The sequence below is a fragment of the Acinetobacter sp. LF10 genome (genome assembly GCF_048585715.1).
Classification (GTDB): domain Bacteria; phylum Pseudomonadota; class Gammaproteobacteria; order Pseudomonadales; family Moraxellaceae; genus Acinetobacter.
In genome coordinates, this window is sequence record NZ_CP184160.1 from 863068 (window position 1) to 920738 (window position 57671).

General features: G+C 37.7%; 50 protein-coding genes and 3 pseudogenes (1 of these 53 running past the window's edge). 22 read left to right on the forward strand and 31 right to left on the reverse strand.

Annotated features, from left to right (window positions below; genetic code table 11):
- Positions 1-66 precede the first annotated feature (66 nt).
- The gene (locus tag ACN19N_RS04185) at positions 67-630 is read right to left on the reverse strand and encodes a pilin (protein WP_420002017.1); all 564 of its coding nucleotides are present in this window, start codon (positions 628-630) and stop codon (positions 67-69) included.
- A 190-nt stretch (positions 631-820) separates the two neighbouring features.
- Here ACN19N_RS04185 and ACN19N_RS04190 point away from each other — a divergent pair, with 190 nt between their 5' ends.
- Positions 821-1789: an integron integrase gene (locus ACN19N_RS04190; protein WP_151826256.1), complete on the forward strand. Its 969-nt coding sequence runs from the start codon at positions 821-823 to the stop codon at positions 1787-1789.
- Positions 1790-2038: 249 nt separating this feature from the next.
- On the opposite strand, the gene ACN19N_RS04195 is transcribed toward ACN19N_RS04190, so the two are convergent.
- On the reverse strand, positions 2039-3868 hold the full coding sequence (locus ACN19N_RS04195; RefSeq protein WP_004663356.1) for a phosphoenolpyruvate carboxykinase (GTP): 1830 nt from the start codon (positions 3866-3868) through the stop codon (positions 2039-2041).
- A gap of 395 nt (positions 3869-4263) precedes the next feature.
- On the opposite strand from ACN19N_RS04195, the gene ACN19N_RS04200 reads away from it, so the two are divergent.
- The 4 genes from ACN19N_RS04200 to groL all read left to right on the forward strand — a co-directional run bounded on the left by ACN19N_RS04200 (position 4264) and on the right by groL (position 8113).
- Positions 4264-5202 (forward strand): diacylglycerol/lipid kinase family protein, encoded by a 939-nt coding sequence (locus ACN19N_RS04200; protein WP_420002018.1) that lies wholly within the window; start codon positions 4264-4266, stop codon positions 5200-5202.
- Entirely contained in the window at positions 5183-5938 is a 756-nt protein-coding gene (locus ACN19N_RS04205; protein ID WP_420002019.1) for a metallophosphoesterase family protein, read from the forward strand. The genes ACN19N_RS04200 and ACN19N_RS04205 overlap by 20 nt, the downstream gene beginning before the upstream one ends.
- Positions 5939-6127: 189 nt before the next feature.
- A complete protein-coding gene (locus tag ACN19N_RS04210) occupies positions 6128-6418 on the forward strand; it encodes a co-chaperone GroES (protein WP_005144860.1) in 291 nt (96 codons plus the stop codon).
- 60 nt (positions 6419-6478) lie between these two features.
- Complete coding sequence (gene groL, locus ACN19N_RS04215; protein WP_004663351.1) at positions 6479-8113, forward strand: chaperonin GroEL; 1635 nt, start codon at positions 6479-6481, stop codon at positions 8111-8113.
- A 266-nt stretch (positions 8114-8379) separates the two neighbouring features.
- Here the strand turns inward: groL and ACN19N_RS04220 are convergent, their stop codons facing one another.
- Together ACN19N_RS04220 and ACN19N_RS04225 are read right to left on the reverse strand one after the other, a co-directional pair.
- Positions 8380-8595: a hypothetical protein gene (locus ACN19N_RS04220; protein ID WP_075315968.1), complete on the reverse strand. Its 216-nt coding sequence runs from the start codon at positions 8593-8595 to the stop codon at positions 8380-8382.
- Between the two features lie 222 nt (positions 8596-8817).
- Positions 8818-9519, reverse strand: coding sequence for a hypothetical protein (locus ACN19N_RS04225; protein WP_075315967.1), 702 nt, complete (start codon positions 9517-9519; stop codon positions 8818-8820).
- 516 nt (positions 9520-10035) lie between these two features.
- Between ACN19N_RS04225 and ACN19N_RS04230 the strand changes: the two genes are divergently transcribed.
- Positions 10036-10983, forward strand: a complete 948-nt coding sequence (locus ACN19N_RS04230; protein WP_420002020.1) for a MobA/MobL family protein — start codon at positions 10036-10038, stop codon at positions 10981-10983.
- Between the two features lie 152 nt (positions 10984-11135).
- Here the strand turns inward: ACN19N_RS04230 and ACN19N_RS04235 are convergent, their stop codons facing one another.
- The 3 genes from ACN19N_RS04235 to ACN19N_RS04245 all read right to left on the reverse strand — a co-directional run bounded on the left by ACN19N_RS04235 (position 11136) and on the right by ACN19N_RS04245 (position 13174).
- Positions 11136-11990: a hypothetical protein gene (locus ACN19N_RS04235; protein WP_420002021.1), complete on the reverse strand. Its 855-nt coding sequence runs from the start codon at positions 11988-11990 to the stop codon at positions 11136-11138.
- The gene (locus ACN19N_RS04240; protein ID WP_151760645.1) at positions 11974-12321 is read right to left on the reverse strand and encodes a hypothetical protein; all 348 of its coding nucleotides are present in this window, start codon (positions 12319-12321) and stop codon (positions 11974-11976) included. Before ACN19N_RS04240 ends, ACN19N_RS04235 begins: the two co-directional genes overlap by 17 nt.
- A gap of 499 nt (positions 12322-12820) precedes the next feature.
- Positions 12821-13174: a DUF2384 domain-containing protein gene (locus ACN19N_RS04245; RefSeq protein WP_420002022.1), complete on the reverse strand. Its 354-nt coding sequence runs from the start codon at positions 13172-13174 to the stop codon at positions 12821-12823.
- 837 nt (positions 13175-14011) lie between these two features.
- Here ACN19N_RS04245 and ACN19N_RS04250 point away from each other — a divergent pair.
- The 5 genes from ACN19N_RS04250 to ACN19N_RS04270 all read left to right on the forward strand — a co-directional run bounded on the left by ACN19N_RS04250 (position 14012) and on the right by ACN19N_RS04270 (position 17864).
- On the forward strand, positions 14012-14620 hold the full coding sequence (locus tag ACN19N_RS04250) for a hypothetical protein (protein ID WP_002159601.1): 609 nt from the start codon (positions 14012-14014) through the stop codon (positions 14618-14620).
- Positions 14621-14649: 29 nt separating this feature from the next.
- The gene (locus tag ACN19N_RS04255; protein WP_420002023.1) at positions 14650-16233 is read left to right on the forward strand and encodes a CAP domain-containing protein; all 1584 of its coding nucleotides are present in this window, start codon (positions 14650-14652) and stop codon (positions 16231-16233) included.
- A gap of 23 nt (positions 16234-16256) precedes the next feature.
- Entirely contained in the window at positions 16257-17018 is a 762-nt protein-coding gene (locus ACN19N_RS04260; RefSeq protein WP_267570513.1) for a hypothetical protein, read from the forward strand.
- A gap of 28 nt (positions 17019-17046) precedes the next feature.
- On the forward strand, positions 17047-17430 hold the full coding sequence (locus tag ACN19N_RS04265; RefSeq protein WP_004885553.1) for a hypothetical protein: 384 nt from the start codon (positions 17047-17049) through the stop codon (positions 17428-17430).
- Between the two features lie 113 nt (positions 17431-17543).
- Positions 17544-17864 carry a hypothetical protein gene (locus ACN19N_RS04270; RefSeq protein ID WP_267570515.1) on the forward strand — a complete coding sequence of 107 codons (321 nt, stop codon included), beginning with the start codon at positions 17544-17546 and terminating at the stop codon, positions 17862-17864.
- Between the two features lie 62 nt (positions 17865-17926).
- Here the strand turns inward: ACN19N_RS04270 and ACN19N_RS04275 are convergent, their stop codons facing one another.
- Positions 17927-18139 (reverse strand): AAA family ATPase, encoded by a 213-nt coding sequence (locus ACN19N_RS04275; protein ID WP_267570516.1) that lies wholly within the window; start codon positions 18137-18139, stop codon positions 17927-17929.
- A 27-nt stretch (positions 18140-18166) separates the two neighbouring features.
- Entirely contained in the window at positions 18167-21607 is a 3441-nt protein-coding gene (locus ACN19N_RS04280; protein ID WP_420002024.1) for a DEAD/DEAH box helicase family protein, read from the reverse strand.
- A 195-nt stretch (positions 21608-21802) separates the two neighbouring features.
- On the opposite strand from ACN19N_RS04280, the gene ACN19N_RS04285 reads away from it, so the two are divergent.
- The gene (locus ACN19N_RS04285; protein WP_267570518.1) at positions 21803-22792 is read left to right on the forward strand and encodes an ImmA/IrrE family metallo-endopeptidase; all 990 of its coding nucleotides are present in this window, start codon (positions 21803-21805) and stop codon (positions 22790-22792) included.
- Between the two features lie 2 nt (positions 22793-22794).
- Complete coding sequence (locus ACN19N_RS04290) at positions 22795-23415, forward strand: hypothetical protein (protein ID WP_267570519.1); 621 nt, start codon at positions 22795-22797, stop codon at positions 23413-23415.
- Positions 23416-23444: 29 nt separating this feature from the next.
- On the opposite strand, the gene ACN19N_RS04295 is transcribed toward ACN19N_RS04290, so the two are convergent.
- The 5 genes from ACN19N_RS04295 to ACN19N_RS04315 form a co-directional block, all read right to left on the reverse strand.
- Positions 23445-24593, reverse strand: coding sequence for a restriction endonuclease subunit S (locus ACN19N_RS04295; RefSeq protein ID WP_420002025.1), 1149 nt, complete (start codon positions 24591-24593; stop codon positions 23445-23447).
- Positions 24590-26071 carry a type I restriction-modification system subunit M gene (locus ACN19N_RS04300; protein ID WP_420002026.1) on the reverse strand — a complete coding sequence of 494 codons (1482 nt, stop codon included), beginning with the start codon at positions 26069-26071 and terminating at the stop codon, positions 24590-24592. The genes ACN19N_RS04295 and ACN19N_RS04300 overlap by 4 nt, the downstream gene beginning before the upstream one ends.
- A 134-nt stretch (positions 26072-26205) precedes the next feature.
- A complete protein-coding gene (locus tag ACN19N_RS04305) occupies positions 26206-27096 on the reverse strand; it encodes a hypothetical protein (RefSeq protein ID WP_160126628.1) in 891 nt (296 codons plus the stop codon).
- A 77-nt stretch (positions 27097-27173) separates the two neighbouring features.
- Positions 27174-28391, reverse strand: a complete 1218-nt coding sequence (locus ACN19N_RS04310; protein ID WP_160126733.1) for a tyrosine-type recombinase/integrase — start codon at positions 28389-28391, stop codon at positions 27174-27176.
- A 250-nt stretch (positions 28392-28641) separates the two neighbouring features.
- Positions 28642-29016, reverse strand: a complete 375-nt coding sequence (locus ACN19N_RS04315; RefSeq protein ID WP_269229833.1) for a diacylglycerol kinase — start codon at positions 29014-29016, stop codon at positions 28642-28644.
- Between the two features lie 191 nt (positions 29017-29207).
- Between ACN19N_RS04315 and ACN19N_RS04320 the strand changes: the two genes are divergently transcribed.
- Both ACN19N_RS04320 and epmA read left to right on the forward strand, forming a co-directional pair.
- On the forward strand, positions 29208-30275 hold the full coding sequence (locus tag ACN19N_RS04320; protein WP_420002027.1) for a 4-phosphoerythronate dehydrogenase: 1068 nt from the start codon (positions 29208-29210) through the stop codon (positions 30273-30275).
- Positions 30272-31255, forward strand: coding sequence for an EF-P lysine aminoacylase EpmA (gene epmA / locus ACN19N_RS04325; RefSeq protein WP_420002028.1), 984 nt, complete (start codon positions 30272-30274; stop codon positions 31253-31255). Before ACN19N_RS04320 ends, epmA begins: the two co-directional genes overlap by 4 nt.
- A 20-nt stretch (positions 31256-31275) precedes the next feature.
- Here epmA and ACN19N_RS04330 read toward each other — a convergent pair whose 3' ends face one another.
- The 5 genes and pseudogenes from ACN19N_RS04330 to ACN19N_RS04350 all read right to left on the reverse strand — a co-directional run bounded on the left by ACN19N_RS04330 (position 31276) and on the right by ACN19N_RS04350 (position 36344).
- On the reverse strand, positions 31276-32403 hold the full coding sequence (locus ACN19N_RS04330; protein WP_420002029.1) for a helix-turn-helix transcriptional regulator: 1128 nt from the start codon (positions 32401-32403) through the stop codon (positions 31276-31278).
- 213 nt (positions 32404-32616) lie between these two features.
- Positions 32617-32779: pseudogene (locus ACN19N_RS04335) on the reverse strand (hypothetical protein).
- A gap of 95 nt (positions 32780-32874) precedes the next feature.
- Positions 32875-33918: a formylglycine-generating enzyme family protein gene (locus tag ACN19N_RS04340; RefSeq protein WP_420002030.1), complete on the reverse strand. Its 1044-nt coding sequence runs from the start codon at positions 33916-33918 to the stop codon at positions 32875-32877.
- Positions 33915-35594 carry an arylsulfatase gene (locus ACN19N_RS04345; RefSeq protein WP_420002031.1) on the reverse strand — a complete coding sequence of 560 codons (1680 nt, stop codon included), beginning with the start codon at positions 35592-35594 and terminating at the stop codon, positions 33915-33917. Before ACN19N_RS04345 ends, ACN19N_RS04340 begins: the two co-directional genes overlap by 4 nt.
- A 132-nt stretch (positions 35595-35726) precedes the next feature.
- Positions 35727-36344: a rhomboid family intramembrane serine protease gene (locus ACN19N_RS04350; protein ID WP_004663327.1), complete on the reverse strand. Its 618-nt coding sequence runs from the start codon at positions 36342-36344 to the stop codon at positions 35727-35729.
- A 154-nt stretch (positions 36345-36498) separates the two neighbouring features.
- On the opposite strand from ACN19N_RS04350, the gene nfuA reads away from it, so the two are divergent.
- Together nfuA and ACN19N_RS04360 are read left to right on the forward strand one after the other, a co-directional pair.
- Positions 36499-37137 (forward strand): Fe-S biogenesis protein NfuA, encoded by a 639-nt coding sequence (gene nfuA / locus ACN19N_RS04355; RefSeq protein ID WP_004663326.1) that lies wholly within the window; start codon positions 36499-36501, stop codon positions 37135-37137.
- Positions 37138-37364: 227 nt separating this feature from the next.
- On the forward strand, positions 37365-39632 hold the full coding sequence (locus ACN19N_RS04360) for a TonB-dependent siderophore receptor (RefSeq protein WP_420002032.1): 2268 nt from the start codon (positions 37365-37367) through the stop codon (positions 39630-39632).
- A gap of 25 nt (positions 39633-39657) precedes the next feature.
- Here ACN19N_RS04360 and ACN19N_RS04365 read toward each other — a convergent pair whose 3' ends face one another.
- Positions 39658-40668, reverse strand: coding sequence for a hypothetical protein (locus tag ACN19N_RS04365; protein WP_420002033.1), 1011 nt, complete (start codon positions 40666-40668; stop codon positions 39658-39660).
- 23 nt (positions 40669-40691) lie between these two features.
- Positions 40692-41705 carry an alpha/beta fold hydrolase gene (locus tag ACN19N_RS04370; protein ID WP_420002034.1) on the reverse strand — a complete coding sequence of 338 codons (1014 nt, stop codon included), beginning with the start codon at positions 41703-41705 and terminating at the stop codon, positions 40692-40694.
- Between the two features lie 236 nt (positions 41706-41941).
- Between ACN19N_RS04370 and ACN19N_RS04375 the strand changes: the two genes are divergently transcribed.
- Positions 41942-42556, forward strand: a complete 615-nt coding sequence (locus ACN19N_RS04375) for a carbonic anhydrase (RefSeq protein ID WP_269229843.1) — start codon at positions 41942-41944, stop codon at positions 42554-42556.
- A 95-nt stretch (positions 42557-42651) separates the two neighbouring features.
- Here ACN19N_RS04375 and ACN19N_RS04380 read toward each other — a convergent pair whose 3' ends face one another.
- Together ACN19N_RS04380 and ACN19N_RS04385 are read right to left on the reverse strand one after the other, a co-directional pair.
- Complete coding sequence (locus ACN19N_RS04380) at positions 42652-43494, reverse strand: hypothetical protein (protein ID WP_420002035.1); 843 nt, start codon at positions 43492-43494, stop codon at positions 42652-42654.
- Positions 43495-43629: 135 nt separating this feature from the next.
- Positions 43630-44259, reverse strand: coding sequence for an arylesterase (locus ACN19N_RS04385; protein WP_420002036.1), 630 nt, complete (start codon positions 44257-44259; stop codon positions 43630-43632).
- A 36-nt stretch (positions 44260-44295) separates the two neighbouring features.
- Here ACN19N_RS04385 and ACN19N_RS04390 point away from each other — a divergent pair, with 36 nt between their 5' ends.
- Together ACN19N_RS04390 and ACN19N_RS04395 are read left to right on the forward strand one after the other, a co-directional pair.
- Complete coding sequence (locus ACN19N_RS04390; RefSeq protein ID WP_420002037.1) at positions 44296-45000, forward strand: ABC transporter ATP-binding protein; 705 nt, start codon at positions 44296-44298, stop codon at positions 44998-45000.
- Positions 44997-47489 (forward strand): ABC transporter permease, encoded by a 2493-nt coding sequence (locus ACN19N_RS04395; RefSeq protein WP_420002038.1) that lies wholly within the window; start codon positions 44997-44999, stop codon positions 47487-47489. The genes ACN19N_RS04390 and ACN19N_RS04395 overlap by 4 nt, the downstream gene beginning before the upstream one ends.
- Here the strand turns inward: ACN19N_RS04395 and ACN19N_RS04400 are convergent.
- Positions 47486-48310: pseudogene (locus ACN19N_RS04400) on the reverse strand (rhomboid family intramembrane serine protease). The gene ACN19N_RS04395 and the pseudogene ACN19N_RS04400 sit on opposite strands and share 4 nt — an antisense overlap.
- Positions 48311-48382: 72 nt before the next feature.
- On the opposite strand from ACN19N_RS04400, the gene mtgA reads away from it, so the two are divergent.
- Positions 48383-49057: a monofunctional biosynthetic peptidoglycan transglycosylase gene (gene mtgA / locus ACN19N_RS04405; RefSeq protein ID WP_004663315.1), complete on the forward strand. Its 675-nt coding sequence runs from the start codon at positions 48383-48385 to the stop codon at positions 49055-49057.
- A 112-nt stretch (positions 49058-49169) separates the two neighbouring features.
- Positions 49170-51248 carry a polyphosphate kinase 1 gene (ppk1, locus tag ACN19N_RS04410; protein ID WP_269229848.1) on the forward strand — a complete coding sequence of 693 codons (2079 nt, stop codon included), beginning with the start codon at positions 49170-49172 and terminating at the stop codon, positions 51246-51248.
- A gap of 43 nt (positions 51249-51291) precedes the next feature.
- On the opposite strand, the gene ACN19N_RS04415 is transcribed toward ppk1, so the two are convergent.
- From ACN19N_RS04415 to ACN19N_RS04445, 7 genes and pseudogenes are all read right to left on the reverse strand, one after another.
- Positions 51292-52335, reverse strand: a complete 1044-nt coding sequence (locus tag ACN19N_RS04415) for an NAD(P)H-dependent flavin oxidoreductase (RefSeq protein WP_420002039.1) — start codon at positions 52333-52335, stop codon at positions 51292-51294.
- A 118-nt stretch (positions 52336-52453) separates the two neighbouring features.
- A complete protein-coding gene (locus ACN19N_RS04420) occupies positions 52454-53155 on the reverse strand; it encodes a VIT1/CCC1 transporter family protein (RefSeq protein WP_420002040.1) in 702 nt (233 codons plus the stop codon).
- A 235-nt stretch (positions 53156-53390) separates the two neighbouring features.
- Positions 53391-53552, reverse strand: a pseudogene (locus ACN19N_RS04425) (hypothetical protein); the annotation flags it as partial.
- A 179-nt stretch (positions 53553-53731) separates the two neighbouring features.
- Positions 53732-55174 carry a cryptochrome/photolyase family protein gene (locus tag ACN19N_RS04430; RefSeq protein ID WP_420002041.1) on the reverse strand — a complete coding sequence of 481 codons (1443 nt, stop codon included), beginning with the start codon at positions 55172-55174 and terminating at the stop codon, positions 53732-53734.
- 120 nt (positions 55175-55294) lie between these two features.
- Positions 55295-55777 carry an FKBP-type peptidyl-prolyl cis-trans isomerase gene (locus tag ACN19N_RS04435; protein ID WP_004663295.1) on the reverse strand — a complete coding sequence of 161 codons (483 nt, stop codon included), beginning with the start codon at positions 55775-55777 and terminating at the stop codon, positions 55295-55297.
- Between the two features lie 122 nt (positions 55778-55899).
- Positions 55900-57186, reverse strand: a complete 1287-nt coding sequence (locus ACN19N_RS04440; protein ID WP_269229853.1) for an NAD(P)/FAD-dependent oxidoreductase — start codon at positions 57184-57186, stop codon at positions 55900-55902.
- Between the two features lie 96 nt (positions 57187-57282).
- A protein-coding gene (locus tag ACN19N_RS04445) for a D-alanyl-D-alanine carboxypeptidase PBP6B (RefSeq protein WP_420002042.1) crosses the window boundary here: on the reverse strand, positions 57283-57671 show its 3' end. Its footprint extends 931 nt past the window's final position; 389 of the gene's 1320 nt are visible here — the last part of the coding sequence; the start codon falls outside the window, past its right edge — the gene reads right to left on this strand; its stop codon occupies positions 57283-57285.

Genomic DNA, 57671 nt, shown 5'->3' on the forward strand with positions numbered 1-57671 from the left:
ACGTGGAAAACCGAAGTCTAGTTGTATCCGGTTCTAGTGATGAATGTTATCAATAGTTGGGAACATTCATCGTCTGCAGTTCGCCGGTACAAACTTTTCTGGCCTGCCGTGGCACTGCCATTCAATGGCGCCGTCTTTATACTCTGGTACTAGACGGATGCTCACACTAGGGGTCGCTGTAATTATGAGAATCTTTCCAGTTCTATCTACTTCTAAGTAAGCGATATTTTTGAAGCTGGAGGGGTTATCTAGTTCCTTTTGGGTTATCTCTTTTTTGGCAATCAGGCTGTTGGAGATTTCTGACCTGAGTTGGGCAATGGAAGAAAGTGCCTCGGATACCTTGGTCCGGTCGTTATAGCACTGATAGGGGGGTATAAAAACTAAAGAAATAGCAGCAATAACTATCAGAAAGCAGCCGTCATAAAGTATTGAGAAGGGATACTCATACCATTTTGACCGGCATTTACCTTCTGCAATTGAGTATTGGGTTGTCCACGCCGAAAGAAAAATACTACTTATTACGAGAGCGGTAAAAATGTGGCTGTTGTCAGAGCATTGATTAAGTAACGCAAAAACGAGAAGTGCTGTAGGAATCGGTGCTACCCACAGCTTTCTAAAGGGTAATCTCATTTTGTACAACCTGAATATAATTCCATGCCTAGTTTTCAGTAGCCTAACTACTCTTATGCGGCAGAAGTGACACATAAGATTCCAAATTCTGTTGCATAAGACACCTGATTGATTAAAAATTAGGCAAAAATAATTGATTTATTTGAACTTAAAATTATCATTAAATAATAAAAATAACAAGGATAATAAAATGCCAGTTCAACAGCCCAAATTGCTTGATTTAGTTAGGCAGCGTATCCGTTATAAGCATATGAGTTATAGGACTGAACAGGCATATTGTGGTTGGATAAAACGCTTTGTTATTTTCCATAAGATGCGCCATCCGCGTGACATGGGGCGTATGGAAGTGGAGTCTTATTTATCACATTTGGTGAATGTAGGTAAGGTTGCTCAATCTACTCATCATCAAGCACTTTCAGCTTTACTTTTTTTATATAAAGAAGTGCTGAATATCGAGCTGCCTTGGCTGGATGAGTTAGATAGACCAGCCAAGCCCAAACGATTGCCTGTCGTATTGACACATCAAGAGGTACAGGTGGTTCTTGAACATCTATCAGGCATTCATTTGTTGATGGCTAAATTGCTGTATGGCACAGGAATGCGATTAACTGAATTATTACAGTTACGCATTAAAGATATTGATTTTGAGCTACAAGAAATTGTCATACGTCAAGGTAAAGGTGATAAAGATCGTATCACCATTTTACCTAAATCTATTCAGCAGGAGCTTAAACTGCAAATAGAACAAGCTAAGATTCTGTTTAATGAGGATCGAAAATACAATAAATCTGGTGTGTATCTACCTAATGCTATTGAGAAAAAATATCCAAAAGCAAATGTCAGTTTATCTTGGTTTTGGGTATTTCCTGCATCCAATGAATCTACTGATCCAAGGACAGGAGTTTTTAGACGGCATCATATTTATCATCAAGGCTTGCAACGCGCATTCAAAATTGCTGTGCAGCAAGCAAATATCACAAAATTTGCTACACTGCATACTTTAAGGCATAGCTTTGCCACACAAATTTTGCGAAACGGCTATGACATCCGAACCGTCCAAGAGTTATTGGGGCACGCTGATGTTAAAACCACAATGATCTATACCCATGTACTTAATCGTGGTGGTTTGGGGGTGAAAAGTCCATTAGATTCTTTCTGAGAAAACCTGATGTTCTTTCCTTAGATCATTGTTTTAACGATGAATCAGATATTTACCAACATTATTCTAGCGTGATTGATTTCGCACTATGAATTTTGGTATTTACGACCACCCAAAGCGTTATTGTTTTCTCAACTATTTATAAATGTATTGCACTTCTTTACTAAATCCGTCAAATAAAAAGGCCGCCGAAGCGACCTTTTCAAATCTCCCTTAATCCCTCATTAATCAAGAGGGAAACTAGAGTGATTAAGCAGATTTAACAGCTGCTAATAATTCATTTTGACGATCTTTCAGCGCTTGAGGTAGGCGATCACCAAGTTTAGTGAATAACTCAGTATGGCTTTCAAGCTCTTTGATCCATTGATCTTTATCTTGAGCTGTAACAGTGTTGAATTGCTCTTTAGAGAAATCAATACCAGTCCAGTTCAACTGTTCGTAAGTTGGAACATAACCGATTGGAGTCTCAGTCGCTTCAGCACGACCTTCACAACGATCAATGATCCACTCGAGAACACGCATGTTTTGACCGAAACCAGGCCATACGAAATTGCCTTCAGCATCACGACGGAACCAGTTTACGTTGAAGATTTTTGGTAATTTATTACCAGCAGCTTCTGCTTTAGCGCCAACTTCTTGGCCAAGTTGTAACCAGTGACCGAAGTAGTCAGCCATGTTATAACCAGCGAAAGGAAGCATTGCAAATGGGTCGCGGCGAACAATACCTTGTTGACCAACAGCAGCAGCAGTTGTTTCTGAACCCATTGTTGCAGCTTTATAAACACCATCAACCCAGTCAAAAGCTTCAGATACTAAAGGTACTGTATCTGCACGACGACCACCGAAGATGAATGCAGAAATTGGTACACCCGCTGGATTTTCCCAGTCAGCATCGATAGAAGGGCATTGACCAGCTGAAACCGTAAAGCGAGCATTTGGATGAGCCGCTTTTTCACCTTCAACGTGAGGCTGACCTTTCCAGTTGGTTAAGTTTGCTGGAACTTCTTTAGAAAGACCTTCCCACCAAATTTCACCGTTATCTGTTACAGCAACGTTTGTATAGATAACATCTTTAGTTAATGTAGCCATACAGTTCGGGTTGGTTTTGGTATTTGTACCAGGTGCAACACCGAAGAAACCCGCTTCTGGATTGATTGCATATAAACGACCATCTTCACCTGGTTTGATCCAAGCAATATCGTCACCTACGGTTTCAATCTTCCAACCTTCGTAACCTGCTGGTGGAATTAACATTGCAAAGTTCGTTTTACCACACGCAGAAGGGAATGCTGCAGCGATGTAGTGTTTCTCACCTTGTGGATTGGTTACGCCTAAAATAAGCATGTGCTCAGCTAACCAACCTTGCTCACGACCCATTGCAGAAGCAATACGTAAAGCTAGGCATTTTTTACCAAGTAAAGCATTACCACCATAACCAGAACCGTAAGACCAGATTTCACGAGTTTCTGGGTAATGAACAATGTATTTTTCATTGTTACATGGCCAAGCGACATCTTTTTGACCATCTTTCAATGGAGCAGCAACGGTATGCACACATGGGATAAACTCACCATCTGTACCTAATACGTCATAAACTGCTTTACCCATACGTGCCATTTTTGTCATGCTGACAGCAACGTAAGGTGAATCTGTTAATTCAATACCGATATGAGCAATATGGCTGCCTAAAGGACCCATTGAGAAAGGAACAACGTACATGGTACGACCTTCCATTGCGCCATCAAATAAGCCGTTTAATTTCGCACGCATTTCAGCAGGCGCAACCCAGTTGTTTGTTGCACCAGCATCTTCTTGATTTTCAGAGCAGATATATGTGCGATCTTCAACACGAGCAACATCAGAAGGGTCAGAATTTGCAAGATAAGAACCAGGATGTTTTTCTTGGTTAAGTTGTTGCATGGTGCCGTTAGCGATCATCAAGTCGATCAGACGTTGATATTCTTCTGCGCTTCCGTCACACCATTCGATTTTTGCTGGTTTGGTTAATTTTGCAATTTCTTCCACCCATGCAATAAGCTTAGGGTGACGAACGAATTCTGGTGCGTTCACTTGGGTCATGGTGATGCCTTTTTAAAGTGTGTACGACGTACAGTTCTATTCATTGGATGACAATGAAAATAGATGAAGTAAAAAAAGTGGCTGTATTAAAGCATAAAATCGTAAAAAAAATAAGACTACCGTGCTTGATAGAGTCTTAATCTAAGAGTGTATATTTATGGGTAAAATATTGTTTTTGCTTAAATTGATTATTTTCTAGTCCTATATGTAATTTTTTTATGTGTATTATTTTTATTTTAAATTATTATTAAAAACAATTAGATAGGTTTGTTTATTTTTTTGAGAATTATTATTGATAAATTGAATAATGCTCATCCAAAATTTACATAAACAAACTTTTAATTGTTGATTTTATAAACAAAAATACTGGTGATTTATCTTTAAGGCTGTTAGGTATGACTCAGAATTTACGGCCCTTGTCCATAATTTACAATCAAAAATCTGGCTTTCATGCAGCACAGCAAGAAGACCAGTATGAAGCTCTTATGGCTTTTTGGAGTCAAAAAGGATTTGAAATTCAGGTATTTGAATTAAATTCGCACATTAATTTTGATGAAATGATGAATAATGTTTTATCTCGACATCAACAGGAACATGCGCGTGGGGTAGTTGTTGCTGCAGGTGGCGATGGTACATTAAATGCCGTAGCAAAAAAGTTAATGCATACCAATATTCCAATGGGAATAATGCCCTTAGGTACGTTTAATTATGTTGCACGTGCTTTAGATATTCCGATTGATGTGGCTCTAGCAGCAGAAGTAATCGCAGTGGGTCAACCGCGCGAAGTTCATGTTGCAACGATTAATGATCAAATTTATTTGAACAATGCCAGTTTAGGTTTGTATCCTTTATTCATTAAGAAGCGTGAACTTTATAACCAGTATTTAGGGCGCTTTCCTCTACATGCCTATACTTCGGCGTTAGATGTGTTACTGCGCGAACATAAATCATTAAAACTCGCACTCACAGTGGATGGGAAAAAATATCCTGTAGCTACTCCATTAATATTCTTTGGTAATAATCAGTTGCAATTAGAGGATATGAAATTAAGAGTTGCCGAATGTGCTGCAAAAGGCAAGTTAGCTGGAGTTGTTGTTGCTAAAAGTGACCGAATCAGTTTATTAAAAATGCTATGGAGACTTGTTCAAGGGGAAATTGATCAAGCATCGGACGTCTATTCTTTTTGTGCCGAACAAATACAGGTTGACTGTAAAAAGGCCAAACTTACTGTTGCAGTCGATGGGGAATTAGTGGATATGCAACCACCTTTAACGTTCTCAGTAAAAAAATCAGCTTTAAAAGTGATGGTTCCAAATGTTGTTGCACCTATCTGATTTACATTTTGGTACTGAGCGTGAAGAATGTATTCAAGCGATACAACTGTTTTGCCAACAAAAACGCCCAGAGGCAATTGTAATCAGTGGTGATTTAACCCAGCGTGCGCGTTTCAAGCAATTTTATGATTGCCGTCAGTTTTTAGATTCTTTGCATATTCCATATCTTGTTGTGCCGGGTAATCATGATATTCCGCTTTATCATGTCTGGAATCGCTTCTTCTCTCCATTTGTACGTTACCAAGCGTTTTTTGGCCGTTTAGAGTCTACTTTAGAAACGGAGCATTTTTATATTGTTGGCATGAATAGTATTCGTCGGAGATACCATACCCGAGGGCATATTTCCCTTGAGCAAATTTATGAAACGGATACCAAGCTAAAAAATGCACCCACAAATAAAATAAAATTGGTCACTTTCCATCAGCCTTTTTATACCTTCCCAAATGAGCATGGAGATAAAGATTGTCCTGTGCTTGCTAAAATTGCATTAGAACGTTGGGGTGAGACAGGGTTGTTTGGTTTATTACATGGGCATCTACACAAAGTTGCAGTTCATGATTTAAATCAAATTTTTCAATTGGGATTTAACCATCCTATTTTAGATATTCATGCTGGAACAGCAACTTCAAATCGTTTGCGTTTTGGGTTTTCAAATAGTTTTAACTTGATTTTAGATGACGGAACAATCGAGCATTACTGGTTTGATGAAAAACAGAAAATTTTTCTTCGATCATGAAATGCTGCTTAATTCAGCAAGATCATGTGATTGTGTTTAAAAAAACATCTTTAAATAGATTTTTTTTTAATTTCCCCCTTGAAGCCATTTTTTTTAACCCCACAAAAGTGGCATATCAAAATTTTATATGTGTTGCTATGAACTGGCGACACACATTAATCAATAAGACTAAGTCTGATGGAGTTAAATATGAGCAACATTCGTCCATTACATGATCGTGTTGTGATTCGTCGCGTAGAAGAAGAAACTAAAACGGCTGGTGGTATTTTACTTCCAGGTTCTGCTGCTGAGAAACCTTCTCAAGGTGAAATCATTGCAGTAGGTAATGGTCAGATCACTGACAATGGCGTTCGTGCTTTAGACGTTAAAGTAGGTGACAAAGTATTGTTCGGTACTTATGCAGGTACAACAGTAAAAGTAAGTGGTGAAGAACTCTTGATCATGAAAGAGTCGGACATCTTAGCTGTGCTTGAAGGCTAACTCGACACATAACTCAAATTTATTTTCAGATTCAGTATTTAAAAAGATTCGGAGTTTAACATGTCAGCTAAAGACGTAAAATTTGGTGATTCAGCTCGCTCAAAAATGATTGCAGGCGTAAACGTACTTGCAGATGCAGTAAAAGTAACTTTAGGTCCTAAAGGCCGTAACGTTGTGATCGACCGTTCTTTCGGTGCGCCACACATCACTAAAGATGGTGTAACAGTTGCGAAAGAAATTTCTTTAAAAGACAAGTTTGAAAACATGGGTGCTCAACTTGTTCGTGAAGTTTCTTCTAAAACCAATGACATCGCAGGTGACGGTACAACAACTGCAACTGTTCTTGCTCAAGCAATTTTAAATGAAGGGATCAAATCTGTAACTGCAGGTATGAACCCAATGGATTTAAAACGTGGTATCGACATCGCAGTAAAAACGGTTGTTGAAAATATCCGTACCAATGCAAAACCTGCTGATGATTTCAAAGCAATTGAACAAGTAGGTTCAATCTCTGCGAACTCTGACACAACTGTTGGTAAACTTATCGCTCAAGCGATGGAAAAAGTAGGTAAAGAAGGTGTTATCACTGTAGAAGAAGGTTCTGGCTTCGAAGACGCTTTAGACGTTGTAGAAGGTATGCAGTTCGACCGTGGTTATATCTCTCCATACTTCGCGAACAAGCAAGATACTTTAACTGCTGAACTTGAAAATCCGTTCATTCTTCTTGTTGATAAAAAAATCAGCAATATCCGTGAATTGATCACAGTATTAGAAGCTGTTGCTAAAACAGGTAAACCACTTTTGATCATCGCTGAAGATGTTGAAGGCGAAGCGCTTGCTACACTTGTTGTGAACAATATGCGCGGTATTATCAAAGTATGTGCAGTGAAAGCCCCTGGTTTTGGTGACCGTCGTAAAGCAATGCTTCAAGACATCGCGATCTTGACTGGCGCGACTGTGATTTCTGAAGAAGTCGGCATGTCTTTAGAGCAAGCTTCTCTTCAAGACCTTGGTACTGCACACAAAATCACTGTATCTAAAGAAAACACAGTGATTGTTGATGGTGCGGGTAATGCAGCACAAATCGCGGAACGTGTTCAACAGATTCGTGCGCAAATCGAAGAATCTACTTCTGAATACGACAAAGAAAAGCTTCAAGAACGCGTTGCTAAATTAGCTGGCGGTGTTGCAGTCATCAAAATTGGTGCAGCAACTGAAGTTGAGATGAAAGAGAAGAAAGATCGTGTGGATGATGCACTTCACGCAACTCGCGCAGCAGTTGAAGAAGGTGTTGTTGCTGGTGGTGGTGTTGCACTGGTACGTGCTGTAAACGTATTGGATGGCTTAAAAGGCGCGAACGAAGACCAAACAGCAGGTATCAACATTTTACGTCGTGCGATCGAAGCGCCACTTCGTCAAATCGTTTCGAATGCAGGTGATGAGCCATCAGTTGTAATTAATGCAGTTAAAGCGGGTGAAGGTAACTTCGGCTATAACGCTGCAACTGGTGAATATGGAGATATGTTGGAAATGGGTATCCTTGACCCTGCTAAAGTAACGCGTTCTGCACTTGAGCACGCAGCTTCTGTTGCTGGTTTGATGTTAACAACTGAATGCATGATTACTGACATTCCAGAAGATAAACCAGCTGGTCCAGATATGGGCGGTATGGGTGGTATGGGCGGAATGATGTAAACTGCTCACTGATATCTTAAGTTTTTGTAATTTAATATGATTTAAGATATTGATATTTAACTTACTCACGATGTTACTCACATATGAGTTTGTTACAAAAAAGGTCACAAATGTTATTTGTGACCTTTTTAATTTTATAGACCTACTACATCTTTTAAAAAAGACGTCATTATATTAGATAAGAATTTAACTATTGGATGAATGAGAATATTCAAAAAAAGCGCCTGAGAAAAATCAGGCGCTTTTGACTTAGAGCAACATCTATTTCATTCTAACGTAAGAATTGAGTCTTCCTCATTTAGAATACAGGTAAGGACATAGCTATTAAGCCAGTAGTTTTTACGTCCATCTTTGATTGGTCTTTTCACGCGACCGGTTTTAATTCGATCATATAACTCTTTTTCAGATATATTCATTCTTAATGCAAATTCCGCAGTTGATACACGTCGCTCTGTATTAGTAAGGTCTATAGATATACCCATTAAATCTCTCCTACAATATAATTTTAAGAGGAAATCTCTTGAACTGAAGGCTATCAAATTAATTAAAAAAAAGATGAGATATGTTTAAAAAATCAAAAAAAAGACTTATTTCTTTTATTATATCAGTAAATAATCTTTTGTTCGTTGTAGATAATAACAACGTCGACTGCTTAGCTCATTTAAAATAAATGAGCTAAACGTATAATGCTTTATCTTTTAATTTTATTTCTTATTTTTAAAGGGATTATTGTGGTCTAATAAAATGACATTTTTCTTATTATTGAAATCTCTTCCTTTTTCTGAGAGTTTAAATTGTTCAATTTCGGACTTTGAAAACAATTCTTTTCTAAAATAATCTTTAGTTTGATAAAGCTCTATCATTTTAAGTGTATTCTCAAGATAATTCATTTCATTATTTTGTGATTTAAAAAATGATATAAGCACACTTCCCAGAAAAAATTTCTCATGATTCTCTTGCTTTCGATCTTTTATCTTCTTTTTTTCTTGTCTGTAAGGACTTTGAAATGAATTTTTGATTTCATTATGTGCTTTTTGTTTTATTAAATCAGGAACTCTTCGATTGTAGTTTCTTAGCATTTTTAATGCGATTTTTCTTCTTTCATCAGTCTGAAAAAACGGATATTCATAGCCACTATATTCAACGATATCATTTTCAATATCAGAGCGATCAGTCTTTTTGATTGAGCAGATAGTGTCCATTACTTCTTCTAATCTATTTAATTCTAAAACTTTATGATATTTATTCCTCAAATTTTTAATGTCTTCTTCTGTAAATTGATTTGCAGTTTTTGATCGAATCAATTGTAGTATTAACTCATCTGAATGAGTACGTTTTGCTATTTGCCTCAAGTATGTTTCAACACTTAAAATAATTTCATCTACTGTTAATCTAGTTCTACCCATTTTTAAACCATCTGCATTTAAGAAAATGTTGGTATATCACAGAGTCTAAAAAAAAATTGTCATAAGTTGAGGTTTTCAAAAAAAACTACTCTTCTGTTAGTTTTAACTGTTAATTTATGGCTGTTAATGGTGGGGCAGATAAAAAATCTTTTTTGCGAATGCAAAAAAGATTTTTTATATCTCGTTTCCGTGTCTTTTAAATTTCGCTTCGCTCTCTTTAAAAGACACTTCTCCTCGTGCTGCGCAGCACTTTTAGTTTTAAGTAATTGATTATTAATTAATTTATGTGTTACTCATGTTTGTAGATTTACTGTTTCTACATAATTATTCATCTGTTACCACATACTTCAAATAATTAAGCTATTGTTTTTGTTGAAAAAATTAAAAAAAGTTGGTGTGGTGTTACTCATGCGTTTTAATTGAAAATTTTTTTCATTTTTCTTCACGAAACGAATCATGAATTTTTAAAATTTTGTAGGATCCGATATTCCAATTAAATTAATATCGGAAGTAAAAATGTATTATTTTCATTTAAGTCACAACGTTAAAGGTGAGAGTCAAATAAAATTGAGTGATGGTGATTCAAAGTATCGACTCTCAAAAAGTGCATATCACTATATTACGCGTACTTTATATTTTTCAAAGCATAAAAGTGAGATTGAAGAGCTTGAATATTGTGCATCCTATAATATGCCGATTTGGTCTGAAAATAATCCTGAAAAGTTTTGGTATGCAGCAGATCAATATACAAGTGAGACTAGACGAAGCTCATCACATATTACAATCGCTTTGCCTAAAGAACTGGATAAAAATCGCCGTATAGAGTTGTCTGAAAGATTAATGTATGAATTTTGTGGTCAATATAAAATGCCATCAACAATCGCAATTCATAATCATGTCGCCGCACTGGATGGAAGTTCTGAGCAACCACATTTACATTTATTATTTTCAGAAAAAAGTATGTTGGATAATATTGAACGTTCCCCAGAACAGTTCTTTAAGCAATATCGTCAAAAAAATCCTGAAAAAGGGGGTGCGTTAAAAATTACTGCGGATGTGCTTGGATTTGGTCGTAATATATTATTTCACTACCGAACACAAACTGAAAAAATAATAAATGAATTTTTAGAAAAATATGCACCCACAAAAATTATAGAAATTCATGGTGTGGAAATCGAAGTGAGCAGTGCAGTATCGTGCTTATCTAATGAAGATTATAATAAAAAACATGGAACCAATTTAAAAACAGTCCCACAAATTCCAAGGTCATTACTCTATAGCACTGATCCTGAAGATCAAGACAAGGTAGCAGAATATAGAAAGAACATTCGGGAAATTCGTCAAAATAATCTGTATGAACTTTATAAAAATGAGTATGAGCTAGCGTTGGCTAAAAAACGTGAACAGCAAAATCAGAATAGACCTCAACTTGATCAATCTAAAAACTTTGATTTTGACTTCTAATATATCCTCATTAATAAACCGAATATGATGACTGCTCACAAGCAAACTCAATGGAATGTATTATTCCTTCTTCAGTCTTTAATTAAATCAGTTGATCTGTCTATATACTTTCTATGGACGGATCAACTGAATTGGTATTAGCGCAATTTGACCTATTTCTTAAAATAGTTTTCCATCTGTAATTGTTCCAGCGTATGCCATTGATAACGCTCATGTCCTACAAAATTTTGTTTGATATATACAATATGTTGAAGAATTCGCTTCTGATACGTTAAGAGTTGTTGAATACGCTGATCGTCATAATCAATATCTACTCGTTGTTGCCTTAGTGCTTGATAAAAGCAGCGGTAGTCCATATCCATATTTTTTAATATTTCCTTGGATGCCGCAGGGTGGAGTGGTTGGCTTAATCCAACTATTGAATAAGATTCACGCGTGACAAAGTCAGGGCGTATACGGGATTCCTTTGCCACTTTTAATGTTGGTGCAAATGTATTTGATTTAACTTTGATATTTTGAAATGCCTGTTGAATTGAATTGATTAGTGCACTCGGTTGAACAGTATGTGCTGTTGCTGGCTTTTCTAATCTTGGTGCAGCGACTGGAGCAGAAATGGGTGATTTCACTTTAGCCTGATGATCTTGTTGACTGTCGACTTTGATGAATTGTTTGAGTTTCTTATAGTTAATCGTATAGAAATTGGTTTGCAGCCATTTATTTTGTGCTAACTTTTCAATCACAAGAATCCCAGCTCGCTTTAACTTTGCAACAATTCGTTTGATTGTTGAGATGCTGTACACGCCAAGCGTGCTTTGCCACTGTTCATAACTATGGAACCAATATTTTTTTCCATTAAAGGTTTTTCCTTCGTTATTTTCTAAAAAGTAATGCAACTTCTGTAAAAAATTGGCGGCAGCCACGCCAAACGCTTTTGCAAGCGTTGGCGAAGCAATGAGAGGATAGTCTCCAGATACGAGAAGATGATTATTCTTATTGGTCTTGGACATGATTCGCCCCACGTAGCACACGTTGTGCACGTTCAATCATCTTGTGACGTTGATGTGTACGAAATGCCCAGAGCGACGATAAATTGTTATTTTGATTGAGCTTTGCGACTTTAAGAATTTGCTCATCAGTCATTTCATGCATGCATTGACGAATGATTTCATGGGCTTGTTCAAGTTCGTTGAGCAGGGAGTTTGCAGTATCAACAGCAATATAAAGATTGGCGAGTGTTTGACGCTGAGGATTTGAAATAGTTTTGCCCAGTTCAACAATCAATTGAGAGGCTTGTTTTTTAGGTGTGCACGTATTTGCACCATGAAGAATTGCGTTCATAGCAGTGGTCCTAGATAAGTTTTAATACTTACCCCCATTACTTCTCACGGTAATGGTGGCAGCTCAACAGGGGTGAGAATACTGAATCTAGGATCAGCCAACCTTACGGTTGCCCTGCAAGCTGCCATAACGACTGCTAAAACAGTAGACAAAAAAATAGCCGCTAGTGCGACATTAATTTGCACCTAGATTGTATCAGGTTCTCACGCCTGAACACAGATTTTGCTGTGTAGAGTTAGCTTAACTGGATATCGCTTGAGCTGTCAATGCTGTGATTGGATCTTTTTACATATCTTAACATTAAATAATTGATTGATTCTTCTGAAGATATTTTAAATTTCTGACGGCTAGAAAATTGGGTGTGAACCATGTTTATAGTGGCGTATTGAGCACAAACTTTAATGTTTGATGTGTTTTTAAAAGAAGTGATGAAAATGATGATCAGAATTTCTAATCCATCAAATCGAGGCTGATTCGCTAAAAGAATGAGTTAAATAAATCATCGATTGTTCAGGGCTTCAACAACCATTAAGACTTTCTCTAAGCCTTCTCTGGTTTGAATTTGCTGAATCGGGATACCATCGGTTGCGGTATTGAATGCATTCATAAAATAATCAATCCATTCAGAATCACCGCCCGTGAGTGTTGATAAGCTTTGATAAAGGCGAATCAGTAATAATCCATATTCACCTTGTGGGGATGCGGGTTCTAATACAGCCGAGAATTCGATTTGCTTCATCGACGCGAGATCGAGACCTATCATAGCAGTCAGTTGAGTATTGCTAAGCCCAAGTAAATTCGCGGTTTTCAAGACGGCTTCTGCTAAAACCATTGTTGTACTGGCTGAGTTCATTTAATCGACCCGCTGAGCTTTGCTGATTATTTATTCTATCCCATTTAATAGGCTATTTCTGAAGGTGCGTGAGCTTCAGTTTGATCGCTTTAAATCAGCCTGAGTAAATCGCAATCTTCTCATTAACAGCTCATTAGGCATTCATTCATCTCAATGCGTTGAATGTAAAAGCTGAACTGAGCCTGATTTAATTCTTTATTTTATTGTTTTATTTTAATAGAGAACAACAGTCCATTTTAGCCTCATCCATCAAAGCAAAATGAGCCGATCGATCGGAGTAATTTGACCTTATGGGAAAAATCAAAGACTTAATGCGATTACATTTGGCGAATCTAATTGTATAGATTTTAGCGCTTTGTAAAATTGACTAAAGCGCTGGATAAAATTAATATGAGCTCGCTGGCCTACATTGCCAGTCGGTTTTAGCAGACCGTCCAACACAAGAGCATTAAAGGACTTGTCTTTTAGTGTTTATCCCCTCGTGCCCCTCTGCGGTGGAACGGGAGGGGGACGTCTTCGGACGTGCTGGATTCTTGTGTTCCAGTCTGCTAACCCGCTCTCGTTCTGCCACCATTATTTAGCAGTAATTGGTAGAACTTCTTAACACAAGGAGCTTCTCATGCTGTACCAATCTTTTTTGATTTGTGTTTCACCCCATGTTCAACCTTGTTGTGCTTTGCAACGAGGGCGATACGGCTAATTTTTATTATTCGTCTGTATTCAAATAACATTTTTACAAGAACAATCCAACGGTGGATGGCTAAGTCACGCCTATAAAATAAACCTTTTTATATCTGCTGGTGATTGTGCATTGCATTGAACATGCGGGAAACAACCATGACTGAATTAAGCAAACCCAAAATCATACCCATTGAACACCGTCCACAAAAATCCAAGCTCTTTATAAAATGTGTGGTCTTACCCATCGTGATCTTTCTCATCGTTGCCAAAATCTTCTCCTTTGGTGCTTTCGGTTACATCTTCTTTGGCTTTGACCTGTTCTGGTTTGTGATCCTTTACTACCTTTATGAATATGGAAATACCTACTTTGACGGGATGACTGAACAACTGAAGCGTCAAGGAGAAACTTTTAACTACCAAAACCGTGGTGTTTGGATTAATAGCCAAGATAAAACCATTATCCTGTTTGATCAGCCAGATCAACGCCTCGTGAAATATCCCTTTGATTACATCACTTCCGTTGGACACTACAACTTAGTCGAAGATAACTTTAGAACCACGACCACTGTGATCAGCAATCCAATGATGGGAACACATGTCAATCAACAGGTCCATCGCACACCGATGAAACGAGAGTTTCAAGTCAATATCGGCACACGAGATCCGTTCAAACCGAATTACAGCTTAAAAGTCCTATTTCCTTGGCGTAGTCCACAAATGGCCAGTGAAATCCGTCAACTCCTTTCGGCTGATCATTATCAATAACAACAATATAAAAATTTAAGGCAGTTATCATGATGATTTCAAAAACCTTTATGCCATCTGTGCTGATGCTGGCAATCATTACAGTCATGGTCGGATGTGGTGGTGGTTCAGGTGGAGATTCCAGTTCTTCCAATGGCGGCGGAACGGGTAATCCAGATAATGGCAATACCAATCCTAAGCCAGTGCCCTGTGCTGAAAGCCAATATCTGGAAGAGGGTACATGTAAAAACAAGGTAGTGCAGAACATTCAGGCATTCCCATTGAGTAACCTGATCCAAGGTCAAAGCTATCCATTATCGCTGAAGACGGATCAAGGTCTGGCAGTAACTTTTAGCAGTAATACACCCTACATCTGTAGTGTAAGTGGCAGTGAACTCAAAGCGCTTAAAGTTGGTCAGTGTAGTCTGGCACTGACACAGGAAGGGACGGGAAAAGTTCTACCACTCAATAGCAGCATGACCGTCAATGTGACTTGTGTGGCGGACCAATATCTAGAAAATAATGTTTGTATAACTAAGACCAAGCAAACCATTACTCCACTTAAAATGAAATACATCCTGACGGATAGTATTTATTCATTGGATGCTGAATCCAGTGCCAAACTTCCTGTCAAAATCAATAGCCTTTCTTCAGCAACCTGTACTTATTCTAATGGTGAACTAAAGGGGATTAGTGCGGGTGCATGTACCCTTAAACTCACCCAGGAGGGTGATGTCAAAACACTGGCAGCAGAAAGTCAGACAATCAGTTTTGATGTGTTTAAAGCCTCATCCATGATTGAAGCATCAGATATCAACAACTGTTATGCAGGTAAGCTCAGTGCAAAGTTTAGAAATGAATTTTTAAATGAACTCAATACCGTTCGCGCTTTGCATGGGCTGCCAAGTATTACATACGACTATGCCCGTGAAGATGAAATGATGCAGACGGCACTGATTCTTGCTGCCAACAATATCTTGACGCATTATCCCGAAGCTAACACAAACTGCTATTCCGATATTGGTGCGGTAGGTGCAAAAACCAGTAGTCTGGAAATGGGGGTAAGACAGAATAAATATGACTATTCACCTGCCGAAAGCATTACCAATATGGTGCATGATAAATTAAATCTGTTTGCAGGAGATGTGGGGCATCGCCTCTGGATGCTCAATCCATTCTTACAAAAATCGGCGTATGGTTCAGTCAATGCACCCTCGTTTAGGGATACCCGATTCCCTTATGTGGTGGGTACGTCCTATAAAGTGGTTTATCCCTTTAATCATGCAACCACTGCACCACTTGGGGTGATTGCCTATCCTTACCACAACTATCCAGCCAAATATTATATGGCGGGTTCAATTCTCTCGATTTCAATATTAACTGATCAAAAGAATTTTTTTGCCAATCGCAATGTGGACTACGCCAAAGCGATTGTTGTTGTCACTGAACGCAGTAGTGGAGTTAAACAGAAGATCAGCAATATCCGCTATGAAAATATCGGAGTTCCCAACCATATCCAGTTTAACTTTGACGATTTGAAATTGAACGTGATCTACGATGTCAAACTCAGCAATGTCTTGGTGAATGGTCAGCCTAAAGAATATTCCTACTGGTTTAACGTGAATGATCGTTAAGCGAAAATAAGGACAACAACAAAATGAGATGTATGATTAAAGAATTTCTTGTCACGAGTATCTCGCTGTTCATGATACACACCGCGACGGCTCAACCTATTTCTGCCTCATCTTTAACACTGGAGCAAGGCTTATCCTGTTTGGATTGGGCTGAAAAAGAAGAATCTTTTAGTAACCAATTGGCGTTGGGTGACTGGGCAGATATACCAACATCAGCGATTTCCAAACTTCAGAAACAATTTCAACAGCAATATAGCAAGCAAAAGGCTGGCATTATTGATGATCCAGATGATGAAAATTTCTGTCAGGACTGCCCTGAAACAACCGTCTATCTTCCTAGAAACAAAAGTAATCCGATTCAACGGATTGAGACCTCAATGCATGTCAGTGTTGCAGGAGCAAGTACATCGATCTATCGTAGAGATGACATCGGCACAACTAAACAAAAAATTGAGAGCGGATTAAATATTAAATTCAGTCACTATACAGGACAGCAATTCAAAAGCTTTAAACAGCAGTGGGATAAAGCTTCTATGCATGATGATCCAAATAAAAGTAAAACCCAAAAAGTCTTTCAGCAATATCCACATTTAAAGGTCTTTAATGGCGAAGTCTTCCAAAATCAAAAGATCTATACACCCAAACAGATTTATATCTATACCCAGTCCTATAAACGTGACACTTCTTATCTAAATGACATGATTGCTTTTATCAGTCTTTATGACAACCCAGTCAATTCTTCACAGCACATTTTACAGTGTGGCTTTATTGATAATGTGTTTTAACTTCCAAATAAATAAAGAGTCAAATCAAATGAAAAAATTAATATTCGCAGGATTATGTTTAAGTCTTTCAACACTAGCTTGTGCAGGCGCGAAAGAAAGCCTAGTAGGAAAGCGTCTGGTCTTAGATTTGCCAGATACTGAATGCGCAGGATTGTCTTTTGCCAAAAATGGTAAGGATGCAGCAATGTATGCCGAAATGGGGCAATGCCAAGATCCTTTACCACTTCGAGTAAAATGGCTAGATGACAAGACTTTTATTTTAATTGAGAAAGTACGAACGAATAATATTTCTCCACCACGTAGCTATTTATATAAAGTTCAAAGCGTTAATCAGCATTATGTAAAATTGACCCAGATATGGACGGGGTGGGGAGATTCAAAAGACGATACGCTAGGCTATTATTTTAAATAGCTTGATCTAGGGTAGGCTAAATATACAAAGCTAAAACGAAATTACCAGAAGTTTTTAAAACATGAATTACTACGCAGAGGATCCCTTCTAGATAACTTAATCTAGGAGGAAACATGAAAAAGCTAAAATTTCAGTATCTACAACCTGCAAACACTCATCCTAATGACGGTATACGGAAACGATATCCTCATCTGCGAAGTGTGTATCATAAAAAGTTCAGCACACGTCAAGAGCGTAGTTTTTATTTTCTTCATTTGATTGAATATAAGAACTATCCTTTAAAACTTCGTGTTGCACGAGGTACGGGCTTGCCTGATGAAAGGGATGATTTACCTGCTTATGTCTATAAAGTTGCAAAAAGTTGGAAGCATAATTCTAGAAGACGGAAGCAAAATTATAGAAAGAAAATACAAATTAATCCTAAATCTATTTGACCTCACTGATCCTGAACTATCAAAGTTTAAGTAAAATTATGGTTACTATTCTATAATAGGCATTAATTACTTTTCATTAAGTCTTTAAAAATTAATGGCTTTGTTTCTTGCATATTCTTTTCCAACTGGACATCTAGTTGACGAAAGGAGTTAATAATACTTGTTTTACCAGCCCCATTTTCTCCAACAATTACATTTAACCCTTTTCTAAAGTTGATTTCAAAATGCTCTGAAAAACAACGATATCCCTCAATTGATAATTTTTTAATATGCACAGCTATACCTATTTAATTATTTAAAACTTACGCCACCGCTTCATTAAAAGCTTCAACAACCCCAAATATGTTGTCAGCATCTGCGTCACCAAACACACCGTCAATTCCCTCATAGTGGATTTGGTTAAATGGTGGTTCATAAAGTTGTGCCGCATCCAGCACACCGTTTAGAGTCAAATGATCAATCATCATTTCAATAAAGCGGATTTGCTTTTCGTTATAGCTTGAGCCTTGTAAATACTTAGAAAAGGCTTCTTGTACGGCTTTCCGATCCAAACCGACCAATGAGCGGATGAACATTGGCAATGATTGATCTGTCCCAAAACATTCTTCAAATTTATCTCGGCTTTCTACTTCTTGCGCTTCAAAAACAAAGCGTTCTAACTCACTTAGATCGGTCGGTGTCAGTGCTAAACCACGCTTTAACTTCGCAATGGTAATGTGGTTTTCATTGGCTTTAATAAAGCTTTCAACTCGCTTACGGTACTGTGCAAGGTTTACCCCGCTTGAAACGACTGGGATATCAACTGCTTGCATCTGTCCAATTTCATCATCGAGCATAGAATACACAATGGTCGAGGTCGATTTTTCAATCAGCTTCACCAAGCCGCGAATACGTTTTCGCATCGCCTCTAACATTGGCAAGGTGATGCCTTTCCAATATTCAACGGTTTGAATGTCTTGAATTAGCGCAATCTGTTCTGCAACAACAGGAATATTTTCTTTGCTCTCCAATTTAGAAGCAATTTCAATCACTTTATTGGCATAGCTTTGAGTTGCTGTATTGTTCTTTTCCAATACTGCCAACTCAAGGTTGTAGCAAAGCATATCAAACAATTTAGCTTCTAAAGTTTCAGGCTCAAGCTGATTCGGGAGTTTCGAAATGTGTTCTCGTAATGTACCGATGGCAAGATCATCTAAGTTGTTCCAAGCATCATCATTTTTGAAATGTTCAACATGCTCAAGTTCAGATTTCACAATGAAGTTGTCATTATTCATCGACTTTACTTCGGTCTGTAAACTCTGACGTAGATCTTGCTGTACAGCTTTTAGCTCTTCGGTGGCATCGTCCTTCGCATTGAGCAGACTCAGGATATTTAAACGTGCTTTAAACAAACGTTGTCCGAGTGGCTCTATGGTCGATACAGGCGCACCATCAGGGTTTTCATTGAAGTATTCAAAGTTAGAGCAATAATCGAAAATAAAGAATTCTTTTTTATCCTCTTCAGGGCTAAACAATTCTTTGCAGAGTCGTGTACCACGCCCAATCATCTGCATAAACTTCACTTTAGAACGTACAGCTTTAAAGAATACTAAGTTGACCACTTCAGGTACATCAATGCCTGTATCGAGCATATCCACTGAAATCGCAATCTGTGGCTCAGGTAAATCTTTCTTGCTAAAGTCATCAATTAAGCTTTGTGGATACTTAGTGGCATGAGTAATGACACGGGCAAACTTACCATCATATTGCGGATAGTTTTCATTGAAGCGATCAGCAATAAACTGGGCATGTTTTTGATTGACGGCAAAGATAATAGTTTTACCCAAACGATCACCGCCTTCGGTTTTAATACCATTTTCCATTAAGTGCTTAAGCATTAAATCAATCGTGCCTGTATTAAACAGCTCTTTATTGATTTTGGATGCTGAGACTTCTTCAGGTGCATCTTCATCGCCCCAATTTAGACTGTCCCAGTGTTGTTTTTCCTCTTCTGAGAGTTCGTCATATTTCACGCCTTCACGCATAAATTTAAGCGGAACAGAATAAGCTTTCGGTGGCACAAGATAGCCATCGGCAATGGCTTGATCGAGGTCGTAGTAATCAGTCGGTACACCGCTTTCTAAGCCAAACAGTGCGTATGTATCACGATCTACTTCATCTCGTGGCGTTGCGGTTAAACCAACAAGCAAACTATCGAAGTATTTAAAAATCTCGCCAAATTTTTGGTAAACGCTGCGGTGTGCTTCATCAATAATAATTAGGTCAAACATGCCTGTACCGAATTGGCGTGTGCCATCGGCATTTTTTTCGTCAATTAAGCCGATCATGGTTTGATAGGTCGAGAAATAGACTCGACCCACTTGGTTTTTATCCTCAAGCAAATTGACGAATAAGGCATCTTTTAAATTGGCTTTAAAGGCATTGTGCGCTTGATTGACCAATGAAGTGCGGTCTGCAAGGAATAAGGCTTTTTGCACTACATTGGCTTTCATCAGCACATCGACCAGTGCAATGGCAGTACGGGTTTTACCTGTGCCTGTTGCCATAATCAGTAAGCCAGCCCGTTCTTTACGTTGATAGGCTGCAAGCATGGCTTTGATGGCACGAGTTTGGTAGTAACGCTCGACAATTTCCGCATTGATCGGGAAGCTGCTTAAATCAGGGTTGTTCTTACGTCTTTCGATCAAGCGTTTGAGTTCTGCCTGCGTATAAAAGCCATGAACTAAGCGTGGTGGGCCACCTTGCACATCATTCCAGATTCGGGTTTTGTAACCATTGGTATAGAATATGACAGGACGTTGTCCTGTTTGTTGTTCTAGGCAGTCTGCATAGAGCTTGGCTTGTTGTTGTCCAATATCAGGGTCAGTCGATGTGCGTTTAGCTTCAACCACAGCCAAAGGTAAACCATTGGCATCATACAACACATAATCCACTGCACCTTTACCCGATGGGCTTGGCATACCTGTTACAGCAACTTCTTCTCGAACTGTTGTACCGATTTCCCAACCTGCTTCTTCAAGCATGAGGTCAATTTTAAGTTTTCGGGTTTCGTCTTCTTTATAGTCGGTATGGTCTTCGATTTTGCTGTTGGCAATTTTGGCTTGTTCAACGTCTGCACGTTTTTGTGCAAGTTCAGCATCTATATTTGCAAGTAATTTTTCACGTTCTTCTAAACTTGCGGACAGTTCAAATAATTTTTGTTCACGTTCCCGTAAAGCTTTATGTTGTTCAGCAAACTGTTTTTCTTTAGCTTCTGTTTCTTTTTGCAGTTCTTCTTTGTTGGCGGTGATTTGCTGAATATTGTCAGCATTCGGTATTAGTTTTGGGTTAAATAAAATCGATTGTGAACGGTCTTTTGAAGGTGAACCATAGTTACGTTCAAACCAGACATACATCAGGAATAAATGGCTGATGTGTTTTACAGTTTCTTCGGTGGTGAGTTGTTTGAACTTTTTCCCATGTACGGCACTGTTGCCGACCATGCGGATATTGTCCATTTTGTCCCAAATATAGGGGGGAATCAGGTCTTTAAATTTGAGGTCGTTGAGTAAGTTATGTAGCGAAGCATCATAAGGTTGGGTCAATTTTTTGTCGTATTGATACAGCCACAGTACAAGACTTTCAAGCGAGCTTCGAGCAGCAGCAAGTGCAAATTGAGGGGAAATATACACGAGCTTTTCGGCTTCTTTGGCGGTGGCTGCCAAGCTTTTAAATTCAGGTTCTAAAAACTGAAAATTGCTCATCATCTCTCCACTATTTTTTAATTTTAACAATTAGTTAATTTATATCTAATAATCAATAAAATTATACACACTCCATATAAAAATCTGTATTTGTTTTCCTTTAAAATATGAAAAAACAAATAGTATTGTTCCACAGAACTAACTATAATGTTTCACAATAATTTTTTAGTATTTGTATTATCAAAGGAGATTGCTATGACTAAAAAAACAATTAGCCCAATGCAAACCCTATATACAAAGCTTCAACATTTAGGCTTCCAGCAAAAAAATATTAAGCAGTTACTTCCTGTGTGGTGGCATGACGATATTGCCCAAACACCTGCTGGTTTACAGGAAGCATCGTTAATACTCTCAAAATATTTGAGTATTCAGTATAGTAGTCTAATTGGTGAAGCAAATCCGTGTTTTAATTTCCCTCAGCATAAATTTAAACATGCTAAGAATGTGCAAGAATCTGATTTAAGCAAAGCCGTTGCACTTTCCTCTCTTGCTGGGAGATTAACACTTGAAGCTTATGACTCACCTTTAGCTCACTTAGAGAATTTATCTGCTCAAGGCATACGGGAAACTTTAATAAGTCGGAATTGTCCGTGGGTCGACTTTAATATTTTGTTAGATTACTGCTGGGAAATTGGTATTCCTGTTATTTTTGTAGAAAATTTACCCTCTCCAAAAATGCAAGGATTAGCTTTGCAGCTTTATGATCGTCCTGTCATTATCCTGACCAGTAAGCATAAACATGGTTATCTAGTTTTTCACTTAGCACATGAGCTTGGCCATATTATTTTGGGTCATGTCAGTAACGATCATTGGATCATTGATGAAAAAATCAATGAAAATGATAATGAAGATATTGAGCAAGCAGCCAATCAATTTGCACTTGAATTATTGACTGGCAAAGACAATGCTGCTTATAAAGCAGCCAGAAGCTTATACCCCAACCAATTGGCAAATTCAGCACTAACTGTAGGACGTGAACATAAGGTTGATCCTCTGCATATTGTATTGAATTATGGACATACCAATCAGTGTATGGCGATAGCGAATAGTGCATGTAAAGCATTAGTAAGGCATCTCAATGTTAAGGAGTCTGATCAAGACGTTGCAAAATCAACTTTTATGCAACACGTTGATGTAGATCGCCTTGACGATGAAAAGGCTTTGCGTCATTTGATTGGGATGTAAATGTGATAGTATTTGCTGATAATGATATTTTAATCAAATTAGCCGGTTGTGATTTACTTATACCATTCTGTGAAGCAATACAAACTCAGGAAATTGATGTTTTTGTTACTCCCAGCGCAAAATTTTCAATCCCCCAACAAAGTAGAAAGAAATTAAATAATCCTCAAGCCATTCAACAATTACAGGAATTTCTTGGGCGTACTGCCATCATCCAAGATGTTGTGCCACAAACTGAGCTCTTGGATAAATTACTGAATACTCAAAACATTGATGGTGGTGAAGCACAATTAATTTTATCAGCTTACAACAGCCCATCTTCCAAACTTGCCACAGGTGATAAGCGTTGTTTGTCATCCCTATTAAATGCACCATCATTAAACGAAATTGCAAATGGCTTGAATGGGCGAGTCTATACTTTAGAAACTGCGATGCTTATTTTAATTTCCCGATTGAGCTTTGATGTGATTAATCAGAAGGTCATAGAACGTTGTGTGGTTGATGGCACATTAAACTTGGCTTTTGGTGAGCAAAGAGCTGCTGAACATGCAATTGCATGCTTATCTTCTTATTGTTCTGAATTAAAGCCATTATTAGCAGAATCTCATTTATTAAATAGTGCCTAAAACAATATGATTTAGGCACTATTTAAGATTCATAAAGTGCCGTTAAATGCTTGGTTTTGTAATGATTTGAATAGCTGTTCAAAATAGGAATTACTATTTTCAAATAATAAATTACTTTTCATTAATTTATTTTTAAAATTAACGAATTTATCTTGCTCATCTAATGATGGAATATACATTTCAATATTAACCATTCTTTTGAGCCCTAAATCACGATTTGCTATTCCATGAGTGTACCTTTGAGATTGTTCATAACAATATTGTGTATTGAGCATGGAAACTAACCATTCAGATCTTACTTTATCGTGGTTTGTCTTTAATAAAGCCACATGAACCCAGACAGCAAAATCTAAATCTGTATCGACAACTGCTGCTAAACCAGTTGTCCCACCTTTGGTATAAAGAAGATCACCTCTAGTAGGTTTACATTTTTTCCAATGTATCTGAGCATCTTCTTCTGTGATGAATTTTAAGTCGTCCCAAACTATTTTTCCTGCTCTTACATGTCGAGTAGATAAAAAAGGAATTCCTGTTTCAGAGTAATTTGGACTAACGTGTGGACCATCTTTTGCAGAATGAATAACATCACCCAATTTACCTAAATTCCACCCTTTAGGATTACTGGCAGGATCGCCAAACATATCAATAAAGGTGGCTTGTAAAAGCTGATCTAACTTTTCAATCGCTTGCTGACGTTTTTGGCGTAGCTCGTCCGCTTGATCTAAAATTGACGCAATGCGGCGTTGTTCGGAAAGTGGTGGGAGTGGGATCAGTATTTCTGAAGCACCACCTTTTGTTAATTTTCCTCTAGTTGTACCTGTAATCCACGGAGTTAAATCATAATTTTCTAAAACTCTACAGAGATAATCTAAATCCACACCTTCTTTAGGTTTAATTACATGAGCATGGTTATTTACCCAAGTTTTACCTGAAATTTTATAAGCCACGCCTCTGTCAGGATTATCAAAATGCCCCCCATCTTCTGCTAAAAGAATTAAATTCTCATCAAATAAGAAGTCGTTAATCCATCCTTGTAAACCATTAGCTCCGTAGTATGGATATGGTCCAATTATACGATCACATTCTTTTACAGGTTTTCGTCTAGAATCCAAAAAATCTGCTACATCACCTAATTTTTTAATCGGGTAAATATTTCCTAACGAATTTCTACTGATCACTTAAGCATCTCCTTAAGCGTAGCCATTCCTTTTAAAATATCCTGCTCAAGCGCTTCTAAATCCGCCAAAATTTTACTTGGTGCTTCATATTCCACTTGCTCATACACCACTTCTTTATAGCGGTTAATCGACAAATCATAACCATTGGCAGCAATATCAGCTTTATCCACCAAGAAACTTTGCTCAGTCGCTTTACGGTCTTTTTCACCCTCTAAGTTTTTAAAACGGGCAATAATGTCAGGAATGTTGTTATTTTCATGCTTAGATGCATCTAGCTCGTTACGCTTATCATCAAGCGAATAACCATCTGCCTGCATGTCATAAAACCAAACTTTGTCCGTACCGCCAGACATGGTTTTGGTGAAAATCATAATCGCTGTAGAAACACCTGCATAAGGTTTAAACACACCAGAAGGCATGGAAATAATTGCTTCTAGCTTTTGCTCTTCCACAATCTTCTGACGCAATGCCTTATGCGCTGTAGATGAACCAAAGAGCACACCATCAGGCACAATGACCGCAGCACGACCACCAGTTTTCAGCAAACGTAAAAATAAAGCTAAAAATAACAATTCAGTCTTTTTAGTTTTTACGACAGCCTGAATATTCTTAGCACAACTTTCATTGTCCAAACTGCCTGCAAAAGGAGGATTGGCAAGAATCAGACTGTACTTACTTTCAATATGTGAATGCGTTTCGCTTAAAGAATCACGGTTTTCAATTCGTGGGTTTTCTACACCATGCAGCATCATATTCATTGAACCAATACGAAGCATGGTGCTGTCAAAATCATAGCCAAAGAAGGTTTCTTCACTAAAGCGTTTTGCTGCTTCAGGATTGGCAAAAATCTCAGTGCTGTGATGATCGTTTAGATATTCACTTGCAGCAACAAGGAAACCTGCTGTACCACACGCAGGATCACAGATCGTATCGGTTGGCTTTGGCTGCATCAGCTCCACAATCATCTTGATGATATGGCGAGGTGTACGGAACTGACCATTTTGACCTGCTGAGGCAATCTTACCGAGCATATACTCGTAAATATCACCCTTTGTATCTTTGTCATCCATTGGCACATCAGCAACCAAATCCACCACTTTGGTTAAAAGAGCAGGTGTAGGAATGGTAAAACGTGCATCCTTCATGTGATGGCTATATGTCGTTTCGTCTTCAGCACCCAAATTTTTAATGAATGGAAAGACTTCATTCGCAACGGTGTTATATAGCGTTGCAGCATCGCCTAAAGTGATGAATTTCGACCAACGAAGATGATCTTGCTCTGCGGTGAAAATGGGATGGTCTACAGCTTTCTTTAAACGATTGGCTTTCTTTTCTTTTGTAATTTGAATTTCATCAAGACGGCGAATAAACAGCAAATACGTCATTTGTTCCATAACTTCGAGTGGATTGGAAATACCACCACTCCAAAATGCATTCCAAATCTGGTCAATTTTGCTTTTAATCTCGCCTGTTATCACGCTGATGACTCTCAAATTTCTTTGAGAGTATTGTGGTGGATTTGTTGGGGAAAAGCTATGATAAATTAGAAAGATGAGACAACTTGTGTCGCAAAAAAATGCCAATATTTTTGAGATATTGGCATCAAATCATTTTATTTTGCATCAATCCAAGCGTGATAAACTTCGTAGCCAATACTTCTAAGTTTAATGTAAATATCTTCAAAGTAAGTCTCTGTATCTTTGCAGTACTCTTGTTGTTCCTGATCCAATAAATCAAAGTCAATGAAGTATGTATCTGGTTCTTGATCTAAGATTTCCATTAGCAGATTAGCAAAGTCTAGTTTTTCATCATCAAAAAATACGTACAATTTTTCAGGATTATCCTGAATGTCATTTATTTTCTTTTCAAAATCACTGATAACTTTTTTACACTCATGAGCCCAACTTAATACATTTTTTGCTAGGTTCAATTTACCTAAAACGTCTTCATATTTTTTTGCTTCTGCTAAAAAAATGCGATTTTCTTTAATATAGGATTTGAAATAGATCGGCAATTGCTCTAATTCAGTTGTAATAAAAAATAATCGATTATTTCTTCGTGAGCCTCTTGCGAAAGACGCGTCTAAATTTCGTTTTTTTCTAGTTTCTTCCATTCTGTTTTGAATCGCTGGTGAAGAAAAATCACTTTGCTCAAGCAAGCCCTCGAAGTCAAAAACTTGGGCTTTGTATTTAATCGTACCAAACACATCAAGCTCACCATACTCATGATCAAACTTTAATTGCTTAAAAATAATGGTGTTCCCATCATCGTCACCAGATGATCCGTGATACTTTTTTCCAATGACATTTTCAGCGATGAAGATACCTTCCTTTTTTACTGCAATACCGTCAAAAAGCCAAATATCAGAATTCCCAGCCCCATAAGCCCATTTCATTGAGAAGGGGATTTCATCCTCTCTAAGTATGAGCTCAATTACTTCAAGGCGATGACTTGTATCTTCTAATTCATAAAAATCAAGATCGCCCTTAAATTTATTATTCATGTTTTTAAATCTCATTAGACTTGTGTTTCAAAACTATAAATATAGCTATAAGTGATACATGTAGGTGTGTCAGTTGTTTATGAAACAAAGCCCCAACTATCTACATGATCAGCCCACCATTGCATCATAATTTTACGATCATTTAACCATTGAGCATGATTGTATGTCGCCCGTGTTTTATTGTCCGATACGTGGGCAAGCTGTATTTCAACCCAATCCTTATTAAAACCATTCTCATTTGCAATTGTAGAAGCTGTTGCTCTTAGGGCATGCATGCTGAATTCTAATTTCATATTATGAAGGGCAGTATTTAATGTAGTTTTACCCATCATTTCACCATCTTCACCTGCAAAAATATATTCGCTATTGGGGTAAAGAGCAAATTGCTCTCTAATGATTTGTATGGCTTGATTTGATAAAGGAACAACATGCATTCTGTTCTTTTTCATATTACGCTTTCCAGCCAAAATATCAGCCTGTGATACTGCTGGAATAGTCCACGTCTTCTCTTCAAAATTAATATATTCCTTTTTGCCTCGACGTATTTCAATGCTTCTAAGCCATGTATATGTTGCCACTTTGATAGCATTCCTTGTACTAGTAGAGCCACCGTATGTATTGAGCTTAGACATAAGTTCTCTTTTTTCAGATTCGGTCAAGGGTCTGGCATGAGTTACTTCTGGCTGCTTTATGTAGCCTCTAAGGACGTAGGTAGGGTCAATAGAAATACGTTTTGTGATAATGGCATATTCCATGACTTCACCTATTATTTGCCTAACAAAAATTCCCTTAACTTCCCCTGTACCTCTTCCTGATTTTTTGATTCTTGCCATAGTACTATCAAGAACATTTTTAATATCAATCGAGTCGATCTCATGAATAGGTTTATTACCGATAAGAGGATAAACATCTTTCTCAAAATAACTGCTGCGGCGTTGTTCCCATTCCTTTGATTGTTGAGATTTTCGAGAATTCATAAATTCGTTGGCGACTAAAAGGAATGTACCATTATTTGCTTTGATTGCTTCAAGGCGTTCTTTTTTCTGGTGGCTTATTGGGTCTACTCCTTTAGCGAGTTGTTCTCGATATTCCATTGTTTTCAAGCGAGCGTATGCTAAAGTAATTTCGGGATATTGACCGATTGTGAGCATTTTTGCTTTAGTAAGAAATCGGTAGCGATAACGCCAGAATTTGCTACCAGATGGGCGGATTTCTATACAGAGTCCTGAATGATCAGCCACGCGGTATAATTCTTCACGTGGTTTTAAGCTTTTGATTTTAAGATCGTTTAGCATATGTTGTGAGTAACGGTATTTTTGAAAGTGCTTACTCACAATCTTACTCACAAAAATTGGTAATTGCATGTATCACATTGTTATGGACCGTTAGAATAAAAATATTTTTAAATCAATTGGATAGGTTGTAATGTAATTTGTATTTAGTGAAGGTTAGATTATTAATTGGCATGATGTAATTACATCTTCTTCCTAGATTAAAAAAATCCCTGCTAATGCAGGGATTTTTTTATTTAGAATTTATAATGACTTATCGAAATAAAATAATCATCCATGTAAAAAATATAATCGCAAGAGAAACAAATTGCGCAGCACTGCCCATGTCTTTTGCATTTTTAGAAAGTTGGTGTTTTTCTAAAGAAATACGATCAACTACAGCTTCAATTGCTGAATTAAATAGTTCAACAATAATTGCAAGCAAACAAACAGCCACCATGAGTGCTTGTTCTAGGGCTGATACATGAACAAAAAAACTGATTGGGATCAAAATCAAATTAAGTAAAAGGACTTGTCTAAATGCAGCTTCATGACTAAACGCTGCTTTAAACCCTGCAAGGGAATAGCCTGTTGCATTAAAAATACGTTTGATACCACTTTTGCCTTTGTAGGGAGAGTAAGGCGTCATAATAAAACTGCTTATGAAGAAAACACTACTATTATAAAATTAAAAATAAGACAGAGGATTGGCAATAAGTCGCATGATTGCATTAAAAATGTAGTGTTTATGGCCATTTTAACCGCAACATTCAGATTTGATTTGTCAATTTCCTTTGCGCTAAGGATAATAAGCACATACAAATCGATGGAAAGTATTGCATGAAAATTATCGCAGATGAAAATTTGGCATTTACCGATTATTTCTTTGCGGAATTTGCAGAAATACAGCATAAAGCAGGGCGTACACTCACGCATGTAGATGTACAGGATGCAGATGCACTTTTGGTTCGGTCTGTGACCAAAGTGAATCATGCCTTAATTGATCAGACCAAGATTCAATTTGTGGGTAGTGCGACAATTGGTACAGATCATCTAGATATTCAAGCTTTGGAACAGCAGCATATTGCATGGAGTAATGCTGCGGGCTGCAATGCGCAAGCCGTTGCTGAATATGTGATTACTGCTTTATTGCATTTGAATATCGACTTATTAGAACAAGAGAAAGCTTTTACATTAGCAATTGTTGGCTTAGGCAATGTAGGGAGTCGACTCGCAGTGACGGCTCAATTGTTGGGTTGGAATGTGATTGGCTATGACCCTTATGTGCAATTAAGTCATATTGAAAATGTTTCATTTCATGAGTTGTTAAAACGGGCAGATGCGATTTCAATTCATGTGCCTTTAACCTTAGCTGGTGATTATCCAACGCAACACTTGTTTAATGATGCTACGTTTGCTGCAATGAAAGCATCCGCAATTTTGATTAATAGTGCGCGTGGGCCCGTGATTCAACAATCTGCATTGATGAGCGATATTAAAAAAAACAATCGTAAAGTTATCTTGGATGTCTTCGAGTTTGAACCAGAAATTCCTGAAATTTTATTAAATATGTTGGCTTTAGCAACCCCACATATTGCAGGGTATAGCCTTGAAGGCAAAGCGAGAGGAACGCAGATGATTTATGAGGCATTTTGCGATAAATTTTCTTATGAAGCCTCAAAGCGTTTTGAGAGTCAATTGCCTCAAGTAGAACAATATTTCGGGCAGCAGGATTTAAAAGCTGCGCTTAAACAACATCTCACTCAGATTTACGATATTGCTGAAGATGATAAACAATTAAGAGCTTGTATTCAAAATGCTAAAGTTGAACAAAAAGCATTTGATTTACTTCGTAAAAACTATCCTTTACGCCGTGAATGGGCGGCACACGGTGGACCAAAAGCATGAGCCAAGATATGAAATCCTATCAACCGACTTGTTCTATTGAGGCATTAAAAGCACGTGCAGAGATGTATCAAAAGATTCGTCAGTTTTTTGCGGAGCGTAAGGTATTAGAGGTTGAAACGCCTGTTTTGTCTCAAGCAGCTGTAACCGATGTTCATTTGGCATCTGTACAAGTACAACGTCATATTCATGGCAAATTAAATACTCAATACTTACAGACTTCACCTGAATTTCCAATGAAACGTTTATTGGCCAGTGGTAGCGGAGCAATTTATCAAATCTGTAAAGTATTCCGTGATGATGAGCATGGGCGTAAGCATAATAGCGAATTTACCATGCTGGAATGGTATCGACCAGGTTTAGATTTGAAAGGTTTAATGCATGAAACAGCAGATTTACTAGAAGTGTGTTTGGCACATCGTTTTGGTGAAGTTCGTCCGTATATTTTGAGTTATAAGCATGCTTTTCAAGATCGTTTAGATATTAATCCTTTACAAGCGACTTTAAAACAACTTAAAGAAACTGCGAATCGTGTAGGACTCAATCTTGATTTAGGAAATGATCGTTTGGGTTATATGGATTTATTGTTTTCGCATTTCGTTGAGCCAAGTTTAGGCTTTGATGCACCTGTATTTTTAACTGATTTCCCGCCTGAAATGGCATCTTTGGCTAAGGTAAAAACAGATGAGGATGGTGAATTAGTCGCAGCACGCTTCGAGGTATACATTGAGGGTTTAGAGCTGGCCAATGCCTATGATGAGCTTTTAGATGCCAAAGTTTTAGCTGAACGTTTTGATGCCGATAATATCGAGCGTGCTCAACAAGGATTACCCATTATTCCAACGGATCAACATTTGTTAGCAGCGTTACCAGACATGCCAGAGTGTTCAGGAATTGCACTTGGAATTGATCGTTTACTGATGGTTGCGATGAATAAGATGAAAATTGATCAAGTGATTACTTTCCCAGCGGAGATCGCTTAAAAACTTTGATCTTTACATGCTTATAAAAACTGCATCAATAATTGAATTAACTCACTTTGCCGATGCGTTTTGGTTTTCTTGAAAATCGCTTGTAGATGTTTTTTGACAGTATCAGCCTGAATATCGTGTGAGAGAGCAATTTCTTTGGTGGTTTTACCCTCAAGTAATTGCTCACATATTTTGTGTTCTACAGGTGTGAACATAAAAAGCTGAGTACATATTTCTCGTTGATATTTAGGTTTATGTTTTAAACCAGAAAATGTGGCGAGTAAAACTGGACGTAGACCAAAAATCTTGTGAGTTTTTTCTGGACTTAATAAATCCAGTGTTAAGAATAAATGATCATCAACCATCATAATTTTGCTACGTTCAGCGTAGCTTAAGTCATGATGGCGCTTATGTTGGCGTTCTAGCTCAATCAGGTTTAACTCAAATTGTTGTTGGCTACTATCATTAAATACAAAACGACGTTGTCTGATTTGGATCAGTTTACTATTTTCCAATAGCTGTTTTGCTTCTGTATTTAATTCAAGAATATCTCCATTCAAATTAATAATCGCAATTGGCTGATTCATTTTTTGAATTAATTGTGACCCGAGTAAGGTCATTGTCGAGTATTCAAAATGATGTCGATATTGTTGAATTTTCTGCTGTAGTATCGGTAATAATTCATAAATCGGTTGTAATTCAGAACAACTCAAAGCACCTCGTTCGGGGCTAGTCAAAAATGAAAGTATGATACAAACTTTATGATCATAAAGAATTTGTATTGCTGAACAAAAACGTAAATTTAGAGGTTTTAATACTTGTTGATAGACTTGAGTTTGAAGAATTTCATCTTCTGTGAAATGTTGAAAACAATGCATCCAACCTTGCATTGGAGCCACTAACATTTTGTTTAAGCGAGGATCATCATCTATATCTAAACGAATTTGTTTTAGTGCGGCTTGTTCAAGTTGATGTTCATCAAAATCAACGCCATGATGAACACTAAAAGATAGCGCTTGTACTTCAAGATCAACTGCGAGTAGTTGAGAGGCTTGTAGATTAAAATGTTGATTCAGTTGTTCTAATAAAATAATCCAATCATCAGCATGCTGCACCTTATTTAAGATTTCCATGACAGTGCTTTGTTGGCTTAGATCCATTCAAAAATCTCATTAAAATAAATAGAATACATTTCCATGTAGTTTATATGGGTTTTAATTAAATGAAATCAGTAACTGAAATATATTCTAGTTTTATTTATACAATTTGATGAGATGAATCATTTGAAAGAAAAAATTGAAAGAAAAAATTGAATAAACTTTACGGTTTGATAAAAATGCCTAAGCCTTATCAAAGCCTAGGCGAGATTGAATTTAACAACGTCCTTTTTTAGCCTGTCCTGGAGGACAAAAATCACCATGACGATCATGGTGATTGTCTGGGTCAACAATCCACACTGCCATGAGGAGTATGCACTGCACAGGCAGATAAGCTAAATGTGATTAAAGTACTGAAGCAAAGCGGTATTATTTTCATCATTACATCCTATTTTTATTGCTTTCTTATTTACTTTAAATTGATCCAAACTTTTCGACTAGCGTAATGACGCATGTTTTGAATAGAGATTTGAATCATTCGACTGTACGTAAAATAGTTCTAAATCCCACATGGGTTGCTGCCAAATCAAACTCTTGTGGATAACGACTACTGTTTCGATAGCGGGCGCAAAAGTTGGAGGCACATAGAAAAGAACCACCTTTGAGTACATATTGCGTTGCGGTACTATTTTTTTGACGCAGTTCCGCATAATTACCCATGTGTTGATCATGTGCGCCGTGATAAGCAGAAGAGGTCCATTCCCAGACATTGCCAATCATATCGAATAACTTAAAAGCATTAGAAGGATAACAGCCGACAGGCGCCACACTTTGAAAATGGTCCTCAACGCTATTCTGGAAAGGAAACTCACCTTGCCAATAATTGGCTTGTGGATGTTGATGTGTATCTTGTGGCGCTTGGTGTAAAGGAGTATCGCTTTTCGAACCTGCTTTGGCGGCATATTCCCATTCTTGCTCAGTAGGTAAATCCCGACCTAACCAAACAGCATAGTGCTCAGCATCATTTTTAGTGACATAGCGAACAGGTTCAGAAGGAAGAGGGGCTTGACCTGCTGCACCATTAGGATTTTTCCATGTGTAATCTGCTTTGAGTTGCCACCATTGGTTTGGAGTGTTCACATTCGGTGAAAATACCGCAGCCTGTTTTTGTTTTTCTGCATCGGTGATGTAGTTTGTAGCTTTCACAAAACTAGAAAATTGGGCAACCGTCACTTCAGTTTGGTCGATCCAAAAACCATCTACTTGACGTTGTGGTTTGCCAAAATTCAATTCATCAGGATAGGCAAGATTTGAACCCAGTTGAAACGAACCTTTAGGAACCCACACCATCCCAGAGGTTTTACTGTTTTGCCATGCATTGGGTAAGCCTGAATATTGTTGGCATTGTTGTAATGTGCCAAGTTGTGTCTGTGTCTGTGTCTGTGTCTGTGTCTGTGTCTGTGTCTGTGTCTGTGTCGTGGTTTGGGTATGTGGATGACGGCTATCAGGCGTAACTTTACTACAGCCTGTCACAAGGGACAGGCTACAGATTGATGCGAATAAGAAAATAAACTTCATTTAATGTTGTATTCCTTGACGCCATTTTGTTGGGTGTATTGGTTATATACCGTGACAAGTTCTTGTAATTTGGTTGGATTATCCTGAGCAAGGTTTTGCGTTTCACCTCGATCATTTTTGAGGTTATACAATTCCCAAGACCCAGTTCCTAGCTCTGATTTGCCTTGTAATGCAATTTTCCAGTCGCCTTGACGAGCATATTTACTACCATGTAGTTCATCTGCGAAATTAAAGTTCACTGGGCGAATGGCTTGGGCTTTATTGTCGAGTACAGGTTTCCATGAATAACCGTTTGGCGTATTGATTTGACGGCCTTTGTATTGACCTTGTGGGACGGCAATATTTGCGTAGTCGAGCACGGTTGGGAACACATCCAAGACTGAGGCAAAACCATGATGCGTGGCTTGAGCCTTGGTTTGGTAGGGTAGTTTCACGATTGCAGGTGCGGTAGTTGCACCTTCGCCCGCTGTATCTTTCCATAAATGAAATGGCGCAGCGCTGACTTCTGCCCAACGTGGTCCAACATAGTGATAAGAGTTCGCTGCACCGACATTACTGGTACTGTTATCAAAACCTGATTCCGCTCCATAATTGCCACGAATAAAGCCTTCTGCACCATTATCCGAAACGAAGAAGATTAAGGTATTGTCATATAGATTATTACGTTTCAGATATTGAATCACACGACCAATATTGGCATCCAAATTTTCGACCATGCCTGCATAGATTTCCATTCTGCGCGCTTCTAAAGCTTTTTGCTCAGTTGAAAGCTCATTCCACTTGCCATATTTTTGCGGTACATTTTGTGTGGCGATTGGTTCAGCTGCTTTAAAGTTTGCTGGAATTAATCCGAGTTGTTTTTGACGGGCTATGCGTGCATCGCGGATTACATCATAGCCTGCATCATAAACCCCACGATAACGGTCACGATATTCAGCGGGTGCTTGCAAAGGCCAATGTGGTGCGGTGTAAGCAGCATAGGCAAAGAACGGCTTGCCTGAGTTTTTACCTGATTCTAGATAGCTGATCAGTTTGTCGGTGAAGTAGTTGGTAGAGAAGAAATCATCAGGTAAGGATGAAATCGAAACTTGTTTGCCGTCTTCTGTATAAGTTGCATTACGCTTATAGGCATTCGGTGATTGTTTAAAATGTAGGTCTAAGCCTTGTAATAGGGTAAATGAATGATCAAAACCTTTGGCATGTGCATTGGTTGCATCGGTTAAACCCAAGTGCCATTTACCACTGATATAGGTTCGGTAGCCATTGTCTTTCAATACTTCTGCAATAGAGAGAGAACGCTCATTCAAATAGCCCTCATAACCAGCTTGACCTTTTAGATGCTTAGGTGTGAGTTCAGCCATTGCACCAATTCCCGCTAGATGATGGTCAGTCCCCGAAATCAATTGCGAGCGTGTTGGTGAGCAGGTCGGGGCAGTATGATAATCCGTTAAAATACGACCTGCTCGGGTTAGTTCATCAATATTTGGTGTATGAATTTCCCCACCAAAAGCGCCTAAATCGGAATAGCCCAAATCATCTGCCATGATGAACAAAATATTGGGTTGCTTCTTGGTTTCAACCACAGTATTTGAATTATCAGAATCATTGCTGCAAGCTGAAATTGACAAGCTAAATAATGCAATAGAAAGTGTGCTAAGGAGACTGTTACGAGACATTAGAATCGACTTAATTTTATAGAAGAATTATGGCGAGTTTAGAGCGATGATTTTTATGATAAAAATAATTAAAATTTGATTATTAATCTAAAAAAAAGAAAAGCCCCAAAAAAGGGGCATGTATGATAAAAATTAAAATGGTATTTGAGTGAGTTGATTTAAAAAGTGCGGCAGCACTTTAGGTTCTAATAAAATTGTCATGACAACACCATACGCTGCTCCCCATAAGTGAGCACTATGGTTGATATTTGTGTTGCCTCTTTTGCCAGACCAAATACTATAAGCGACATATAAAATGGCAAAAATAATCGCAGGAACGGGAATAAAGAAAACGAAAATGAGCTTCCATGGTTGAAACAGAATATAAGCAAATAATACTGCAGAAACAGCACCAGACGCACCTAAACTTGCCCAACGAATATCATGTCGATGTTTTAAATAGCTTGGTAAAATTGCTGCAATTAACCCACCTAGATAAAATAAGACAAAGCCTGTGTCATAAAAAAACTGACGATAAAAGCTTTCTATAATATTGCCAAAGAAGAACAGTGTGATCATGTTAAAGAGTAAATGAGTACCATCAGCATGAACAAAACCATGTGTGATAAAGCGGTCATACTGTCCACGTTGCAGTGCAGGTGGCCAAAAAATTAAACGATTCATCACCGTTTGATTTGAGAAGGCTAACAAGGAAATCGCAACTGTAATGATGATCAGTGTCACAGTATGACTAAAGGGTAGATGTAACATAAATGTTTTAAAATTGATCAGTGTCTTAGCAATAATGCCATCAAAAACTTAATAAACAATGATCTTGCATAGAATTCCTACAAAAATGGTTGATTTTTTTTTATTACACTCCATCTTCGGTTAAGATAACGACATCAGCTTGAGGAATATTGTTATGTCGACTGAGAACACCAACACTGCCATTGCAGAAGAAATCCCAAACCTTTTGATTACTCCATCTGCGCAAGAGTATTTAAGTGATTTATTATCAAAGCAAAATACTCCAGGGATTGGCGTTCGTGTTTTTGTAGAGCATCCAGGTACACCGCGTGCAGAATGTTGTATGGCATATAGCGCACCTGATGAAGTGGTACCAACAGACTACAAACAGGAATATCCTGATTTTCCTGCTTATGTTGATGCACCATCCATTCCATATTTATTAGATGCTGTCATTGACTACAACAAAGATCGTTTTGGTGGTCAATTAACTTTCCGTGCACCAAATTCGAAAGTGCCGCGTGTTGGCCCAGATGCGTCAATTGAAGAACGAATTACCTATATTTTACAATCTGAGATCAATCCAGGTTTAGAAGGTCATGGCGGTAATTGTAGTTTAGTTGAAGTGAAAGATGATCCTGAGCATGGGCTTACTGCTGTATTAAAATTTGGTGGTGGTTGCCAAGGTTGCTCAGCAATTGATGTTACCCTTAAACAAGGTGTTGAAACGACATTACAACAGCATGTTCCAGAATTAAAGCGTGTGGTTGACCAAACTGATCACTCTCAATCAGAAGGTGCGTACTTCAAGTAATAAAACTTGAAATTTATTGCATTATAAAAGCCCTGAATAGGGCTTTTTTTATTATTCATTTAATCAAATTTTATTTCATCGTTATGTTCATGAATGTCTGAGCTAAATAAAATAATGAAAATACAAATAATAATTATTATCATTTATATTGAGTTTTATTGTTTCTTTGTTAGAATCTAGCGTAGTTTTTTAGCAAATCTTATGATTTATCTTAATTAGGTGGGAATATGTCTAATAAAATAGCACGCCATACATTACTCGCGACTTCGATTCTGAGTGGCATGATGACGTTTGCATATGCAGCAGAAACTACAGTTAATCAAAGTGGATTGGTTGAAAAATCAAATGAAAACGATGTTGTTAAACTAGAGACAATTGTTCTAACAGCAGAGGAACAAATTAAACAATCTCTCGGAGTTTCTAAGATCACTGCCGAAGATTTAGAAAAAATTCCAGTACGTAATGATATTTCTGAATACGTTCGTCGTATGCCAGGTGTTAACTTAACAGGGAATAGTGCAACAGGTCAGCGTGGAAATAATCGTCAAATTGATATTCGTGGTATGGGGCCTGAGAATACACTCATTTTGATTGATGGAAAGCCTGTTTCCTCACGTAACTCTGTACGCTATGGTTGGAAAGGAGAGCGTGACACACGGGGAGATTCAAATTGGGTGCCAGTAGAAGCAATCGAGTCTATTGAGGTTTTACGAGGTCCAGCAGCAGCTCGTTATGGTTCTGGAGCGGCGGGTGGTGTAGTCAATATTATTACTAAGAAAGTAACGAATGACACACATGGTTCCATTGAGCTATATAGCAATCAACCTGAAGATTCAAAAGAAGGCGATTCTACTCGAGCAAGTTTCAATCTAAGTGGTCCAATCATTAAAGACATTTTATCTTATCGTTTATATGGTAATTACAATAAAACTGATGCAGATGCAGTAGATATTAATAAATCAATTGGCAGTCAGGCTGCTGGTCGAGAAGGGGTTAAAAATAAAGATATTGCTGGGCGCTTAGCTTGGCAAGCAACTGATGAACAAACAGTATTGCTTGATATTTCTTCTGGTCGCCAAGGCAATATTTATTCTGGAGACTCTCAATTAAATTCAAATGCAGAAACCGATCCAATTCTTTCTCAACTTATCGGGAAAGAAACCAATACCATGTATCGAGATAGCTTGGCGCTAACTCATGAAGGAGATTGGGATTGGGGCAAAAGCAAATTGGTTGCGCAGTACGATAAAACACGTAATAAAAGACTTCCAGAGGGTTTAGCAGGAAGTGTTGAAGGAAAAATTAATAATTTAAATGATCGTGTTACATCTAAACTAGACACTTTTAGATTGAATGGTGAGCTAAATATTCCACTTGAGTATTATCTACCCCAAGCATTGACCTTAGGTGTCGAATGGGTGGAAGATAAATTCACTGATCGGACTTCTACAATACAAGGCAAGGATCAAAGTGGTGCTGGCTATGGAGATCAGCTTGCTAAAGGTGATCGTAGTAAAATGGAATCACGAATTGCATCGGCATATATTGAAGATAATTTCAAACTTACAGATATGACCGATGTTGTGGTCGGTTTACGTTTTGATGATCACAGTAAATCAGGCTCAAACTGGAGTCCAAGTTTAAACATAACGCAAAAACTAAATGATCATTTTACTTTGAAAGGGGGGATTGCCAAAGCCTATAAAGCCCCGAATATGTACCAAAATGCTGAAGGTTATTTATTAAGTACCAATGGTAATGGTTGTCCAGCAAATATTGCTTCGCGCTGTTTATTACAAGGTAATGGCGATTTAAAACCAGAAACTTCAATCAACAAAGAAATTGGGATTCAATTCCAAAAAGATGTTGTGAATGCTAGCTTAGCTTGGTTCCGTAATGATTATAAAAATAAGATTGTTGCTGGAACAGACATTGTTGGGACTGTGAATGGTTCAAGTACAAGTGCAAATGGAGGGGTTACGCAAACGACTTGGAATATTCTTCGTTGGGATAATACACCAGAGGCATTGATTCAAGGGTTTGAAGGGAGTTTAGGACTAGATTATGGCAATATCCGCTGGACCAACAATTTCACTTATATGATGGACTCTAAGGATAAGAAAACGGGAAATCCTTTGTCACTTGTTCCAAAGTATACGATTAACTCAATTTTCGATTATGACATTACGGATCAATTGGATGTGAATTTTGTTTACACTCAATATGGTCGTCAAAAATCACGTCAATTCGCAGAAAATAGGATTGAAGCAGGTGTGGGTTCAGGTGGTACAAGTAGTGCGATTAAGCCAAGTGATGTAAAAAGTTATAGCTTAGTCGGTTTAAATATGGGCTATAAATTTAACAGTCAATTCAGCACTCGTCTTGGTGTAAGTAATTTATTTGATAAACAAATTTTAAGAGATAGTAACTCAATCAGTCAAACATATAACGAACCGGGTCGGGCTTATTATGCAAGTTTAAAATATTCATTCTAAGCAAACAACGATAAAGCAAGGCACTTTAAGTGCCTTGTTTTTTTAGTATTTCATTGACTTGTTCTGAGTAATAAAATTTTTCTAGATGTGCACGTGCACGTTGTTTTAAATATCCAGTTTGAATCACTTGCTGTAGCACGGGCGTGATTAAGTTATTTAATTCATTCTGAATTAAATCTTCATCAATATTTAGATCACGGAGTAACAAATCGAAAGTTCTCTCTTGGTTTCTTGCGTACCACGCATAGACTCCATCATGAATCTGCTGTTTTAAGTAAGGGGTTTGGCGAATATGATCCCAAATTTCATGACCCATCCCAACTGTTGTCGGTAGGTCTTGGACTTCGAAATAATGGCGCAATACTGAGATCGGCATGAGTTTAATTTTATGCCAAATATTCGCTTGGAAATGATAGAGCTTGTCATCATTAAAATGTTGATTTAAAACTCTTTCACTCATTTGGCTGATCTTTAAAATATTCTTTTGTAAATAATGTCCAATGGTTTCATTGAGATTTGAATCTGTGACTGACTCTAAAACGGATTTGCCCATTTTCATAAAATGTCCCACACCAGGAACACGTTTAGACATGACTGAATTATCTAGATAATCTTGAATTGAATGCTGGATAAGCTGCGTAATCAAGGCTGAAAAGGCTGGATTATTGACGATAGTTTGAATTAAACGTTGCCGATGTCCAGCTTTTCCTGCGACGTATTGTGCAATTGAGTCGATGGTCAATACAGGAATAACCTCTTCAATCCTGGTGGTATCATTGAGTGGATGAATGAGAGCGAAACGAATATGTTCAGCAATTTGCTCAATTAAAAATGAACTGGCTGGCGTAGCGAGAATTTGTTTCTCGATCAGTTTAAAAATCTGTTCAAATGACCAAATATGTTGTAGCTGTTGCAAGCGTAACCAATGATAGAATTGCTTAAACTCATATTGAATGGTTTCTGATTGTGAAAACTCTTGATCTAAAAAATCAAGTTGTGCATCAATTAGCTGTTCTATCATTGGATGTTTAGACATAAAACCTCAAATTCTTACTAAACTTATGGAGATGGTGCAGTTGCAGGCTTTTGTGTTTGCACTTTATTCAAGAATGGCAAATATTGTTGAACTACCAATTGATCTGCTTCCAAGATTGGCATATGTCCCACATTATCTAAAATCACAGGTGCTTGCGCATTTTTCAATAATGATTTTAACTCAGGTGCTACTTCGACATTAATAATTTTATCTTGCTTACCCCATAAAATCAGGGTGGGAGCATCAATTGATTTTGCAAGCAGAGCAAAAGAATCTGGAGTAAACAATTTATTGAGTGCGATCACTTGATCTACCATCTTCTGTGTTTGCTCAACTTGACCAATCATCATTTTTTCCTGTGCTTGAGCAATTTCTTTTGGAATAAATGGCGGAGCATACATCGCCTGTTGCATCAAGAAATTAAAGTCACCTTTTTTACTGACGATCATATTTTTCACATGGTTCGGATCTTTGAGATAAGGTGTTGTTGCTGACTTATATACACCTGCCGCATCAACCAAGAATAGGCTTTTCGTTTCAAAAGGATATTGACCTGCGTATAGCATTGCAATCGATCCACCAAGTGAGTGACCTGCAATATGTGCTGGACCTGTCAAATTTGCGGCTTCGATAAAACGACGTAATTTTTCAGTCACATTCGGAACTGAATAATCAAAGTCTTTAGGAACTTGCGTTTCGCCACTTGCAGGTAAGTCAGGGATAATAACATGGTAATTTGCCGTTAATGCATGTGCGACACGATTCCAGTTATCACGACTACCTGCTAAACCGTGAATTAAAATGACGATCGGTTTTCCTGCTTGACCACCTTCACTATATGACCACGTAATATCGCCCACTTTTAATGTCTTGGTTTGTAAGCCAGCCCAAGTACGTTCTTGTTGTAATAAGTTTTGAAAACTCATTTCTATTTCAGCAGCTTGAGTAGAACTTACAGCAATTGTTGCTAAGCTGAATGAGAGCAAAGTGGCAGTGATCGTTTTTCGGAATGGTGTTGAAAACAGTGTTTTGGTCATGATTGTTCTATCCTTGATTTATTTTTAAACCAATTGATTATTGTAGAAGTTTGGAGTGGAGTCATTTGCATAATCTACAGATGTATGGAAATTCTTGCCAATGAAATGATTATTTTTCCATTATTTTTCTTGATATCAGGACACTCAATTGTCTGAGAGTTTTTATTTTTGTCAGTGACAATCTAGCATCCCCACATTAAACTAGTTTTTCATGTCAATCATAGATGGATGTACGCATGCTCACCGCTCAAGAAGCCTTAGAACGTTTAAAATCTGGTAATGCTCGTTTTGTTAAAGGGGAAACGACCCAGCAAAAATTGCTCACTCACCAAGAGCGTGCTGAAATGGCAAGTGAACAAAATCCTTTTGCTATCGTCTTAGGATGTTCTGATTCGCGTGTACCTGCCGAAATGGTATTTGATCAAGGTTTAGGTGATTTATTCGTTATCCGAGTTGCTGGAAATATTGTTGCACCCTCTCAGGTTGGTAGCGTTGAATTTGCAGCAGAGCGTTATGATTGTGCAGTCGTCGTCGTATTAGGTCATAGTCACTGTGGTGCAATTCAAGCAACCATTGGTACTCTAATGAATCCTGATCAACCGCCGTCATCAAATTTGATGTCGATTGTGAACCGAGTACGTCCTTCAGTAGAAATTTTGATGCAAACTGACTTAAAAGATGATTTGAAAAAATTATCTGCACATGCAGTTCGCTCAAATGTATTTGCTTCTGTTAATCAATTACGTCATGGATCAACCGTGTTAGAAAACTTAATTGAAAAAGGTAAAATGATCGTGGTTGGGGCAGAATATTCGCTTGAGACAGGTGAAGTGACATTCTTTGATTTTTAAAATGCTATAGGGAACGATGTTCATCGTTCCGTTAATGAAAAAAACTCGGTAGATTAACAAAAAGTTAATCTACTATTTTAAATAGCTCTAATCGTTTACAACAGATTAATTTGAATCCTTTCGAGCAATTCATCTTCTAAAATTTCAAAGTTTTTAATTTGTGCTGTGTGTGTTTTCATCAAAGGATGATCCACATCTATGTGATCTAAACCATCTAATAAACGTAATTTATTAATCACATGTATTTCTAAAGGCAACAAAGTGAAAGGAGGACTAATAAATTTTGGAGGATACTCACGTTTATCATTATCAATCAATTCTTCACAATGTAACTCCGATATTTCTATCAAAGAAGGAGACAAAGATATGGAGTCTTTAGACCAATTTTCTGTTAAATATTGAAAACTACCTTTCATAGGTAGCTCAAAAGGCAAAGCTTCATTAATCCAATGATAATAAGACCACAAAGAGAAATAATCATAGCTTAGAGGGAAATCGGATATAGCCTTTTGCTTTAAGCAAAATTCGACTTGTCTAGCCATTTTTTTTGCTAAATTCTTATTATCAAGTAAAATAGCCCAGAAAAGTAAGGCTGAGAAACTTGAGAAATATCCTTGAAACTCATGTACATTCATTTTATCGATAGGATTTCTCTTAAAATCATTTAGCTGTAACTCAACAGCAACCTCCATATACATCAATGAAAGGTTCAAATGATTTATTGCATGCGGATTTAAATTATGACTTTCTATTTCCTTAAATGCCATTTGTGCAAATGATACGGATATACCAACCACATTATTTTCATAAAGAATATTATTACTATTTAAAGCATCTAAAACATATTTTTTATTTAATTCTAAAATATCATTCATCCCCTCAAAACTATAAGATTTATATGCCTTTAATAACTTCTTCAACTCATTTAATGCTTTCATAAAAAACCTCTGCCTCGTTACACACTTGCAGGACGAAATGCTAAACTGGTTAACGATATGATTTTAACTGAGATTTTATCCCTGTAGGAAATGATAGCAATCGTTTGATTAATGCAATACGGCAGAATTTGATATTTACAACGCCCCTTTAATATAGGGATAAGCCAAATTTAACAGGATAGGTTGGGCTTTGGCGTTTGGGTGAATTTGATCATTTTGGATTAAATGTTTATGTCCCGCGACACCTTCGAGGAAGAAGGGAAGTAATTTGATTTTAAATTGCTGACTTACAACTTTATAATTATTTTCAAAAGCTGTGCTATAGGCTGTTCCATAATTTGGTGGTATTTTCATACCGAACAGTAAAACTGAAGCTTTCTGTTTTTGGCTGAGTTGTACCAATTGTGCTAAATTTTTTTGAATCATTTGGGGCGGTTGACCACGTAAGCCATCATTTCCACCTAACTCAATTACAACAATTTCAGGCTGATAAGTTTGTAATAATTTAGGCAATCTTGCCAAAGCACCACTTGTAGTTTCACCACTGACGCTTGCATTGACCACTTTATGCTGTTTCGGATACTGTTGATCTAAACGCTGTTGTAATAGGTTTACCCAGCCTTGTTTGGCATCTATGCCATAACCTGCACTGAGACTGTCACCCAAAATTAAAATAGTCTTTGCTGAAACGAGTGTTGGTAATACGCCAATCGTGATGATTCCAAATGTTTTGGATAGCGAAAATAAAACTTTAGATATTTGCATTGCACTTCAAATTTGTCCTAAAGGATACGTGACATCATGCCACAACCGATTATTTCTGCCCAAAAAGTTACACAAAATATCCACATTAATCAGCAAACATTAACCATTTTGAAAAATATTGATTTAGATATTTATCAGGGGGAACAGATTGCGATTACGGGGCGTTCAGGTTCTGGAAAATCAACATTATTAGGCATTTTAGCGACGCTTGATCGACCAAGTATTGGCGAGTTATGGGTCTGTGGACAAGCGGTGCATACTTTAACTGAAGAACAGCGTGCTCAAGTTCGCTTAGAAAACATTGGTTTCGTGTTTCAATCTTTTCAGCTTTTACCACAGCTTAGTGCACTCGAAAATGTGATGTTACCCTTACGTCTTCAACCTGATTTCAATTTTAAGCAAGCTGAAAAAAAGGCATTGCAATGGCTAGAGCGTGTTGGATTAGTTCGCCAAGCACAGCAAACGCCTAAAGTTTTATCGGGTGGTGAGCAACAACGTGTTGCAATTGCACGGGCCTTAATTGCTGAGCCTAAGATTATTTTTGCAGATGAACCGACAGGTAATCTGGATGGGCAAACCGCAGCAGAAATTGAGCAACTGTTATTTGATTTAAACAAAGAGTTAGGAACAACTTTAATTCTTGTAACGCATGATCAAAGTTTGGCAGCCTTGTGTCAACGACATGTCAAATTGCTTGATGGTCAAATCCAAGAAATTGTAAAAGTGCAGGAGGGCGTATGAGTTCAGTCCTCAAGCCACTGCTTTTGCAAAGCTTCCGTACAGGAGGATTGTATTTATTGATCATTGCTCTGTCTTTGGCAATCAGTGCCACCACCGCATTAAAATTTAGTAATACTCAAGTTCAAAATGCCATTTCATTGCAAGCTGCTGAAATGCTGGGTGCAGATTTAGTTTTGTCTGATAATGACCCTATCCAATCAAAGTGGATACAAAAGGCCCAACAACTTCATCTAAAACAGACACCTGTCACTTTGTTTGGATCAATGGCACATACCCAAGATCAATTTGTGATGGTCAATGTCAAAGCTGTCGATGAACATTTTCCGCTACGTGGTAAATTAGAGATCCAACCGAGAGCGAAATCTATTCAACAAGGTGAAGTTTGGTTAAGTCCAAGAGCAATTGATCTATTAAAAGTAAAAGTGGGGGATCAGGTTGCAATTGCTGATGGCAAGTTTAAGGTCACAGGTATCATTGAGCATGATTCTAATCAGGAATTGGGCTTCTCAGGTTTTTCTCCAACTGTGATTATTCATCAAGCAGATATTGCGAAAACCAATGCCATTCAGGTTGGGAGTCGGATTGATTATCGTCTGTTGATGGCGGGTGAGCCAAAACAAGTTGAAACATTTAAGACCGTTTTTAAACAAGAAACCAAGCATGAATCTGATCCCAAAGTTGATCAAAATCGTGGTCAGCAAGCAGAGAATAGTGAACAAAGTTCATTGAAACTACGTGATGCGAGTCAATCCAATACTCGTTTGATGAAACCCATTGAAAATCTGGATACCTTTCTACAGCTTGCCAACCTTTTAACGATTCTGTTGTGTGGGATTGCGATTGCTTTAACTAGCCAACGTTATGTGCAACAAAATCAGGATCATATTGCTTTGATGCGTTGTCTCGGTGCGAGTAAACGACAGATATTAGTCGCTTATATGATATTGCTTGCGATTGTCAGTGCCTTATCAATTGTGATTGGAAGCTTAATCGGAATTGCGTTGGGATATGGTTTGTTGCAATTGATGTTGCAACTGATTCCACAATTACAACTCAGCTTTGCTATTGCTGATTTGCTTATAGCATTACCCATTGCAATTTTTACTAGTGTTATGGTGTTAATTGGTTTCATTTTGCCAAGCATTTGGGAGTTACTGAATACGCCACCAATTCGTGTTATTCGTCAGCAAGAGCGTTCACGTAAATCCTATATCATGATGTTTAGTGTCGGTATTGCGAGTTTGGTCATATTTAGTTTGGTGCTGAGTGATAATTTAAAATTAAGCTTATTGGTCTTATCTGCCATATTAGTACTTTGTGTGACTCTATTTGCTGTGATTTGGTCATTACTGAGAGCAATTAAGCAGTTGAAACATCCCTTATCTGCTTATGTTCGAATCCCACATCAGACAGCCTTGCAAATCACAGCACTTGCATTAGGTCTCAGCTTAATAACGGTTCTAAGTGTTTTAAGAACGGATTTATTAGAGCGTTGGCAGCAGCAATTGCCTGAAGGTACACCGAATCAATTCGTCTATGGTTTACCTCCTTTTGATATGCCACAGTTCAAACAACAGCTTGAGCAGAATAAGTGGCAAACGACGCCTCTTTATCCCAATATTCGGGGGCGATTAGTTGCTAAAAATGGACAGGCATTTAGCACTGAATTGATTCAACAAAATAATTCTTTACGGCGTGAGTTGAATTTGACACAAGCGGAACTTTATCCAAAAGATAATCTTATTACTCAAGGGAATCCAAAGTTTACCCAAGTTGGACAAGTGTCGGTAGAAGAAAAATTGGCTACTGAGTTAGGGATCAAAGTCGGTGATCAGCTGAGCTTTAGCTTAGCTGAAGGATCATTGAATGCCAAAGTGATTAACCTACGTTCAGTTGAGTGGGAGAGTTTTAGCCCTAATTTTTTCTTTATTTTTTCGCCCAAAACCATGGATGAAAATGCAGGAAGCTATTTAGGCAGTTTTTATGTTCCTACTGCAGATCAGCCGAAAATGGTACGCTTGATTGAACAATTTACCAATACTGTATTTATTGATGTGGGGCGTGTTTTAGATGAAGTGAAACGTTTAATGAATATATTGGTTCAGGTGGTGACAGTCTTGGCAATATTGGTTGGTTTGTCAGGTATCTTGGTTTTAATTGCTTGTCTAAATGTTTTAATGGATGAGCGTCGTAAAGAAGTGGCATTATTACGATCTTTTGGTGTCGCAAAAAATAAATTAAAACAGATGCTCAGTTTAGAAATCGGTTTTATTGGCTTGGTGGCAGGAATTGTGGCATGCCTTTTTGCTGAAGCGATTAGTGCGATTGCCAGTTACAAGATGCAAATGGCAATTCAATTTCATCCTGAAATTTGGTTAATTTTACCGCTCAGTATGATGCTGTTATGTATGTTGATTGGTCGATACCGACTCAGTTATTTATGTGATATTCCACCGTTACAGAGTTTGAGAGAGATGAACCAATCTTAAAAACTTAACTGGTTTTGACGCAGGATTTCACTCCATAAGGGATGAAGTCCTGTGCTTAACTCATTACAGTAAACATAAAATCCGAGCGTTAATAAACTAGCTAAAACCAGTGCAATGATTTGTAAGATAACTGGATGCTGAGTTTTATGACTGAAATACCAAGAGCCTGCAAGTAAAGCACCCATGATCATTCCACCGATATGTGCTGCATTATTAATACCTGAAACAGTAAAACCAAAGGCAAGGTTGATAGCCATAATCAATAATAATGACTTTTTATCTAACCAAAAACGTTGTTGGGGCAAAGGTGGAAATAAAGAAACAGTTGTGAGTGCAGCACCTAAACCCATCACTGCACCAGATGCACCAGCACTGATATGTGGAATGAGGGACGATTAAAGTCCCGCAAGGCGATCGAAATGTTGTAATAATTCATAACCGTCTCGAATACTGAGATAACTGGAAAGAACGCTACCCATTAAACCCGCGAGAAAATACAGCGCAATATAATAACGACGACCAAAAAGTGGTTCAGCAACACTCCCGAAAATATACAGTGCCCACATATTCAGCATTAAATGGATCAGACCGAAATGGAAAAACATACTGCTAAACAGACGTTCGGGCTGTCCAGAGAAGGTGAGTGGTGTAAAATCTGCTCCCCAAGTAATTGCATCCATAGGGGAAGGGTCGGTAATATTCACACCTGAAAGAATTTGCCAGCCAAATAAACCAACATTGATGGCAATTAATAATGCTGTAAACCACCATATCTGTATTTGCAACTTTTGAGTAATTTGTGGTGGAGTGGTTTCAGTCATATGTTTATGCAAGTTATTACGATATAAAAATAGCTTAGCATGAATTTGTTGCCCAAGGAGTGATGCGCTTTAATGAAAGCCTTTTTAGCACGTGCAGTGATGTTGATTATCGGTATCATTCTTCTCATTCAGCTTTGGATTTTTAGTAGCTTGGTGTGGTGGAGAACGCAGCCTGTTGAAACAACGATGTTTATGCGTTGGGATTACCTGACTGACTTTAAGCCAATTCAACAAGACTGGCGTGATTATGATGATATTAGTGATAACTTTAAGCATGCAATTTTGGCTGCTGAAGATGCTAAATTTATTCATCATCATGGTTTCGATTGGGCTGGGATTCAATTTGCATTAGAGCGTAATAATGAAAAAGGGGAAGTCGTTGCAGGCGGTTCCACGATTTCTCAACAGCTCGCAAAAAACTTATTCCTTTATAATCAGCGTTCATTTATTCGTAAGGGGCAGGAAGCTGTTGCTACATGGATGATGGAACGTATGTGGTCAAAACGTCGAATTTTAGAGGTTTATATGAATTCGGTCGAGTTTGGTCAAAATATCTATGGTGTTGAAGCTGCTGCACAATTTTATTATGGTAAGAGCTCGAAAAGTTTAACGCGTGAGCAAGCTGCTTTTTTAGCTGCTTTACTACCAAATCCTAAGTATTATCAAGACCATCGTAATGATCATAAGTTACAGTTTCGTAAGCGTGTGATTTTAAGGTATATGAATAGTACACAAATTCCACAATAATTCAGATAAATTAAAAAAAGCTCAATATTTTTGGGCTTTTTTACCAAATTGACATAATTTTGCAGCATACTTAAACCGTGTTTTGATGAATGATAAAGCGACAAGGTTCAGTATGAATACTGCAGTGACGACAACAACGCCAATAGAATATACTTATAATGATCGATATATAAATCGTGAACTTTCAATTCTCGATTTTCATTTACGCGTACTTGAGCAAGCAGTTGATCCTCTCCACCCATTATTAGAAAGAATGAATTTCCTGCTTATTTTTTCAAGAAATTTAGATGAATTTTTTGAAATTCGTGTTGCAGGAATGATGGAGCAATTAACTTTAGGCAATGAAAGTCGTACACCAGATGGTTTGACCCCTAAGCAAGTGCTCGATCAAATTTCTAAAACAGCACATGCTGCAATTGAACGACAATATCGTATTTTAAATGAACAAATTTTACCAAAATTGCGTGAGGAAGATATTTGTTTCTTACGTCGTGGCGAATTGACCCCAGCACAATCTGCATGGATTAAAAAATATTTCCAAGAACAAGTTGCACCCGTTTTAACACCGATTAGTCTTGATCCAGCACATCCATTTCCACGTTTAGTCAATAAAAGTTTAAACTTTATTGTAACGCTAGAAGGTAAAGATGCCTTTGGTCGTCAGATTGATCTTGCGGTTGTGCCTGCACCTCGCTCTTTACCCCGTGTGGTTCGTTTACCCGATGAGCTTACGGATGGTAAAGAGCATCATGTCATGTTATCTGCCATTATTCATGAACATGTTTCAGATCTATTCCCTGGTATGACGGCAACAGGTTGTTATCAATTCCGTGTGACGCGTAATGCGGATTTAGCCTTAAATGAAGATGTTGAAGATTTAGCAAAAGCTTTAAAAGGTGAGTTGAGTTCACGTCGTTTTGGACGTGCCGTACGTTTAGAAGTTACGCATAATTGCCCAAAGCATATTTATGAATATTTGTTGGATGAATTTGATTTAGAAGAAGAACAGCTTTATCGCGTAGACGGTCCTGTAAATTTGGCGCGATTACTTTCTAATTTTAAACGTCCACATTTACGCTATGACTCACATACACCAGTCGTTCCAAAAGTATTTAAGAAGACTGAAAGTATTTTTGCTGCGATGCAAAAGCAAGATATTTTATTGCATCACCCATTTGAGTCATTTGCACCTGTAATTCAATTATTGCGTGAAGCAGCACGTGATCCGCAAGTTTTGGCAATTAAACAAACACTTTATCGTAGTGGTGCAGACTCAGAAATTGTTCAAGTCCTTGCCGAAGCAGCGCGCAATGGTAAAGAAGTCACTGCTGTGATTGAGTTACGTGCTCGTTTTGATGAAGAGTCAAATATCGAAGTTGCCAATGTGCTGCAAGAAGCGGGTGCTGTCGTTGTATATGGTATTGTCGGCTATAAAACCCATGCCAAAATGATTTTAGTCGTGCGCCGTGAGAATAATAAATTGGTGCGTTATGTGCATTTGGGTACAGGTAACTACCATGCGACCAATGCACGTATTTATACCGATTATGGTCTAATGACTACAGATAAAGATTTGTGTGAAGATGTACATCGAATTTTCCAAGAGCTTACGGGCATGGGAAAAATGGCAAAACCGAAAAAGTTATTGCATGCACCATTTACATTACATGCTCAACTAATCAACTATATTGATGAAGAAATTGCGAATGCCAAAGAGGGTAAATCGGCGCAGATTATTGTAAAAGTGAATGCGTTAACCGAAGTACAACTCATCAATAAGTTATATGAAGCATCGCAAGCAGGCGTACAAATTGACTTAATTATTCGTTCAATTTGTTGCTTACGTCCGGGTCTTCCGAACTTGTCAGAGAATATTCGTGTTCGCTCAATTGTGGGAAGATTCTTGGAACATACACGAGTTTATTATTTTAGTAATAATGGTAATCCTCGTATTTATTGTTCAAGTGCAGATTGGATGGACCGTAATTTATTTAATCGTGTAGAAGCATGTTTCCCGATTGAAGATCCTGCACTGAAAAAGCGTATTTATCAACTTGGTTTAATGAATTACCTTAAGGATAATCAGCAAGCGTGGTTATTACAAGGTGATGGTGTCTGGGATCGCGCTAAACCAGCACAGGGTGAGGAACCGCACAACGCGCAACACACATTACTTGATGCGATTAAATAGATCTAAAAAACCGACCTTAAGGTCGGTTTTTTGTAAATATAGATTAGTTGGTTTTAATTTCTAAGACCAACTGATTGACTAAATCGGCAGCTTCCAACTCTCTAATTTGTGCCACATTGCTCCCTGCCCAAAATGCACCATAACTAAAATCTTGGTGGGTATTTGCAATGCTCATTAGTTGTTTAGCTAGATCATAAGTATAAGGATAGGCTGGCGTTTGAGGTCGATTTGGTGAGTCAATCAGTGTGTGCCAAGTCCCCACTAAACCACGTGCTGGACGACCCGATAAGCTTGAACTGATTTGTGTAATCGTTTGACTAAATAAAGCTTTTCGATAGGCTGCATTCGCACTCGAACTTTTACATTGCACAAATGCTGTACCCAATTGAACAGCAGCAGCACCTAATTTCAACATCGATTTTGCTTGATCACCATTCATAATACCGCCAGCAGCTACGACAGGTAATTTACAATGTGTTGAGATGAGTTGTACGAGATCACTGGTTTTAATGGCTGCATCAAAAGTTTGATTGAAAATACCCCGATGTCCTCCAGCTTCAATCCCTTGAGCAATAATAATATCAATGCCAGCAGCTTCGATTGCCTGAGCCTCGATGAGATTGGTTGCAGAAACCATGGTGATAATTCCAGCTTGCTTTAATGCCTGAATTTGATGAGGGTGAGGAATTCCAAAATGAAAACTCACAGCTTTGGGGCGAGTTTCAAGTACAACATTCAGGAAATCATCATTATCTAAAAAGCTTGGATAAATACAATCCAATTCAGTCGGAGGTTCTGCTCCGAATTTTTCAAACTCAGGACGAATATAGTTAATCCATTGTTGAGCAACTTCTGGATCGAGTTGTTCTGATTGATGGCAGAAAAAATTAACTTGAAAAGGGTGGTCAGTCAGTTCTTGAGTTTTAATAATTTGTTGTTTTGCTGTCTCTGCTGAATTTGCCCCAAGTCCCAAAGAACCTAAAGCACCTTGATTTGAAACTTCAGCAGCAAGCTCTGGTGTTGACACACCAGCCATTGGGGAAAGAAAAATCGGATGCTTTATTTCTAATAATTCTAAAATTGACATGATTTATATACTCTTTAGCTTTTCCATCACCATAACGTAAAAACAAAAAGCCCTGCAAATAATAATCAGTATTTAATTATTGAATACTAATCTTTTTAAATACCGAATCACACAGGAATTAAATGGCAGTTACATGGAATAATGAGCCGACCCAACTTGAAAATGCCATGGCTAAAATACCCCATAAAGTAATACGTAGACTACCTTTTAGCATCGATGTTCGAGCAAAATAACTGGATAACGCTCCCAATAATGCGAGTGAGACGATACCTGTAATTAAAACTGAGCGAGCGACCCATGAACTTGGGCTGAGTAAAATGGCAAGCATAGGAAGTACAGCACCACATGAAAAGGAAGCAGCAGAAGAGAGCGCTGCTTGAATAGGATTCGCAGCAGTATTTTCATGTATGCCAATTTCATCACGGGCATGTGCCCCAAGTGCATCATGTTCAGTGAGTTGTATGGCAACTTCATGTGCCAATTCAGGTTTTAGACCTCTCGAAATATAAATTTCAGTCAGTTCTTTCAACTCTGCATGTGGATTTTTTTCAAGTTCAGTTGCCTCAAATTTTAAGTCTGATTTTTCAATATCTTCTTGAGATTTAACCGAAATATATTCTCCAGCCGCCATCGAGGTTGCACCTGAGATCAGTCCAGCAATACAGGTGACCAAGAGTGTTTGCGAACTCGCACCACTGGCTGCCATCCCCATAATTAAACTTGTGACAGAAATAATGCCATCATTTGCGCCAAGCACGGCAGCACGCAGCCATCCTGAGCGTTGTATGACATGGAGTTCTTGATGGTGTGACAAAGACATAATGGCTCTCTTTTTATATATGTAAACGTAATTATTGGGGCAAATAAATGAATCATTATGAGCAGAATTTTATGACGATTCATCAACTTAACTTACTTATAAAGTAACTTATTTTAACGATAGCGTGATGATGATTTAGTTATGATATGTGAATAGTTTAAAATTTTTATATGTGTGAAATTGATTTTGTATCAGCTATCGAGTTGGTATTTTGAGTTGAGATCGGCTTTATTGCACCAATATTTAAAAATGCGCCTGCAATCAATAACAAAATTAAAAAAATCCAACTGCCTCTGTAACTCGTAGGTAACCATTCATATTCATAAGCAACGATACCCATAAATATTTGAGCTGCGATAGTCCATAAGATGAGTGCTGGTGCTGGATTCTTTTGCATAGCTATTTTATTTTAATGAATTCTTTTCTGATTAACTTAACACCATATTAATGTGGTTTTTGATTGTTTTATGTGATTGATTTGATGAAATGATTTTGTAAACAGTAACATACAGTATGACCTGTTTATTTGTGCGATTAAAAAATGATTACTCAGCAAATTTATAGCCTTGGTTAAGGCTATAAATATGATTTGAAAGCTTCGATCGCGCGTACTCTGCTAGTTTTAAGATCAACAATTGGTTTTGGATAATTGAGATTTTTTGATAAATCTTTTGCATAAGGTTCGTGTATGATTTGTGCATCCAAATTTGCGAGTTCTGGCACCCATTTACGAATATAGTCTCCATTGGAATCAAATTTTTGTGATTGGCTAATTGGATTAAATACTCGGAAATAAGGGGCAGCATCTGTGCCTGTAGATGCACACCATTGCCATCCACCATTATTTGCCGCTAAGTCACCATCGATTAAATGTTGCATAAACCATTGTTCGCCAATGCGCCAATCGATCAATAGATTTTTAGTTAGAAACATAGCGCAAATCATACGAACTCGATTATGCATCCAACCTGTTGCGAGTAGCTGACGCATACCTGCATCTACAATTGGAATACCTGTTTGCCCTTGTTGCCATTTTTCTAGATTAACCGGATCATCGCGCCAATTGATTTGTTGGGTTGCTGCTTTGAAGGGTAAATGTTTAGAGACTTGTGGAAAATCAAATAAAATATGTTGATAAAATTCACGCCATAACAGTTCATCGAGCCACGTTTGTTGACCTTCAGATTGAATAACAAAATCACCGTGCTGTTGTCGAAACAACGCTTGGATACATTGGCGAATGGAGAGTATGCCAATATTTAAATAGGTAGAAAGCTGGCTTGTGCCTGATATTGAAGGTAGATCACGAGATACTTTATAGTCCGTTAGATTCTGATCGATGAAATGATCCAATAAATTAAGTGCGTGTGACTCACCGACATTCCAAAGAATCGTAATTGGTGGTTTTATTTTCTCTGCATATTCGAGTTGTAATTGATGGATGTCTGTTTGAGCTAAAGCAGATAAATCTAATTTAATCGGTTGTTGAATATTGGGCACCGGATAGCATTGAGGTAAAGCATGTTGTAAACGTTGATAGCATGCTTTTTTAAATGCACCAAAAACTTGGTAGGGCAGGTTCGATTGATTACGGATAGATGCAAAAGGAAACAGTGTTCGATCATGTAACAGTACGAGTTCTTTTTGATGACGATTTAGCTGTTTTTGTACATCGGCATCACGTTGAAGTTCATGAACACCGACCTCAATATTGGCATAAATATTTTGAAAATTAATATGTTCTAATAAGCGAATAAAGAATTGGGGAATATCGTTCCATAAAGGAATGGTTTGAACGATTAATGGGATATTCAGGTTATCCAGTTGTGTTTTTAATTCTTGTAATTGACGCAGATAAAATTCAATTTTAATCGGGGCATCATCATGGCGTTGCCATTGTTCAGGCGATAATAGAACGATTGCGATACATGAGCCTGTTTGAGCCGCATGCCATAAAGCAGCATGATCATGGATTCTTAAATCTTGACGAAACCAAATCAATTGATAGACATGAGACATAAGCTAACAACCATTACATTTATTAGAAAGAAATTAAATATAATTGTGATTTTATCTATGTCTATGTGAAGAAAAAGCAAAGCCGAAGCTTTGCTTTTTTATCTAATTCAAAAATATGAATTAGTGGTGGTGACCACCTGCACCGTGAACATGACCGTGATCTAATTCTTCTTGAGAAGCATCACGGATTTCAACGATTTCAACTTCAAATGTTAAATCTTGACCAGCAAGAGGGAAGTTTGCATCAACAATAACGTTTTCGCCTTCAACTGCTTTAACAGTTACGATTTGAACGCCATCATCAGTTTGAGCTTGGAATTGCATACCCGCTTGGATATTGTCTACACCTTGGAACATTTGAGCTGGAACTTCTTGTACGAGGTCTGGGTTATATTCGCCATAACCTTCAGCAGCTGGAACAGTTACAGTAAATTTTTCGCCTACTGTTTTACCAAGAAGTGCATTTTCTAAACCTGGAATGATGTTGCCCGCGCCGTGCAAATATGCAAGTGGTTCACCTTGAGATTGATCAAGTGTTTCACCCTCAGCGTTTGTTAAAGTGTAGTGGAATGAAACCACGTGGTTATTTGCAATAGCAGTCATGTTGTTTGATCCATTCAATCAATTTAGGTGTACATCATAAAGTGAAAAATAGATTTTGTTGACTATTTTCCACTTTTTGAAACTATTTCGTTATAAATGGGAACGAAATAGAAAATTTCAACTCAATAAAGTTTAATTTTTGGACGTACACGACGTGTCAGAAAATCTTTCATGGTCAGCATTCCTGCTTGGGTATAACCATGAATATTGGCTTGATGTAATCGATACAAAGATACATACATTGTTTTGGCAATAAAACCTTGTACGCTTACATCACCGAGTAATTCTCCAACAGCCTGATTACTGCTTAATGAAACCAAAGAGCCTTTGTCACTGAAATTAAACATAGGTTGAGGTGAGCCAGATAAACGAGCGGCCATAGCATCTACCAAGAATGTCGCTTGTTGGCTGGCGACCTGTGCACGTGGTCCTAATGGAGGTTGACGTGCATCAAGCTGACAATTTGCACAATCCCCAAAGGCAAATACATTTGGATCTGAATAAGTTTGTAATGTCGCATAGACCATTAAACGATTAATTTTATCGCGTTTAAAATCTGTAAATGACTCCAAAACTTTAGGTGCTTTGACACCTGCCGCCCATACAGTAATGTCCGAATGCAAAACATGACCATTGCTAAAATAGACATTTGATTCATCGACTTTTTGCACTTTATGTTGCGTCAGAATGTTGATGCCCATTTTTTGTAATTGTTTCGCGCTATGTGTAGCTGTTTTTTCATTGAGTGCAGGCAAGATACGATCTGAGGCTTCGATCAAGGTAATTTTAACTTGCTTTGGATTAATTTTCTTTAACCCATAACGATAAAAATTCTTCGTGGTTTCAATTAGTTCAGCCGCTAATTCAACACCTGTTGCACCCGCACCCACGATACCAATATTCAAGGCACGTTCAGTTGCTTGGTTTTGCGCTTCAATATAAAGATGGAATAAGTCCTGTTGGAAAATATCGGCTTGTTTGCGACTATCTAAGAAATGACAATTTTCACGTACTCCTTCAGTTCCGAAGTCATTTGACACTGAGCCAACAGCTAATATCAATGTATCGTAGCTGAGACTTTGAATAACAGGAGTATGTTCTTTAGAAAGTTGAGGAGGTGAAATTGTAATTTGTTTTTGATCTTTATTTACGTTGATTAATGTTCCGAGAATGAACTCAAAATCATGTTTTTCTGCGTGAGCAAAATAATTGGTTTGTTCTTCGTGAGGATTTAGCGAGCCAGCGGCAATTTCGTGTAGGAGAGGCTTCCATATATGCGTGAGATTTTGGTCGATTAGAGTAATTTTGGCTTTCTTTTTCCTGCCAAAACGTTCACCTAATTGTGTTGCAAGCTCTAAACCACCTGCGCCACCACCCACAATCACGATATGATGTAAGGTTTTGCTCATGATTAACCTAATTATTTTTGTGAAAGGATGGTTGGATTATGCCATCCTTTTTTTCAACATTGTATGGTTAATCTTGATAAAAATAGTAGGTTTTTTTTATCCTTGATTCAAAGGATAAAGTTTAGCAGCTTTGACATCATTTGTTGAAAAAAACGAGCATAAGTTTGCAAACCAAATCATAATTTTTTGAAAAATATTCGCTTCTTCAATTTCCACGTTATTTTCAATTTGTAGACTACGAATTAACTGGTTATTTTGATAAACCGTCACTGTGGCCAAATTCATGACTTGCGTCAATGGCGCTGTTAAATGCTGTTCATTGAGTTTGATATTGACATGTGTTTTTGTCGTTTCAAGTGGTTCAATGATTTTGATTTGCTGGTTTGTATCAAGCAAATGTATACGCTGTGTGAGTAAATCAAAACTATTTAAATCAATTGGTGTCGCTTGATCGTATAAAGATGTTGTTACGATAGTGGGTTGTT

What these genes read in the sequence shown, in the direction of transcription:
- ACN19N_RS04190 (WP_151826256.1), top strand. Translation starts at nt 821, where the DNA reads ATGCCAGTTCAACAGCCCAAATTGCTTGATTTAGTTAGGCAGCGTATC.
- nfuA (WP_004663326.1), top strand. Translation starts at nt 36,499, where the DNA reads ATGTCGACTGAGAACACCAACACTGCCATTGCAGAAGAAATCCCAAAC.
- ACN19N_RS04340 (WP_420002030.1), bottom strand. Translation starts at nt 33,918, where the DNA reads ATGAAGTTTATTTTCTTATTCGCATCAATCTGTAGCCTGTCCCTTGTG.
- ACN19N_RS04435 (WP_004663295.1), bottom strand. Translation starts at nt 55,777, where the DNA reads ATGACTGCTATTGCAAATAACCACGTGGTTTCATTCCACTACACTTTA.
- ACN19N_RS04270 (WP_267570515.1), top strand. Translation starts at nt 17,544, where the DNA reads ATGAAAAAGCTAAAATTTCAGTATCTACAACCTGCAAACACTCATCCT.
- ppk1 (WP_269229848.1), top strand. Translation starts at nt 49,170, where the DNA reads ATGAATACTGCAGTGACGACAACAACGCCAATAGAATATACTTATAAT.
- ACN19N_RS04195 (WP_004663356.1), bottom strand. Translation starts at nt 3,868, where the DNA reads ATGACCCAAGTGAACGCACCAGAATTCGTTCGTCACCCTAAGCTTATT.
- ACN19N_RS04380 (WP_420002035.1), bottom strand. Translation starts at nt 43,494, where the DNA reads ATGAAAGCATTAAATGAGTTGAAGAAGTTATTAAAGGCATATAAATCT.
- ACN19N_RS04430 (WP_420002041.1), bottom strand. Translation starts at nt 55,174, where the DNA reads ATGTCTCATGTCTATCAATTGATTTGGTTTCGTCAAGATTTAAGAATC.
- ACN19N_RS04220 (WP_075315968.1), bottom strand. Translation starts at nt 8,595, where the DNA reads ATGGGTATATCTATAGACCTTACTAATACAGAGCGACGTGTATCAACT.
- ACN19N_RS04255 (WP_420002023.1), top strand. Translation starts at nt 14,650, where the DNA reads ATGATGATTTCAAAAACCTTTATGCCATCTGTGCTGATGCTGGCAATC.
- ACN19N_RS04365 (WP_420002033.1), bottom strand. Translation starts at nt 40,668, where the DNA reads ATGTCTAAACATCCAATGATAGAACAGCTAATTGATGCACAACTTGAT.
- ACN19N_RS04390 (WP_420002037.1), top strand. Translation starts at nt 44,296, where the DNA reads ATGCCACAACCGATTATTTCTGCCCAAAAAGTTACACAAAATATCCAC.
- ACN19N_RS04210 (WP_005144860.1), top strand. Translation starts at nt 6,128, where the DNA reads ATGAGCAACATTCGTCCATTACATGATCGTGTTGTGATTCGTCGCGTA.
- ACN19N_RS04345 (WP_420002031.1), bottom strand. Translation starts at nt 35,594, where the DNA reads ATGTCTCGTAACAGTCTCCTTAGCACACTTTCTATTGCATTATTTAGC.
- ACN19N_RS04230 (WP_420002020.1), top strand. Translation starts at nt 10,036, where the DNA reads ATGTATTATTTTCATTTAAGTCACAACGTTAAAGGTGAGAGTCAAATA.
- ACN19N_RS04185 (WP_420002017.1), bottom strand. Translation starts at nt 630, where the DNA reads ATGAGATTACCCTTTAGAAAGCTGTGGGTAGCACCGATTCCTACAGCA.
- ACN19N_RS04370 (WP_420002034.1), bottom strand. Translation starts at nt 41,705, where the DNA reads ATGACCAAAACACTGTTTTCAACACCATTCCGAAAAACGATCACTGCC.
- ACN19N_RS04265 (WP_004885553.1), top strand. Translation starts at nt 17,047, where the DNA reads ATGAAAAAATTAATATTCGCAGGATTATGTTTAAGTCTTTCAACACTA.
- ACN19N_RS04225 (WP_075315967.1), bottom strand. Translation starts at nt 9,519, where the DNA reads ATGGGTAGAACTAGATTAACAGTAGATGAAATTATTTTAAGTGTTGAA.
- mtgA (WP_004663315.1), top strand. Translation starts at nt 48,383, where the DNA reads ATGAAAGCCTTTTTAGCACGTGCAGTGATGTTGATTATCGGTATCATT.
- ACN19N_RS04350 (WP_004663327.1), bottom strand. Translation starts at nt 36,344, where the DNA reads ATGTTACATCTACCCTTTAGTCATACTGTGACACTGATCATCATTACA.
- ACN19N_RS04260 (WP_267570513.1), top strand. Translation starts at nt 16,257, where the DNA reads ATGAGATGTATGATTAAAGAATTTCTTGTCACGAGTATCTCGCTGTTC.
- ACN19N_RS04200 (WP_420002018.1), top strand. Translation starts at nt 4,264, where the DNA reads ATGACTCAGAATTTACGGCCCTTGTCCATAATTTACAATCAAAAATCT.
- ACN19N_RS04305 (WP_160126628.1), bottom strand. Translation starts at nt 27,096, where the DNA reads ATGAATAATAAATTTAAGGGCGATCTTGATTTTTATGAATTAGAAGAT.
- ACN19N_RS04235 (WP_420002021.1), bottom strand. Translation starts at nt 11,990, where the DNA reads ATGTCCAAGACCAATAAGAATAATCATCTTCTCGTATCTGGAGACTAT.
- groL (WP_004663351.1), top strand. Translation starts at nt 6,479, where the DNA reads ATGTCAGCTAAAGACGTAAAATTTGGTGATTCAGCTCGCTCAAAAATG.
- ACN19N_RS04440 (WP_269229853.1), bottom strand. Translation starts at nt 57,186, where the DNA reads ATGAGCAAAACCTTACATCATATCGTGATTGTGGGTGGTGGCGCAGGT.
- ACN19N_RS04385 (WP_420002036.1), bottom strand. Translation starts at nt 44,259, where the DNA reads ATGCAAATATCTAAAGTTTTATTTTCGCTATCCAAAACATTTGGAATC.
- ACN19N_RS04285 (WP_267570518.1), top strand. Translation starts at nt 21,803, where the DNA reads ATGACTAAAAAAACAATTAGCCCAATGCAAACCCTATATACAAAGCTT.
- ACN19N_RS04420 (WP_420002040.1), bottom strand. Translation starts at nt 53,155, where the DNA reads ATGTCTTTGTCACACCATCAAGAACTCCATGTCATACAACGCTCAGGA.
- ACN19N_RS04330 (WP_420002029.1), bottom strand. Translation starts at nt 32,403, where the DNA reads ATGGATCTAAGCCAACAAAGCACTGTCATGGAAATCTTAAATAAGGTG.
- ACN19N_RS04360 (WP_420002032.1), top strand. Translation starts at nt 37,365, where the DNA reads ATGTCTAATAAAATAGCACGCCATACATTACTCGCGACTTCGATTCTG.
- ACN19N_RS04205 (WP_420002019.1), top strand. Translation starts at nt 5,183, where the DNA reads ATGTTGTTGCACCTATCTGATTTACATTTTGGTACTGAGCGTGAAGAA.
- epmA (WP_420002028.1), top strand. Translation starts at nt 30,272, where the DNA reads ATGAGCCAAGATATGAAATCCTATCAACCGACTTGTTCTATTGAGGCA.
- ACN19N_RS04375 (WP_269229843.1), top strand. Translation starts at nt 41,942, where the DNA reads ATGCTCACCGCTCAAGAAGCCTTAGAACGTTTAAAATCTGGTAATGCT.
- ACN19N_RS04415 (WP_420002039.1), bottom strand. Translation starts at nt 52,335, where the DNA reads ATGTCAATTTTAGAATTATTAGAAATAAAGCATCCGATTTTTCTTTCC.
- ACN19N_RS04315 (WP_269229833.1), bottom strand. Translation starts at nt 29,016, where the DNA reads ATGACGCCTTACTCTCCCTACAAAGGCAAAAGTGGTATCAAACGTATT.
- ACN19N_RS04280 (WP_420002024.1), bottom strand. Translation starts at nt 21,607, where the DNA reads ATGAGCAATTTTCAGTTTTTAGAACCTGAATTTAAAAGCTTGGCAGCC.
- ACN19N_RS04250 (WP_002159601.1), top strand. Translation starts at nt 14,012, where the DNA reads ATGACTGAATTAAGCAAACCCAAAATCATACCCATTGAACACCGTCCA.
- ACN19N_RS04240 (WP_151760645.1), bottom strand. Translation starts at nt 12,321, where the DNA reads ATGAACGCAATTCTTCATGGTGCAAATACGTGCACACCTAAAAAACAA.
- ACN19N_RS04320 (WP_420002027.1), top strand. Translation starts at nt 29,208, where the DNA reads ATGAAAATTATCGCAGATGAAAATTTGGCATTTACCGATTATTTCTTT.
- ACN19N_RS04395 (WP_420002038.1), top strand. Translation starts at nt 44,997, where the DNA reads ATGAGTTCAGTCCTCAAGCCACTGCTTTTGCAAAGCTTCCGTACAGGA.
- ACN19N_RS04310 (WP_160126733.1), bottom strand. Translation starts at nt 28,391, where the DNA reads ATGCTAAACGATCTTAAAATCAAAAGCTTAAAACCACGTGAAGAATTA.
- ACN19N_RS04245 (WP_420002022.1), bottom strand. Translation starts at nt 13,174, where the DNA reads ATGAACTCAGCCAGTACAACAATGGTTTTAGCAGAAGCCGTCTTGAAA.